Source organism: Anoxynatronum buryatiense (assembly GCF_900182905.1).
In the GTDB taxonomy this organism is placed as follows: Bacteria; Bacillota; Clostridia; order Peptostreptococcales; family Tindalliaceae; genus Anoxynatronum; species Anoxynatronum buryatiense.
In genome coordinates this window covers 1-57,671 of the sequence record NZ_FXUF01000004.1, presented here as the reverse complement: position 1 = coordinate 57,671, position 57,671 = coordinate 1, and the positions used below count along the sequence as shown (strand labels likewise).

Below are 57,671 nucleotides of genomic sequence, written 5' to 3'. Positions count from 1 at the left end.
TGCTCCAGGGCGAGAACTGTTTGCGTTTCCAGCAATGCCGCTTCTTCCCATGCCTGCTGAGAAATGACGCCCTGCTGATAAAGGGTTGTTGCCCGTTGGGTTTGCTCTGTCACATAAGCCAGCTTCTCCTCTGCCATGGTGACCTCCGCCTGAGTCATGGCGGCGGTTTCTTCCCGCCCTCCCTGCAAGGCCATCTGATACTGGGCTTCGGCGGCTGACAGCTGCGCTTCGGCAGCATTCAGGGCATGTTGAAAGGATTGCTGTTCCAGGCTGGCCAGCGGATCCCCTGCTTTCACCCGGTCACCGGTTTGAACCAAAAGAGTTTCCACCTTTCCCCCGGAAGAAAAGCTCTGGGTCACCACCTTCTCTGCCGCAAGGATACCTGTATAGCGGGTTTCCATCTGTTGCCGGTCGATGACCAGAGACATCACTTCCACCGGAATGCCGGGACTTTCGGTGATTTCTTCGGCTCCGGTCAGGCTGCACCCCACAAGACCAGCCGTCATTCCAACGGTGAGCAGCATGGTCAGCAACACCTTAGCAAGTGAACTCCCTCTTTTTTTCTGGAGAGGCGGTTTCATTGAAATGTGGGTCTCCAACGCAGCTTTTTCTCCGGCTTTAATGTCTTTTTCAAGTTGAGCAGCAGCGATCGACCATCCACTGCTTTCATTCCCAGCTAAACGCACTTCTTTTTTCATTTCCATTTGCAATAACTCCTTCCTGTAATGCGATCTTTTCACATTTCAACCTGCCCGGCTGCCGGCCTTTTGCGGCAGCTCTTCCTTCTTTCTGGGCGATAGAAACAGCAACTGCCACTGGCACACTTCAATAACGACCGATTAGACTTTATTGGTCCAAAAAAAATTAGCTGAGGGTATCAGCAAAGAAAAAATAGTAACCGTGGATATAATAAGCAGTCAGCATTTCAACGTTTCTGGCAACCCATTCATCGTTCTGGTAATGGCGCAGCACCTCCACCAGCCCTTCCACAAAGCTGGCATTCACATAGTGGATAAAAAACGACTGGTCTTCCTTGGTCTCAATCTGAAAATGCTGGAATTCATGGAGGGAATGGGCCTGCAGCTGCTGAATGATTCCTTCTTTTGTTTTTTCAAAGGCTGTGCCTGCGGAAGCATCTGTCAGCAGCAGAATTTCTTCCCGAAAGGCCACCAGCACGACGGTGAGGGCTTTGGCTGTTCGCTGGGAAAATGCCTTGGGATCAAACCCTTCTGAAGAATGGTCAAAGATCACCTGCATCATCTGGGTGATCTGGGCAAGGGCCGTTTGCACCAATGCCTGAAAAAGCGCTTCTTTCGCCGGGAAGTAATTATACAGATTGCTTTTGCTCACCCCGGCTTCTTTGGCAATCATACTCATGGAGGCGCCTTCAAATCCTTTGCTGAGAAACAGTTTTTTAGCCGCTGCCAGGATATTCTCCCGCACGTCTTCTTTCAAAACCTGCATTAAAGACCCTCCGTTCTTTATTAAGTGATTGTACCTTTTTTGAGTGCTGTCGTCAATGCTTTTGGGTCTTTCTGACGCATCTTTCTTTGATAGGTTCGGTATTCCCCCATCATTCAGCGTTATTGACTTTTTGATTTCCAAATCAAAGAAGCCTGTCCATCACCGGGCAGACTTCCAAGAATTATCCTTATATGGTTATGTTTTTAGAGTCGTCTAGCATCCTTTAATGTTATTGTTTTGGAACAAAGTCAGGCACGTTGCCTGTGACAGCCACCTGACCGGCAATATAGCCGTGCACGGCGGCATCTGGAATTGCATTGGAGCCCAGACGGTTGGTTCCATGAACCCCGCCGGTAACTTCTCCGGCAGCATACAGGCCGGGAATCACTTCGCCCCAGATGTCTTGCACTTCTGTTCGTTCTGTGATGGTCAGACCGCCCATGGTATGGTGCACGGATGGCCATTGGGGAATGGCATAGTAAGGGCCTTTATCGATTTTCATCATAACGCCTTTATCAATCACTTTTCCGAATTCAGGGTCACTGCCATTTTCAACAAACTCATTATGGCGCTGAATGGTTTCTTTCAGGGTTTGTCCTGTCATATTTATGGTGTTGCCGGCGTATTGATGATCACTAATGATTTGTGCCAGTTCTTCAAGGCTGTCGGCTTTAAAGATGCGGTCATCTTTCATGCCGTTGGTCAGCTGCGTTTCGGCTATAAATCCACCTTTGTCAACAATTTCCTGACCGAAGATGGAGAAGGTGGGAAAACCGCCGCTTTCCTGAGCTGCCCTGGAGCACACATCTCTGCGCTCTCCTTCGTTCACATAGCGCTGACCGTTTTCATCCACATACACAATTCCGGAGCTGGGGCCGCTGAAGGGAATCACCGCATAGGCATCCAGCACACCATTATTGGGATTGGCAAAGGGATACAATTGAATATATGACATTTGAATGGTGTTGGCACCCACTTCCTGGGCCATGATAATGCCTTCACCAGTAGCGCCCACATGGTTGGTGGTGGGAATGTCAGCCGTTAGAGCCGGCACATGCTTGGAGCGCATTTCCACATTGCCACTGAAACCGCCGGTGGCCAGAATCACGCCATTCTCTGCCTTAACGGTTTTCACACCGTCCTTGGTTTCCACTTCAATGCCCACAACCCGGCCCGCTTCGCCGCCTTCACGGAAGATTCGGGTCATTTTTGTGTTCAGCATGATGGTGGCATCAGTGGCTTCCAGCATTTTTTTCTGCACCTGTACGATATCGGCTCCCACGCCGTTAATGGTGGTGTAGGTGCGGTATCCGTAATGGCCGCCGGGGCGTGTGATGGATTCCCGCACTTCCAGGCCGTTGTCAAGCATCATATTGAGAAAGAAGGGAGCTCCATAAACCAGGTTGCGTACCAGCTTCACGTCACCCATATAATCGCCGCCGATGATGGTGTCTTCGATATGCTTTTCTGCCGTATCAGGTTCCAGTCCCAGCTTGGCATACATATCGTCGGCAATGTTGCTGGTGTAAGAGGCATATACCCCCCCGTTGATCTGGGAGTTGCCTCCCAATACCGGCATTTTGTCGATGAGAAGGGTTTCGGCGCCATTTTCAACTGCACTGTATGCCGCTGCCAAGCCGGCAAAGCCACCGCCAACCACAACCACATCATAGGTCATGTCCCAGCTTTCCGGCACCTGGGCGCTTCCCATGCCGTGACGACTCTCTGATGCAGCCTCTTTGCCCGCTGCCGTCACCATAAACTCATCTGCCACGCCACCGGCTTCTTCAATGGCCTGTTGCACCGCGTCAATGATGGCCTGGCTGGTCATAGTGGCACCAGAAATGGTATCGACACGAATGCTTTGCTCAGATACAATGGCTGCTGGAATTTCTTCCAGAGCGGCATCAGAAACACCAGGTGTTTCTTCATGTGTCACCACTTCCACTGCCTGAATGTCTTTTTCACCCAAAGTGACCTTCACTGTCATGGGTTTCATTCCTGTGACTTCCACCAAGTATTCTCCCGGGGTCATGGGAGTGATCATTATGCCATTATCTGCCGCATTGTCAGCTGGCGCTTCTCCTGCCGGACTACCGCCAGTCGGGCCGCAGCCCGCCAGAGAACCTAAGAGACACAACACCAGAAACAGAGAAATCGTTTTCATCATGCGTTTCATTTCTTGCTCCTCCTTCTATGATTGGGGTTTGCGTATTTGTTAATCACTTAACAGTATAAGGTATCAAGTAACTTGACATGCAACCCCTCGGGAGGAAATCTTTTTCATGCTGCTCTACTCTATTTTTTTGACAGGCAGCCAAAGATCAATGTACTGTCTGTAAGGCTTCACTTCATGGGGTTTATCTTGATTGCTGTCTGAAAAAATGATCTGCCCCCAAGGGTCACCATCCATTTCCAGGCCTGCATTGGAAAGAAACGAGAGGGTTTCATCGGCAACGTTCAAAGAGGCAATTTCTTCGCTTCTTACCGCCAGCACGGTATGGGCACAGAGTCTTTCAGAAATGCACTGGGTGGTTTTCAGTGTTAATAGGCCATACCCACCGGCCTGGTGCAAGTCGATGGAAAATCCTTTGTGTTTCCGCTTCATGGTTAGATGCGCCTGCATCTGCCTCCCGTCATAAAAAGCGGTGATCTTTGAGACCGGCAGCGCGTCTACCCAGACCATGGTATCTGGCACCAAATCTTCCTGCAGCACATTGTCCGGCTGGCTGTAGAAAAAAGCCAGGGGTGGTGACTGACGGACCACAAATTTTCCCATGAGCTCCGGCAGTGCTCTTATTTTTCCCCGGTATTCATCAATGGTGGCAGCGACCATCATCAGGTGTTGAATTTTTTCGTTGGTTTCAGCATATTTCCGATCCAGGGTTTCTGCAATGCTTTCCGGCGTGGAGGCAGAAAACTGTTTTACCACTTCACTGATCTGGTAACCCATGGCCAGATATTTGCGGGCACTAATCAGGCGGGCAATGGCGTTTTCATCATAATAGCGCCGTCCAACAGCATCTTTGACTGGCTTAATTAACCCTTTTTCTTCATAAAACCGCACTGCCTGCCTGGTAAAACCAAACATGCGGGAAACCTGTCCGATGGAAAACTGCATATGAAGCCCTCTTTTCACCCTGTTTATTGTTTTGCCCTGCTCATACCCGATTCTTGCGAATAGCTGTCTCATTCAGAAAAGCAGCTTCAGAACCACTGCTCTGAAACTGCTTTTCTTGTTCTTCCAATCGTTTTCATTTGTCATCTTCTTTTTCTTCCCGGCAAATGGTTTCTGCCACCTCCATCAGCAGGGCCATGGTGCGAACCCTTTCAGCCTCTTCTTTGAGGTAGCCGGCCAGGCACCCCCGGTTATCGCCGGATACTTTCTGCTCAACAGAAGAAACGGCTTCGCATCTGGTTTGCGCTGTTGATGAATGGCCTTGCCGGGTGCATGTGCATTTTTTTTTGAAGGGAATCACTTTTCGTTTCATGTTCACACATCCTTCTTTGCTTCAAAGATGAAGGTTCACATGAATACTCATTTCGCGATGCAACGTTAAAAACCCTTTTTTTTGGATCACTTTTTTGGTATTTTTGTAAAAAAAACCTTTCCGTCGGAAAAATCACGTCGGAAAGGCTGGGTAATGCTTTGCAAACTGGAAGGATTGGTTTTACTCTTCGTCTGAATCAGCTTCGCCAACAACCGGAACGGCCGCTGCATCCACTTCTTCGCCTTCTTCGGTTTCTTCAGCTGCCTGCTGAATGTAAACCAGTGTACCAATAACCGTTTCCATTTCACCGAGAATTTCAATGTTCTCGTCGCTGGCCACGTTCAGATCGGCAAAAGTAATGTTGTCTTGATCCTGCAGCAGGGCCGCATCCACTTCCACGTGTTCGGGCATGTGGCGGGGGAACATTTGCAGGTCAACTTCATTGGCTTGAATCTGAAGCACGTGGTCACCGCGTTCAACGGCATCACGGTTCAGAACAGTGATGTTAAAGGTCATCTTCAGTTTTTCGTTTTCATCCAGGGCTTGAAGATCCAAATGAATGAACTGGTTCTTCATGTTTTCCTTCTGGATTTCCTTGATAATGCCGAAGCTTTTTTCTCCGCCAATATTCAGGGTGATTTTACGGTTGGTACCGAACTCTGCGATCAGGCGTCTCAGTTCACGCTCGTCGGCATAAACGGATTTCGGCTCCATGCTTTTGCTGTATACCACGCCAGGAATATTACCTGCCTTACGGGCAGCTTTGACGGTCATTCCCTGGATCTTATCCCGGGTTACCAGTGTCAGTACTGGAGTTGCCATGGGTTCACTCTCCTTTCCTGTTTTCAGGAATTTTCATTTAAATGGTGATTGCCGTGAAGCAACCGCTCTTTATTCTGATTCGGTGTCACCGGTTTCGTCCTCTTCATCAGCTGCCTCAGCATCTTCTGAATCGGCGCCACCAGTTGTTCCTTCCTCATCTGTTTCACTATCTGTTTCATCATCTGCTGCTTCTCCCGGTATCGGCGGCAGCGGGGGTGTTTTGTAACGGCTCAGGCCCTCTCGGAAGGCCGCCACGTACTCCGGTGCTTCATCCAGTTTGTAGATGCGGCCGGGGTTTCCTGCTGCATCCCAGTCGATGCCGTTCCACCAGATGGCCACACGAATATTTTCAAATCGGGGCATGTGGTAGAACATGGCGTGAATCCACTGGGTTTTGTCGCCACCATGGGAGTTGCTGCCAAATTCGGTGATGATAAAGGGGTGTTGGAACAATCGCATGTATTCATCATACAGGGGCGGATAAATTTCATGGAAGGGCCGCCAGGGTTCTCCCGGAAAATAGGTGCCCGGGTTATAACCTGTCAGGCCGATGAGATCCACATAGTCATCCCCCGGATAGTAAGTCAGGTAATGGTTCCAGGCAAAGCCCGGAAAAGAGTCGTCGTGAGGGTTCCAGACCCAAATGACATTGTTGACACCGGCTTTTTCAAAGTACTCATACACATACCGCCAGGACGCCAAGTACACCTCAGTGTCCATGGACGACCAGTAGGCCGAATACGAGCACCAGTCGCCGTTCATTTCGTTGTTCAGGCGAAAAAGCACCGGGTCGCCGAAGTCTTTCAGTCCCTGGGCAAAGGCTGCCAGCAGATGATCATGTTCCCCTTCCAACAGCGCATACAAACTGCGGTTGTTCAGGGATTTATCCAGATACTCGGTTTGCAGGGTAAGCACCACATGGCGGTCCCGCTCCCGGGCATTGATCAGTTCCTGCCTTGGAAACTCGCTTCCCAGATTTTTGTAGAGCAGGAGAAAACGGAACTGATGGTCCAGCTGATTTTCCAGCTGGGTCAGGGGCGAAAAGTTGCGGGGAGCTGATGATTCAAAGATGCCCCAGGCCATTTCTTCATTGTTGATGAAGTAGTGGTCATAAAACCGCTGGGTCCCCTCATTCCACTCTCTTTCCACCGGCTTGTAGTTCACGTGCAGTCCCGGGGTTGCCGTTGTTTCCGTAAGCCGGAAACTTTCGATGATCTCCCGGTGATTCTCCAGGGGCCTGGTGGATTTGAACAGCAGGGTGTAAACCTCCCGGCTGTTTTTCACATAAACCGCCTTGGCGTAATAGGGCCTGTCGGCCTCCATGGCCGCCATCGGGGTGCGCCGCCATTGGAGAAAATCAACTGTCATGCCGTTCACGCTGATGGTTTCACGGCTTTCCATCTGGTGGTCGAGCCGGTTGTCCAGAAAACCGCGGCTGTAGGCAATGTAACTGGAAGCAGAATGAACGGTTCTGTTGAAGTTATCGTAGTAGATTTCCAGCCGGGTTTCAGCGTCTTCCAGTACGGCTCTCACCGCTGAAAGGGACATGTCTGCTTCCCAGGTGTCGGGAACCTCAAGCTCATATCCCTGTGAGTGGTTGATGAAGGTCATCCACCCGGGTGCTGCTTGTTTCAGTTGCTGCACATCTTCCCAGTGATACCACTGGTCATCCTGCTGTTCCTGTTGATGTTGCACCGGTTCGCCATTTTTGATGATGCGGGGCAAAGTTGTCTCAGCCGATACCGGCATTGTTGCCGGCAGCATCCATAACATCACGGCCAGCACTGCCAGCCATGTCGGTTTGCTGCAGGGGGTTCCCTTTTTTTTCATGGGGACACTCCTTTGCCTTAGTGGTGGTGATCACACTGCCTGCTTCACGGCCACAGGCAAAAATAGCCTGAAGGTTACCCGCCAGACTATCCACAGAATACTATTCAACTGTGTAAGGCAGCAAAGCCATATGTCTGGAACGCTTGATAGCCTGTGTCACGTCGCGCTGGTGAATGGCGCAGTTGCCGGTGATTCGACGGGGTAGAATCTTACCGCGCTCAGTGAGGTATTTTTTCAGACGGCCAATTTCTTTGTAATCAATCACCGCTTTTTTATCGGCACAAAAAGTACAGATTTTTTTACGGGATTTGCGTTTTCTTCGGTTCATCATGGGAATCTTCCCTCCTTCATTCATGTGATACTTGATTCTTGCAGTGCTATGAAATGATGCCTACCCACAAAATACGGCTTCCCACCTTAGAAGGGCAGGTCATCGTCGTCTTCCATGGTTTCAAATTCTGTCAGGTCTATGTCATCAGGGTTAAATCCCCCATCGGACTGTTGCTGTTGCTGTGTGTTTCGTTGTGGTGGCTGGGGTCGTGAAGGCTGTTGATAGTCGCCGCCGGATCTTCCGCCGCCTCCGCTGCCACCACCGATGAATTCAACGGTATTGGCAACCACTTCGGTCACATAGCGTTTTTCACCATTCTGTGTTTCGTAAGAACGGGTCTGCATACGGCCCTGAATGCCTACTTCCCGGCCTTTTGCAAGGTAGTTGGCGCAGTTTTCCGCCTGCTTTTCCCATACAACAACGGGAATAAAGTCTGCTTCGCTGTCTTTTCCGAAACTACGGTTCACCGCTACGGTGAAGGTGGCCACCGCCTTGCCTGTGCCGGTAAATCTCAGTTCAGGGTCTTTGGTCAGTCTTCCGATCAAAATGACGGTATTCATCCTCACACCACCCTATTCTTCGATTTTTACGATCATGTGGCGAACCACTTCATCGGCAATTTTCAGGTTACGATCCAGCTCCTTGTTCAGGTCTGGGCCAGCCTGGAAATTGACCAATACATAAAAGCCCTCTTTTTCCTTCTGAATTTCATAGGCAAGCTTCCGCAGGCCCCATTGCTCAACAGAGTCAACGGTACCGTCGGCATCAATAATGCCTTTGAACTTCTCCAAGAGAGCTTCACGTTGTGATTCTTCAGTATTGGGGTTCAGAATGTACATTAATTCGTACTTGTTCATCGTCATTTCACCTCCCTCTGGACTAAACGGCCCTGCTTTACGCAGGGCAGAGAAGTTATTCTCAGTGATTCAGTTATTGTTTCTCTACACAACATGTAATTATAGCATGGACTTCTCAGAAAGACAAGCACAAAACCATAAAAACCATGGGGACTTATTTTTGTCACAAACCGTGTCAGCTATTGTCATTGACAAAGGCTGCAAACAACGTTTTTTTGCAAGGCTTCCTGCTATACTGAAAGTGTCATTTGCGCCGAAAGTGTCATTTTCCGACCCATCGTTACGAAAGGGGTGTTTCTCATTGATCTATACCGTCCGACACCGCTCCGGTTTTTTTGAAACCACTCCCTGCTACCTGATCATTGATTCCCGACGGGGGCAGCTATTGCTGCTTCCCTGCCAGGCTCCCTTTCAGATGCGCTTTCTGATTCTTCGGGATGAGTTGGAAGCGGTGGTGCTGTCTGTCCATCAACATCATGCGGCCTGCGACTTGTTCACGCGTCAGCAAACCCATTCTCTTCTTTTTCCTCCGGGTATTCCACAGGAGGAAATTAAAAAAGAGTTCCGTTCTTTTGGAACTCTTTCTCTAAAAATCGAAACCCTTGAATAAACTGCTGCCGTTCATCTGAACTGTCTCTCTGCAACATCATCTGCAACATCATTTGCAATGCCATTTGAAACACCTTCTGAATACCAACTGCTATCATCGAAAGGAGTAGCTTCCATGTTAACGGTATTTCCCATGAAAAGAAGAAGCAACATAATCATCCCACTCATTCTGTGTCTGCTGCTCACCGCCTGTGGCGGGGGCGGCGAAAACGCCGGCGGCACACCGCCGGCAGCATCGGGCAGTGCATCCACCACACCGTCTGCCACTGCCCTTCCCGACACCTGGCAGTTTGACCGCACCATCCCTGAACCCATTGAACTCACTTACGACGGTTCACCGGTTACCCTGGGGAACTTTGCCACCCATGGCATTGAAATCAGTGTGCCGGAGGGCGCCTTTGAATCGGCAGTGACCCTCACTCTGTCACAGCCGGAAGAAGGGGTTCGTTACAACCGAGCCGCCATGGACCCTGCCGGGGTTCCCGCCGCCTTTCGCATTGAGGGTGACCAGTTGCGTTCAGATCTTCCCATGACCGTGAAGCTGAAGGTGGATGCCCAGCAGCTGACGGACCTTCAGGAAACCGGCGGTTTCAGGGGGGGCCATTTTGACGAAACCTTTGGCTGGACCTATGTGGATCTGGTGGAGGTCAATGAAACCGATGGCTACCTGCTCTTTAACACGTATCACAACTGGCTCTTTGCTCCTGCCAAGCTCACCCGGGAAGAACGCGTGGAGCAGTTTGCCAAAGAAAAGGCGCTGGATGCCTGGGGTGCCCAGCAAATGGGCAATGAAGTGGAAAATGTGACCCGGGAAATGATCCGGGAGATTATGATTCAGCAGTTTAATGCCACCAACGAGTCTGAAATCATGAAAATTGCCGATGCTGTCATCGGTGAAATTGAGTCGGATGCCCTTGATTACGGCAAAATGGCCCTTCAGCTAAAGGACGGAGATTACGAGGGCCTGGTGGGGAGTGTGGCCGATAAACTGGGGGGTACCCTGGCCAGCAGCCTGGAGTCGGGCACCCTGGAAACTCTCTTTGGTCAGGCCGGCACTGCTGCCGCTGCCGCCGGACACCTGTGGGAAGGGGACTACAGCGGGGCGGGCATGAAAATTGCCGAAGCCATTGCCGAATCTTCACCGGTTTACAGGGTGGCCAAGGTGTGGATCGATATGGTGGACACCCGTATCAGCAACTGGAAAAACGACGAGGTGGAAAAGGCTTATCAGATTTATATCAATGGCGCCCAAAGCCGTTCCCCCTGGGGATATAACGTGGATGCCGGCGATTTCGAATCTCTCTACAGTCAGATGCGGGGTGTCAGCCGCCAGCTGGAGCTGGAGGCAGTGGATCGGTATGCCAAAGCCCGGGGCATCAGCACCGGTGACATCACCGCCCAACAGCGACAGCAAATTTTGGCAGATGTGAAAGCCAAGCTGAAAGATCAGTTTGAGAAGCGTTCCAAACAGGAGGAAGAACTGCGCCAGCTGGAAGAAGACCAGCGGGAGATCATACGTCAGTTTGAAGAATGGGGGTTATTAAGGGAGGGCAGCAGCTGGTACCCCTATGACACCCCCGTGGAACAAATGCTCCACCGGCTTCATGGGCAGATGGAACGCATTATGCGGGAGACGGGCCGATATGACCTGGTGATTCGCCGGGGTGACCTGCATGACCAGAGCCGGGGGCTGGACAACATTGGAGAGTTAAAGGAAAATGAACTGCTGGTGCCCCATCTGGCAGAGCTCATCAGCACCCGGTATGTGGAAGGGGAGGAAGCCTACCAGAAAAAACTGCTGGAATTCGGCTACATTACCCTGAAGCTGGAGCCGGGCACCTATGTGGGGGAACTGGTGATCACCGATGTGCCCATGAAAAAAGCCCTTCAGCAGGCAGTGGATGATCCTGGATCAGTACCGGAGTACTCAGGTCCTAATGAGGAGATGTGTGAAGAAATTAATCTGTGGGAGGCGGATGTGCAGGCCAGTGTGCGAGAGGCCATCGACAACCTGGACACTGTCAAGGGCACCGTGGTACCCCTGCGAGTGGAAATCTCCCCGGGATCGGGTGAAAACAGTTACACTGCGGTTCTCACCGCCGATTTTGCCAGCGCCCTGCCCAGTATGGGCTGTGAAGACATCAGCGGCCCCACCACCTTCCAGGTGCGCACCGACAAAGACAAGCTCACCCTGACCCACACCCTTGAAGATGGTGTCGGCCACTGGTCTTACGAGGGCACCATTGCTCCCGGTGGCACGATCTCCGGGAACCTGCGATTATACACCAACGAAGCAGAGTACCGGGACTATGTGGGAACCGACAACATGCTCACCGGCACCTGGGAAGTCAGCAAACAGTAGGACAGGCAACCTCTTTGGTATCAAGCCCCTTTGGTATCAAGCTTCTTTGGAATCGAGCATCGTTGGAATCGAACTTCTTTGAATAAAGCTATCGGCCAAGAGGCACCGCCATCAGAAGATGTAACCAGGCAAACCTCTGAAATTTGACATTACCCGCAAGCATTGAGGCACGGCAATCAGGCAGCCTCATTAATCTGGCAGCCCCACCGGGAGATGATGGCGATGCGTCCCATACTGTTTTACATGAAATGGATGAATCAGACTGTCCCTGTGCCGGCCTACCGTTTTTTCGGCATGCTGGCAGCCCTGTACCTGCTGATGGCGGTGGCATGGCAATGGCGGCGGGAATCCCGCCGCCAGGCTGTGGGGCTTCATGGTCTGGTGCCTCTGTCAATCTTCACCGGCTTTACCACCAGTCAGCTGATGGCCGTCTGTTTTCTCAGCATTGCCGCCTTTTTTGCAGGGGCACGGCTTCTTTATGCCCTCCTGTATCTGCCCCAGGTAATGGCAGCCCCTGCCCGGCTGGTGGAGTTGAAGCTGCGAAATTTCAGCCTTCACGGCGGTCTGACGGCCGTGCTCTTGTTGTGGTTTCACTGGAGCCGGCGCTGGGGGTTTTCTCTTCCTGCCCTGACAGATTCTCTGGTGGTGCATGTGGGCATTGCCATTGCCATCATGCGCCTGGGATGTTTCTTCAACGGTTGCTGCTTCGGTCTTCCCACCCAGATGCCCTGGGGCATGCACTTTCCGCTGGCCAATCCCAATCCGGTCACCCGGCTGGTGGGGTTTAATGCCGTCACCGCCGGTCTGCTGGGAGCCCCTGCCGTCATGCGCCACCCCACTCAGCTTTACGAGATGGGGGCCGCCCTGCTGGCTTCGGGTGCCGCCTGGCGATGCCAGCGCCGGCATCCTGCCGGTTCCGGTTTTGCCACCGCCCTTTTTGGGCTGCTTTTCTCCGGAGGACGTCTGGTGGTGTTCTTTTTTCGGGATTTTCCCACAGCCAGCAGTCTTTCCAACCTATTACGGGGCCCAGTGGTTTACGGCCTTTGTCTGCTGCTCTTTACCGGTTGGCTGGTGAAGATTCGATCTGGCGAATCATGGTTTTCAAAGCTTCCACCACTTGCCGGCGCTGGGTATGGGGCTCGTCGGCCCGAAGGGCTTCATGCATCAGGTAGTCCCAGAAAGAAGCCGTCATCTGGCCTTCGTTGATGGCAAACACCGCCGGTGGCTGAGAGGGCTTCATCACCAGTACCCCCACATCCTCCCGGGCGTAGAGGGTGTATCCCCCCGCCCGGCGCTGGTATCCCAAAGAGACATGATACCGTTCATGGGTGTTCAGCAGTTCAATGATCTGCATCAGGTGCAGCCGGTACTCTTCAGGGGTGTAGAAAGCCTCCAGGCCGCCGGTGAGGTCGATGGCACCAATGCGGATTTTTCCCGCCGACAGGTCTTCCACCCGGGGCAGGTTGATGAGCTCATGAAAGGTGTTGGTTTCCAGCTGACGGCTGAAGTGACGGGTTCTCATGGCATGATCTGCCAGCAGCTTTTCCCTTTCGGGAAGGGCCAGCCGGGTGCAGATCAAAGCTGCCACCTCCTGGGGCATGGTGGTCAGGGAGAGGGTGTCGGTTTTGATCATGGCATGGGCGGCTTCGGCTTCGAACTCGGTAAGGGTGGCCACATAAGCATCCCCTGACCCCGGTGTGAAAATCCGCATCAGCGGACGGCACAGCGCTGCATAGCCCTGAAACTCCGCCACAAGGCCTGCCACTGCCTGGGGTTCCCTCACCAGAAAATTCACAGCTCCCCTGGTACCCTCCCCCACCGAAGTGGCACAAACCGCCGCTGTTCCAGGAGCAATAAAGAGGGTGCGGCGGAAAATGCCGTCCCGAATCCGGGGATAGTAGTAAGGCTCAATGGCTCCGGTCATGTAAATGGGCAGCCACTCGCCGATGGCTGACAGCATCTCGTCGATGTCCCGGCTGATGGTGTGAATGATTTTGATCCGATTGCCCTTCAGCACCACCTGTGCCAACCGCTGGGCCCAACGGGCGGTGAAGGTGGGCTGATCTTTCAGCCAGTCCAGGTTTTCGTCACTGAACAACAGCAGTGTTTGGGGCGTTTCCCGGGCCAACACCAGATCGAGAAAGGCCAGCACCGCTTCCCGCTTTCCTTCAGTGTCATAAAAAAGCTGTGTGCCGGTCTTTGGATCGACGGTGTCACGGGCCCTTGCCGACAATCCCCCCTCCCCCTCTTTGGCTGTGATGACTTCTGAGCCGGGAGGTTTTTTAAAGCGAAAGCTGGAAAACCCTTCCAAAAATCCCGCCACCGGGTCTGCCGCTTCCGGGCTTCCGGTTTGCAGCCATTGATGGATCATGTCTGTCAGCAATGCTTTGTCACCCATCTGGGCCAGGGGCTGTTCCATGGCCTTTGCCAGGGCCTCCTGTTGATACACAGCTGCACAGTGGGCAGCAAAATAACCCGCCATGGTCAGCAGGTAGTTTTCCTGCTGGGCGGGTTTACGGGCACCCCGGCGCAGCCGGCTGATATATGAAGCATCCAGCAGGGTATGCCGCGCCAGGGCGCTGTTACTCACGTTGGTGAGATTCATGAGAAAGTCCAGTTTGTCATGAAACTGCATCTGCCAGCCCCCTTTTCTTTTCAGTATATCAGGGGCGGAGCGGAAAAAATAGTCCTACAGGCGGTATTCCGTCAGTTCTTCGCAGTAGCTGCACCGGTACTGTATTTTCCCGTTGGGTACCAGGGTGAACTCCGGCTGGGCGCATTCGTCCACTGCGGTAATGCACCGGGGATTTTTGCAGGCAAAAAGGCCGCTCACCTTTTCAGGCAGGGTGGCTTCTTTTTTATCGATGATCTGTTCATTTTCAATGTAGTTCACCGTAATGCCAGGGTCGATGAGCCCCAGAATGCGCAGATCGACGGTGAGGTCATCCTGAATTTTAATGATGTCTTTGGTACCCCGCTTGCGGCTGGAAACATGCATCAGCAGTACCGAGGGTGATTTTCTCCGGTCAAGGCGCAGTTTTTCAAAAACCTTCAGACCTTTCCCTGCGGGAATATGGTCAATGACAATTCCTTTTTGAATGGCGGTGACTTCAATCATGCCAGCTTCACTCCCATCACAGCGGACAGCAGGGCCATCCGGATATACACGCCCATGGTTGCCTGTTCAAAATAACGGGCACGGGGATCTTCGTCCACCTCATACTGAATTTCGTTCACCCGGGGCAGCGGGTGGAGCACCATCAAGTCTTCTTTGGCCGTTTTCAGTTTGTCACGGGTGAGAATGAAGCTGTCTTTCAGCTTCACATACTCTTCTTCGTTGAAAAAACGCTCTTTTTGAATGCGGGTCATATAGAGAAGATCGATCTTTTCAATGCAGTCATCCAGGTGAGGTGTTTCGTGGAGGGTGATGTGGTAGCGGTGCTGCAGCTCGTCCCGCAGATGCCCCGGAATGCGCAATTCTGTGGGAGACACCAGGTAGAAGGTCATTCCCGGAAAACGGCACAGGGTTTTCAGCAACGAGTGGACGGTGCGGCCAAAAAGAAGATCACCACAAAAGGCCACTTGCAGGTTTTCGATGGCTCCCCGGTATTTTTGCAGGGTCAGCAGGTCGGTGAGGGTTTGGGTGGGATGCTGGTGCCCGCCGTCTCCGGCATTGATCACCGGAACAGTGGCGTACTGAGAGGCCAGCTTGGGCGCTCCCTCCCGGGGGTGGCGCATCACCAGGGTATGGGCGTAATCGTCCATCACCCGAACGGTATCTGCCAGGCTCTCCCCCTTGGCGGCAGAGCTGACGGCGGCATCGGAGAAGCCCAATACCTGGCCTCCCAGGCGCAGCATGGCCGACTCAAAGCTGAGACGGGTGCGGGTACTGGGTTCGTAAAACAGGGTTCCCATGATTTTTCCCTTGCAGCAGTCGGCATAATCTTCCGGCCGGGCCTCCATTTTCAGTCCCAGGTCCAGCAGTGCCTGCAGCTCTTCCATGGTGAAGTCTTCCGGATCAATGAGGTGTCGGCCTTTCAAACTTTCAAGATTCATGTGCATTCCCCCTCCAATTAAAAAACGCCCTCTCAATCCCGAAAAGGATGAAAGGGCGCAGATGCCGGTGATAACAAACGACAGACTCTCGCCTCGCCGGCGGTGAGACTTCTCTGCCGCGGGGGTTGTCGTCATGTTGTTCTGTGCCTTCTTAGCCTCTCGGGACTAAATTAAAGGATTCCGTATTCAGTTGCTGGAAACAGCATATCACATATGGGGCGGTCGGGTCAACTGTGGGTTGTGATTGATCATGTGCTATTGGTGCTGCAACGTCACCACCACAATCTCCGGGCGGTTGAAAACTCTTAGGGGGATAATGCTGTTCCCCAGACCCCGGCTCACCACCATGGTGGACGACCCGTGGGTGTGGCTGCCACTGGTGTATGGGGGAAACAGGCCCTGGTCAGGCGCCACCAGCCCTCCCAAAAAAGGGAGTCTGAACTGACCGCCATGGGCGTGGCCTGTAAAGGTAAGGTCTATGTTATTTTCATGATATAGATGGAACAATTCGGGGCGATGGGATAACAAAATGGTGAAATGCTCTGCATCATTGTCTGTCCACTTTTTCAACTGATCTTCCATCTTGCCAGTACGGGTGCCTTCCAGATAACTGGCGGTAAGGAAAGCCGGGTCAGACAAACCCGCCATTCGAATGGCGCTGTCTTCTCTGGTGATCAGCTGAGTATCATCATCCAGCACATGCACCCCCGCTTCTATTAATTGCTCTTTGATGACATCATATTGTCCCGACCAGGCTTCATGATTGCCGGAGACAAAGTAGGTGGGGGCAATGGCCACTGCCCCGTGAATGAAGTCCACGGCGGTTTCCAGGTTATATCTGCGTCTGTCGATGAGATCGCCGGTGATCACAATGATATCCGGTGACTGGGCCGCCACCTGGCGCAGCAGTGTTGCCTGTTCCTTACCAAAGGATTTATTGTGAAGATCGGAAATCTGAACAATCGTGAAATCATGAAAATCTGACGGTATTTTGGGATTGGCATAATCAATATGGGTGATGACAAGACCGTTGTTTTGCCACCAGCCAAACGCTGCGAGCATCAGAACAGCCGCCATGAACACAAATCTTTTTTTCAGTTTTCCTGTTGATCGCTTCTTCATTGAGTCAGCTCCTCCAGTGATGGGCACGGGTTCTTCTTGTCAGACCAGCCCATGATCAAACGGCCAACATGCATGTTGCTTGTGGCACGATGCATGCTGCATATTGCATGTTGCCATTATACCCGATTTCAGCTCTCTGGTGAACTATCCGGTGAACTTGTACGGCGAAAGAAACAGCCAATAACCGTTTCAGACATTTTATCGCCTCCACCCGTCTTTAATGATGTGTTCTCACGGTTTTGATCTAGCCTGACAACCTGACAACCTGACAACCTGATTAACGGACTACCTGGGAGGCGTTCATATGACACCAGTGATTGAAATGAAAGGCTTGCGCATGCGCTACGGCAGTGAGGGCCCTTATGTGCTCAACGGTATTGATCTCTCTGTCACCCCCGGCAGCATTATCGGCTACATTGGCCCCAATGGGGCGGGAAAAAGCACCACGGTGAAAATCATGCTGGGCATGGTGCAGGACTATGAGGGAGATGTGCTGATTTTTGGCGAAAACATCCGGGAAAACCCAGTGGCCTACAAGCGGCGCATCGGCTATGTACCAGAGGCTGCCGTGCTCTATGACAGCCTGTCTGGCTTTGAATACCTGCGTTTTATCGGTGATCTCTACGACATGGAAGCGGATGACATCACCGCCAAAGGAGAACAGCTTTTTGAGCTTTTCGGCATTGGTGACGCCCTGCACCACCGGATTTCTTCATATTCCAAAGGAATGAAGCAAAAGCTGATGATCATCGCCAGTCTCATCCACAATCCGGATATTTTATTCTTTGACGAACCCATCAGCGGCCTGGATGCCAACAGTGTGATGATTTTCAAGGCCCTGATGCAGCAGCTGGCCCGCCAGGGAAAGACCATCTTTTATTCCTCCCATATCATGGAGGTGGTGGAAAAAATCAGCCACCGCATTGTGGTGCTGCACCAGGGGCAGGTGGTGGCCGATGGTTCTTTTGAAATGTTGCAGGAAAAGAACCATGAAGGCACCTTGCAGGAAGTGTTTAACCAGCTCACCGGTTTCCATTCCCACGAAGCCATTGCCGCCTCCTTCGCCCAGGTGGTGACGGGGAACACAGCGGCAGCAGGAACGGTGCCGGAGGGAGGGATGTTGAAATGACATCCTCTTTTCTGTTGATTCGCCTGTTGAACAGGCTTCATCCCCTGCTCTGCCGCCTGAAAGTGCACCCAGAGCAGCTGTGCCACATTCTCACCCTGAAGCTGACCCTGGAAGAACGGAAAACCACCGTGAATGAAAGCATGGGGGGCAAACCGGGAATGCTCAAAGGAATGAAGGCCAACCTGCTGATGCAGGCCTTCATCGGCCTTCTCATGGGGTTGGTGATGCTGCAGCCCGCCGATCTTTTTTACCCGGCCATGATCATCATGAGTATGAATGTGGTGATGATGGTGATGTATATGGTGACAGACTTTTCACAAGTACTGCTGGACACCCGGGATACTGCCGTGATCATGACCCGGCCGGTTGACCCCCGTACCATGAATGCCGCCCGCATCATTCATGTGATTTACTATATGACCGCCATGTTTGCCGCCCTGAACCTGGCCCCCCTGGCCATGGGAGTTTACCGTCACGGGTTTCGGATGATTCCCGCTTTTCTTTTGGTGTGGCTGTTTTTGCCACTGCTGGTTATTTTTGTCACCACGCTGCTCTATGGTTTTCTCATTCGCCAGTTCACCGGCGAAAAGCTGAAAGATGTTCTCAATGTGTTTCAGGTGTTTTTTTCCATTATGACAGTGGTGGGCTATCAGCTGGCCATTCGCATTTTCAGCCTGGTGGATCTCCACATCACCTTTTCCCTGAAATGGTGGACCTACCTGCTGCCACCCGCCTGGTATGCCGGCCTTTTCAAAGTGGTGGTGGAGGGTGACCCCGACCCTGCTTACCGGCTGCTGATGGTTTTGGGGATGGTGCTGCCTGTGGTGCTGGGTTACTGGCTTATTCGACGGCTGCTGCCCCGGTACGAATACTACCTGACCAAACTCCAGGTGGAGGATGGGTTGCGGGTGCCTGCTGATTCCCTGCCCCGGCGGGTGCAGGAAGGCCTCTTTCGTTGGCTGTCGAAAGACCCGGTGGAACTGGCCTTTATGCGGTTCTCAGCTGCCAACATGCGACGTGACCGAAAGCTGAAACTGATGATGTACCCCAATCATGCCCTGGGCATGTTTTTTCCCCTGCTCATGCTGCTGCCTTACCTGCGGCGGTTTGACAGCCTGGCGGTTTCTCTCCGGGAGTTGCGGGGCGGCCTGGGGTATCTGTCACTGTACCTGATGCTCCTGTTTCTTGCCACCAATTTCAGCTTTCTACAGTTCAGTGAATGTGCCCCGGCGTCCTTTATTTACGACACCTTTCCTGCCAAAAACCGTCTGGTGATTTTCCGGGCGGCACTGAAAGCCTATGGGGTGATTTATATGTTGCCGGCACTGCTGATCATGGGAGCAGTTTACACCGGACTCATGGGCCCCGCCATTCTCCCCGGTCTGGGAGTGATTCTGCTGGCCGCCTTTGCCCTGCTGGGGCTTCGGGGAATTATTCTGCAGCCTTTTCTCCCTTTCTCCCTGGAAGTCAGAGAAGCCGGCAACCGGGACATTGGCGAAACCATCCTGTTCAGCATGGTGGTGGGGGGCATGAGCGGCCTCCATTTTCTCCTTGTTAAAAACCGGCCCCTCTGGGCACTGGCCGCCTGCATCTTATGGCTGGTGGTGATCAAGGTGGCCTTCGCCCACATTCTCTCCCACGGGGAGCTGACCCCCCAAAAGGAATAAGCGCACCTCCAGCACACAAAAGAAGCCCAGGACGTTTGTATGCGTCTCTGGGCCTTGTTTTTTTGAAGCCATTATTCAATTTTTTTGACAGCAACTTTACCAGTCGCTTGTCAGTCACTTACCAGTCACTTACAGGAAAAAGCAGATGATTCTGCTGACCACACGCATGAGCAGAGGCACCCAAAGAGATCCTGACCAAAGGGCGGCCAGCCCGTAAACCAGTCCTTCCCCAGTAGCCACCAGCCCCTGGGAAAGCTGTGCCGTTGCCGGATACATCCGAAAGGGGGCAAGAGACAGCAAGGGCACCTGGAGCAACCCATAGATAGCCGCCTGAATCACCAGGGCTTTTCTGCCAGAGATGTGCAGCTTCAGTTCTCCCAGCACAAATCCCCGAAAGAGAATTTCTTCTGCCAGCGGGCGGGCAACCAGTAACAGCAGGCCCAATTTCAGCAACCCCTGGGGATTGACGGTAAGTTGCGGTACAATCGCTTCCATGCTTTCGGCACTTCTCGCCAGCAACAGTGCCGCTCCCATCACCAGCCCTGCCAACAGAGACAGCCCTGCATCTCTCAGCGATGGCTTTGCAAAGAAACTGTTAGCCTGCAGGCGTTGCTGCCGGTCACGAAAGAGTTGGTAACACAGGCCCAAGGCGACGGTTGGCGCCACTGCATAACGACTGAGAACCATCAGTTCTTCCAGGGGCAGCCGCCCCATACTGACCACCAGCTTGGGGGCAGCCGTGCCCGTTACCTTCACCATGAAGCCATATAGACCCTGGATGATGCAAAAAATCAAAATGTATTTCAGTGCCTGCCAGGAAGCCTGCAGCGTTCGGTTCACCATAACCACCCTTTTCCACTCCTTCTCCCACTTGACCCACTTTTTCCCTTCAAATCGTTCATGACAATCATGCCATCATGCCAATCATGACAATCGTACCAATCATGCCATTCTTCGATGATGCTTGTTGGCACCTTGGAATGGCATCTTCGTCTCCTTATTATGAAGGGGGAAGGGGCGTGTTTCAATGGGAGATGCAAAAGTGGTCGGTCAATGGTCAGAAATAACCAACGGAATGGCCACATTGACGTTAAACCGGCGGCCTTCATCTTCAATCTTCAGGATTCCCTCATAGCGCTGGATGATCTGGCGAACGCTGAGTAATCCCAAGCCATGCTCGCCGGTGTTCATTCTGTCGATGCCTTTTTCTTCAGCTTCTCCGGCTGCTTTAACCCCACCTGATCTTCCGGTTTTTTCGACTTCTCCGACACTTCTTTTGTGGGAGTAACCCTCCCTTATCATTGCATCGGTAATCAGCACCGTTTCCTGTTTTTGATTAATCACCTGAATCACCAGATGCTGCTGCTTCACGTGAACGCGAACAGCCATGTGGCGGTCTTCCACCGGCAGCAGTTCACAGGCTTCGATGGCATTGGTCACCAAATTACCCATGATGATACACAGGTCAAGGGGCGGAATGGGCAGGGTGGCGGGAATCGACGCCTCCAGTTCCATGGGGATCTGTTTTTCCCGGGCGGTCATGCGCTTCACATTCAGCAGCGCCGCCATTTCGGGATGCTCAATGCCGATGAGGTCGTTGACGGTTTCCACTTCTTTGATGAGTTTTTGCACGTACTGGCGGGCCTCCTGGGGCCGGTTCATTTCCAGCAGACCATACAGGCAGTTCAGGTGATGGTTGAAGTCATGACGCTGGGTTCTGACAGAAACCAAAGCCTCTTGCATACTTTCGGTGAAAAATACCTGCTGGCGGTAGGCTTCTTCTTTGATTTGCCATTCCCGTTGCTGTTGATGCAGTATCGTCCGCTTGTTGAGAAAGATAAGCACCGTGACACTGAAGAACATCACCACCAGCAAAAATGCCACGAGGGCCAGCCGATCGATTCCTGATACAGCTTCTGAATGCATGTAAATGGAGAAGCTGATAAAAATGACAGCAACATTGAAAATACCTACCAGCACCACCGTGGGCGCCAAGCCTTCCCGCTCAATATCAGCCGGGTGAAACAGGTTTAGTTTGGGATATAGGCCCAGCACCAGCACCAGCGACAAGCTCTTCGAGCCGACAATGCCCAGCATGCGGTAAAAACCCCATTCATTAAAGGTTTCCGGCGGCACGCTGGTCACCGCCAGCAGTACCACGATCACCAGCAGCTCTACAATGGAGATGGCAATCAGCGCAACGATCATACATCCCCAAATACGCCGCAGCCGGCTGGCGAAAATCTGCGCGAAAAAAAGGCCGCTGACCAGCATTATCAGCAGCAGTCCCGGTGTGCTGGCAGAGCCGAAATAACGGTTCGTGAGGGTGTTAATACTGCCGGCCGCCAACAGCAAGACCACTGTTTTGACTTTGGAACCGCCCCGATGCTTCAGAAAGGGACTCACCAGCCAGAACATTAATGAAAGATCAACCATGCTGACGGTCCAACGAACTATTTCAGCCACCGTTATCACCTCATTTCCCATCATGTGTCTGATCTCTTTGGCCTTGTGATTGATGCCTTATGTGCTCTCACTTACTTCTGCCGCCTGCTGGTTCAGTATGATTTCACTTATTCGGCCAATCTGTCTACTCAAAAAGCTGTTCTTCCAGTGCCGCTTTGACGGCGGGCCGGTGTCGTCGGCTGACGGGAACAATCGCTCCATGCCCTTCCACATGAAGCCCCTCTGAAGTCAGGCGCCGTATGCGAAACCGATTCACCAGAAATCCCTGGTGGCACTGGATAAACCAGTGGGAATCCAGGTTTTCCTGGAACTTTTTCAGGGTGCCGTAGCATTCGTACGGCTCTGTCAGCGTATGCACCGTCAGTTTGCGCAGCTTCTTTTCAATGAAGAGCACTTCCTCGTAAGGCACCTGTACCAGCTGCTCTTTGGTTTGGAGAACGATACGCTGCTGCCCGGCTCTGAAAGCTCCTCTTTCTTCCAATCGTCTGACCACCTGATCCATAACCAGCCCCAGCCGTTCGTTTGTCACAGGCTTCAGCAGGTATTGAAATCCTTCAATTTCATAAGCTTGAAGCGCATAGTCGCAATGGCCTGTGATGAAAATCAGCAGCAGTTCCGGGTTCAGTGCCTTTAAGCGGCGCCCCGTTTCAATGCCGTTGAGGGTTTTCATTTCCATATCAAGCAGCACCACCTCCAGCGCTTCAAGACCCGGCTCTTCCAGCAGTTCTTCGCCACTATTGGCAGTGATCACCCGGGCCCGGGCTGTGGCCGGGTGTCTTTTCAGTATCTGGCAAATGGCCGCCACCATGGTGGGATCATCATCACAGACAGCCATGCGTTGAATTGTCATGAGGCCACTTCCTTTCGCAAACTCCGGGACATTCATCATTCAATCCGCCTGTAAACGGTATTATACCACACCAAACGACCGTTGGCATTTCTCTCTTTGTTTTTAGTTAACCTTTTATTTTTTATGGTTGACAAAACATTTTGCACCCTTTATAATGCGGGTAGTATATTCATTAAAGGAGGCGTCCCCCTTGATCAGCAAAATGACGATTCATGACTACACCCGCATCGCCCTTATGGCCACACTCATCAGTGTTTCCAGCTACATCGCTGTCCCGTTGCCTTTTTCGCCGGTGCCTGTTACCGCCCAAACCCTGGCCATTATGCTCTGCGGCATGCTGTTAACGACGCGGCAGTCTTTTTTTACCCTCACTGTCTACCTGCTGCTGGGAGCCATCGGCCTGCCGGTTTTCGCCGGCGGAAACGCCGGCCTGGGGGTCTTGTTTGGTCCCACCGGTGGTTTTCTTATCGGATTTCTGTTGGCTGCTGTTTTCATCAGCTTCACCAAGGGTGACCGGCCCAGCCTGTGGCGCTATGGGTTGGTGAATGCCGTGGGCAGCCTGGTGGTGGTGAATGTGGTGGGGGTTCCCTGGCTGGCCTGGGCCACCGGCATGAATCTGTCTCAGGCTTTCGCCGTGGGCTTTATGCCTTTTCTCCCCGGCGCCGTTGTGAAGCTGTTGGCGGCCACTTTGCTGGCCTGGAAACTGGTGCCCCAGCTGCGCTTGATGCCCATTGGGCAATCCAGCCATTGAAAAAACTTTATCATAACCGGGACAGGGAATCCATTCCCTTGTCCCGGTTATTTTACTTTTTGGCGTATGTGGTTGGAAAGCCTGTCGATGAGAATGATCATGACAGAAACTCCCAGCAGTAACAGCCCCACCCGCTCCCAGTTTCGCCAGTTGATGTTCATGGTCAGGGCCGTGCCGATGCCTCCGGCCCCGATGATGCCCAGCACTGTGGCGTTTCTGATGTTGGACTCCATCCGGTATAGCAGCAGGCTGGTAAAGTGGGGGAAGGTTTGGGGAAAGACGCCATGGCGGTAGGCTTCAAACCGGGTGGCTCCCGTTACCAAAACGCTCTCTTTCACATTGCCCTGCATGTTTTCCAGCACTTCACTGTACATTTTTGTCAGAACTCCTGTGGTGTAGATACTCAGAGCCAACGCCCCTGCCAGCGGCCCGGGACCAACGCCCCTGAAAAAAATGATGGCCATGATAATGGGCGGAAAAGTGCGCATGATGTTGATCAGCCCCTTCATGGCCAGAGAAGTCAGTTTTCCCGGCGACAGATTGCCGGCGGCAAAATAGGAAAAAAGGATGGCCAGGAGCCCTCCTGTGATTGTTGCAAATACGGCAATCAAAAAGCTCTCAAAAATGCCTTCCAGCAGCTTCGGATAATATGAAAAGTCCACCTGCAACATGCGGAGAACCATTTGCCTTCCCTGCCCATAGCCCACAGCCAGCCTTTCCAGGCTGATATTGAGGCTGTTGATGATGCCCACCATCATCACTGTCATCAGGGCCGGGATGAGTACCGACTTGAATATCTGATGCAATCTGTAGTGCTGAAGATTTTTGTAGGCCGGCGAATATTCCTGGAGAAACTTTCGCATCTGGTAACTGAGAAGATCGATGAAAAGAATGGTGGCAAACAGCATCAGGATAATGGTTGCCAGGTTATCGTAGCGAAGATGGTTCAAATCTCGCCACATCATTTGCCCAATGCCCCCTGCCCCCACCAGACCAAGAACCGTGGCGCTTCTGATATTGGTTTCAAAGACGATAAAAAACACAGAAACTGCCATTCCCAACATGTTGGGAAGCACGCAGTATCGAAGCACCTCCAGGGAACTGGCTCCCACCGATCGGGTGGAATTCAGCTGATTTTCGTTAATGGACTCGATATACTCCCGAAACAGCTTCAGCGCCATTAAAAAGGCAATGATGGCAAGGGCCAGGGTGCCGGAAAACTTTCCAATGCTGAAGACAGAAACCAGGAGCGCCGCCCAGATCAAACTGGGAATGGTTCTGAAAAAGGCAAACACCCCATTGAGCATCTTGCTCACATACCGATTGGGGCTGATGTTTTCTGCAGTCAGTAATGAAACCGGAATGGCCAGCATCACACCTGTCATTGATGACAGAATGGCAATTTCCAGCGTTTCCATGATTTTTTCAAGCACTTCTCCCATATAAGAGAAGTTGGGATGGGCCATACGTCGAAAAAGATCTGCCATATCCGGAAGCCCGGCAACAATTCTTCCAAGGCTGAATTCCACCCCAACCCCCATCAAAAACAAAAGGATCATGGCGAAAACCAGCCCAAGGCGTCGGTGCCGATTCCGCTTACTCATATAGTCTTTTAAGGATATCATCTGTCAGGTCACCTGCTTTCCCGTCGTAAACCACCTTCCCCTTTTTCAGCCCCACAATTCTGGAACAGTAGGCTTTCGCCAGCGCCACATCATGCAAATTAATCAAAATGGTGATGTTCTTTTTGAGATTGGCCCTTCGGAAGTATTCCATGATCAGGTGGGCCGTGGCTTGGTCAAGGCTGGCCACCGGCTCATCCGCCAGCATGACTTTGGGTCGCTGGCACAGGGTTTTGGCGATGGCCACCCGCTGTTTCTGGCCGCCGCTGAGGCGGTCGGCCCGTTCATACATTTTTTCTTCCAGCGCCACATACGACAGGGCTTTTTCAGCTCTTACGTAGTCCTCCTGGCTGAAAATCCTGAAAAGCGACTGAAAAGGCGTTTTGTAGGAGAGTCTGCCAATGAGAACGTTATCGATGACGGTGGAGCGGTCGATCAGGTTATAGTCCTGAAAGATAAAGCCGATTTCCCGTCGGACTTTTCTCAAAGACTGGCTGTTGAGGCTCATCAGATCCCGCTCCTCCAGATGAACTTTTCCCCTGGTTGGCCGTACCAGCAAGTTCATGCACTTGAGCAGGGTGGACTTGCCACTTCCGCTGGAGCCAATTATTCCGACAAATTCCCCCGGCGCCACCGTCAGGCTCACATCGTCAAGGGCCAGTGTTTTGTTGTCGTAAATCACCTGCAGGTTTTCCACCTTTAGCATTGCTCTCACTCCTGGTTCCGTCTACTGATTGTGAATCCTGATCGCAAATTCTGATTGCAATTTCTAATTGTGTATCCTGATTGTGAATCCTGATTGCAATTTCTGATTGCGTATCTTGATTGTGCGTTCTGCCTTTATTATTCCTGAGCTCTTAAGTCGATGTTCATCACTTCCGCCGTGGTTCTGATGACCTGGTAATCTGCATCTGTTGCCGGAACAAACCCGTACATATTGAACAGCTCCTGCAAAAGTGCTTTGCCCTCGTCATCTTCGGCGATGGTTAGAAGCGCCTGTTGAATCCGATCCCGCATCTCTTCTTCCATAGATCCGCTCACCGTGACGCTGATGTTGGGGATATGATCTGTATAGCCTAGCAGCCTGGTTCGCTCCATTGCATCGGGAAAATCCTGGCTGTAGCGTTCCCTGGCATCCACAAAGGTGACTGCCACGTCAACATCGCCGTTCAGAAGAAGCTGCAGCGATTTATCATGGCCTCCGCTGTAAATGTACTGCATGTCCCGTTCAAGATCGATGCCTTCGGTCACCAGAAAAGCGCCCGGAAACAAATACCCTGAGGTGGACGAAGGGTCCACAAACCCGACGATTTTCCCCCGCACATCCTGAAAGCTGTTGATATCGCTTTCTTCCCCCACAAGAAACTGAGATCTGTAAAAAGCTTCTCCGCTTCGGTTCAGGGATGTGAGAATGACCTCTGCATCACTTTCCTGATGGGCCAGCACATAGGCCAGGGGCGGTATGAAACCAAAGTCCACCTGCCCTGATCCCAGGCCTTCCACCACGCCCACGTAGTTGGTGGCTGTAAATCCCTTCACCGTGACTCCCAGAGCTTCTGAAAGCATTTCGGTTAAGGGCTCCACTGATTCAATGAGGGTATCTCCGTCTCTCATGGGAACAAAACCCATGGTGATCACTTCTTCTTTCGCTCCGCCGCAGGCAGATAAAACCAGCATGGCCATGATCATCAGCAACACCGTTGTCATTTGTTTCATGCCCTTCGTATCCTTCGTATCCTTCGTATCCTTCGCATCCTTCACGTCCTTTACAAACTTCAAGTGTTCAGCATTCTTTGAGTGCTTCATCTGTTTTACGTGTTTCATATCCGTTCCCCCCAGCTTCGTTTTGTGAAATCAAACACGCCATTCGTAGTGACGATATGCTAAGGGTACTAAATATGGCACCAATAATCAATACACAACGGGCACACTTCGCTTTTTTGTTTCGTTTGTATGGGTACAATTTGGATAATCGATGACTCACTTAAGCCCGTTGGCCGATTCCGCTTCATTTATCATATTATGATCACATTTATATCGTAACCTATCAGTATCAACCCTTTCAAAAGGGTGCCAAGGAATGATTCATAATGGTGTTTTCAAGCTTAACCTTTTTGTTTTACTTTCTTCCGCTCCATTTGTTTTTTTATTATGCCAGCCCCAGCAACGTCTGGCGAAACTGGGTATTGATTGTTTTTTCCCTGGTTTTTTACGCCTGGGGAGAACCTGTGTGGATCAGCTTATTGATTTTCAGCGCATCCATTGATTTTCTCCATGGCCGTCTCATCGAAAACAACCGGACGAACTGGAAACGTAAAGCAGCTCTTTGTTCGTCTATCGCATTGAACTTATCCCTGCTGGGCTTTTTCAAGTATGCATCATTTTTCGCTGAAGCGTTGAACCGCTTACTGGGTACCGATATCCCTCTGCTTCACTTTGGACTTCCCATCGGTATTTCATTCTACACATTCCAAACCATGTCATATGTCATTGATGTTTATTCGGGAAAAGTGAAGGCTCAGCAGCGTTATGCCCATTTTTTAATGTATGTATCCCTTTTCCACCAACTAGTGGCTGGTCCCATAGTACGCTACCGCGACATCGCCCGGGAAATCGAGCATCGCACCATGTCTTTGTCCCGGTTCAGTCTGGGCATCAGCCGATTTTCAATTGGCCTGGGAAAGAAAGTGATCATCGCCAATGCGGTGGGCGAAGCCTCTGAACATTTTCTGCTGGGAAATTTCAGCGCACTGTCTGTCTTGGGCGCCTGGTTTGGCATCGCCCTTTTCGGGTTGCAAATCTATTACGATTTTTCCGGGTACTCTGATATGGCCATCGGCCTGGGACATCTGTTCGGATTCACTTATTTAGAGAACTTCCGATATCCTTACATCGCACGCTCCGCCTCCGATTTTTGGCGCAGGTGGCATATTTCTCTGGGAAGCTTTTTTCGTGATTATGTATACATCCCCCTGGGCGGCAACCGAAAGCGCATGCTGCTTAATCTGTTCATCGTCTGGTTTCTCACCGGCCTTTGGCATGGAGCAAGCTGGAATTTTGTGCTTTGGGGCCTCTATTTTGGATTGCTGGTGATGTTGGAGAAGATCATTCAACCTCTAAGATATCATCACAGGCCACCATTACCCCGCCTGCCAGAATGGTTCTCAAAAATGATCGGTCACATTTACCTGATTACGGTGGTACTCATCGGCTGGGTATTTTTCTATTTCACAGATCTCTCCCACGCTTTTTCTTACCTGGCCATTATGGCCGGCCTTGCAGGAGCACCCCTGGTGTCAACCGATTTAGTCATTCAGTTTAACAATCACCTGATCTTATTTGCCGTGGCCATCATCCTGTCCACTCCCTTCTATCCATGGCTGCAAAAACGTTGGCGTCATCTTTCCTTTGAAGCATTCCAGCCAGTGATCAATGCCTTTTTGCTTTTAGCAAGCACCGCATTATTGGTTGGTGCTTCCTATAATCCATTTCTCTATTTTAGGTTTTAAGGAGGTTTCACATGAGCGAGCATCGAACATCCACACGTCACACAACCAGTAAAATATCATCTGTCTTCCTGAATATTCTTCTGTTCACTTTGATATTAACAGGACTCTCCCTTGGCAGTATGATTGCTGATCATAGCAGTATGTCTTTGCCGGGAGAGAATCGAATGCTCCAGCCGCCCCCCACATTCTCTCTCGAAACGTTATTCAGCGGTCAATATACACGCCAATACGACCAGTACATTGCAGATCATTTCGTATTTCGCAGTTTCTTTCTCACATTCACAAACCGCTTTGACTTTATTAAAGGCCTTCCTTCTGCAAACAGCGTTCAGTTGGTTGCCTTTGAAGGCACCAACCTGGATCAGGGAACCCTGGTCGAACGCCAGCAAAAATCAGAAGAGTCCTTAACCACTGCCGATGGATTTGATCAAATATTGGTGCTGGAAGACAGAGCCATGGAACTGCACCGTCACAATGCAGCCGCTATTGAAGCCTATGCCTGTATCCTGAACAGCTTTCAGGCACAACTGCCTGGTGTGGTTTTCTATAATCTTATGATTCCCACACAGGTTCAGTTTCTTGAGGACGAAGAATATCGCTCCCTTTCTCACGATCAGACATTGAGCGTCCAATTGCTGGAGGACCTTCTTTCTCCTCAGATTTCTTCCGTCCATGTTTTTGAAGCGTTTCGCGACGCACCACCACATGAAGTCTACTTTAGAACAGATCATCACTGGACAGCCCGGGGAGCCCACCTGGCTTATGCTGCTTTTATGGAACAGACGCACCGGGAACCCGTTCCCCTGGAGAATTATGATCATGTCGTACTTGCTCCTTTTCTTGGTTCGCTCTATGGTGCCACCCGTCACGAGTCTCTGGCAAAATCTCCTGATACAATGGAAATTTTCATTCCACAAAATAATGTGGCATATCAGATTTATCCCGAAGGAATCAATGGTAATGTCTTCGAGAAAACAATCATTGATCTTGACCAGTTTGACTCAATGACTCCTTTTGGTGTATTTCTGGGCGGCGACCAACCCTTATCGGTCATCCAGGGTACTGCCAACAACAACCATCGCCTTCTCGTTGTCAAAGATTCATTTGGCAATCCTTTCATCCCTTTTTTACTGCCCCATTATCAAGAAATCCATGTGATTGATCCCCGTTTAAGCAACGAAAACCTGGTGAATTACGTGATCAGTCAGCAGGTGAACGAAGTGCTTTTTCTAAATTATGTATTGGTTCATCGGTATACGGGATATGCTGAATTACTGGAAAACATGGCCCGTTAATGTGCTTTATGCGAAAGCCGCTAAAATGATTATCTCTTTTTCATTTTCTTCATGTTCTCATCATAAAACCATCACATCTTTCAACTACAATGAACCTGTAGCATCAAATAAACCATTTTAAGGAGATGAAACAAATGAAAAAGATCTTAAAAGTAGCAGCAGTCAGTTTATTAGTGGTGGGACTCAGCGCTTCCATGGCCTTTGCAGACACCCCCGGCCGAGGCAATGCCAACGGCACACAGCTGCGCGACATGTCCGGTTCAGTGGAAGAGCGCATGGAATTCAAGCTGGCCCGTATTGACGAACTGGTGAATCTGGGCCGACTGAGCGAAGACCAGGCCGTTGAGTTCAAAGCCCTGATCACCGAAAGAATGAGCCTGTGTTCTGAAGATGCTTCCGGTGAACGGATGCATGAAGCACTGGCAGTCGGATTTGGCAGAACCAACGAAAAAGGGTATATGCAGGGTGCCGGGAACCAGTTCAGCCGATAGGCATGTGATTTAACCCTGCAAAAAGAGAGAAATATGAGGAAAGAGGGACGGCGTGAGCCGTCCCTCTTTCCATTGGTTTTGCCAGTTTTTTAGTGGGAAAGTTGAGTCATTAAGATGCACGCTTTCTATGTGTCTTGTCTCAAGATGTTTACATATTCTTCGTAAGAGAAAACTCTATTTCGTTGAACATTTTCAGTTTGAATTAGAATTCCTAAATCCACTAGTTTGTTTACTGCATTGGCAGTTGCATTGTAGGAAAGCCCTAATTGCTCACTGGTTTTTTTAATATCAATAATTGGACTCCCTTCTAAATAAGCAAATACCTTTTTGATCGTTTTGGCAGATCTTCCGGTGTTCAATATCGTTTCCCAGTTTTGATCGTGTAGCTTCACTAATCTTTCAATTGTTTGAATAGCATCTGCCGCTGACTCTTTCATCCCTTTTAAAAAGAATTTTACCCACTGTTCAAAATTTCCTTTATTCCTTACTTCCATTAGCCTATCATAGTACTCCACTCGATTTCGCTTGAGAAAGTATGATATATAAAGTGTTTCAAATCCTAACACTCCTGTTTCCATCAAAAAAAGATTGACTAATAAGCGACCAATCCTACCGTTACCATCTAAGAAGGGGTGAATGGTTTCAAACTGATAATGGATCAGCGCTATTTTTATCAGTGGATCAAGCTCATCTTCTTCATTAATAAACTTTTCCAGGTCTGACATCGCCGTTTCCATATCCTCTACATTTGGAGGAATATAAAGGGCGTTATTTAGCGTGCTTCCCTGAGGGCCAATCCAATTTTGACTACGCCTAAATTCTCCGGGATTTTTTTCTTCTCCACGAACACCTTCCAGTAGTATCGCGTGGGTCTCTTTTATAAGGCGATTACATATGGGTAGTTCCTTTAACCTGGCAGCCGCATGCTGCGACGCTCGAATATAATTGACTACATCTGTTACATGACGGTTTGTATTCTCCTCAATTTTAGGGTCTAAGATATCATCCAAAGTCGCCTGCGTCCCTTCTATCTGGGAAGATAAAAGCGCTTCTTTTCTCACATACATGGACACAAATATTTCAATATTGGGGATTTGTCGTGAAAGCCCTTCTAAAATACCAATGATGCGATTGGTTTTTGCCAATAAAGATACTATCTCTTCATCCATTTCAAGAGGAGGTTTTGGAGGCAATGGGCTTGGTAAAAAAGATGTATACTGAAGCTCACCTGTTAAATTTTTTCTTAATTCTCCCGCTCTATTTTTCATCATTTTCATCTCCATCGAGAAATAGTAGTTTAATGGCATCTGTTTTATTTCATTTTATCAGCTAATATGAAATAAGGCCAGGATATTTATTCTTTTATTTCATTTTATTCGTTTTGGTAACTTTCTCCTGACAATGGGAATGAAAAAGCACCCGGTTAAAAGTAGCCGCTATCAGTTTGTTGGTGGTGGGACTCAGTGCTTCCATGGCCTTTGCAGACACCCCAGAAAATACGGAAAGAGGGACGGCGTGAGCCGTCCCTCTTTCCTGTACATTCAGCAGCTTTCGGCAGGTTACTGCCTTAAGACACATATTTTGTTAAGGTGGCACGTACAGCGCCCCGATGGGCCACCAGTTCTGCAAAGTATTCTTCCACCTTGCTTCCCAGTCCCACCTCATAAAGATTCACACCGAAAACAGCCTTGTTGGAGAGAATGGGCTGCAGCTGTTCGTGAAAATCGCCTTGATCGCCAATATGAACCGATGCCACATGGGCTGTGACTTCTTCCAGCAGGGGGTCTGGACTCAGCTCCATGGCATTGCCCTCATCATCCACTCCCATCAGGTATCGGCACCATCCCGCCAATACCAGGGGAATCATTTGAAGACCTGTCACATCAAGATCGCTTCTTGAAGCATAAGCTTTGATGGTTTCTCCAAACCGGATTGATAATTTTTGCGAGGTGTCGGTGGCAATTCGTTGAGGAGTGTCGGGCATAAAGGGGTTGGGAAAACGTACCTGCAACACTTCGTCAATGAAGTTTTTGGGATTGACAATCACCGGATCAACCACCACCGGCAGACCTTCCTCATATCCGATTCTTTCAACCAGCCTTTTAAGTTCGGGATCTTTCATTTCCTGGGATATTAATGTGTGCCCCAGCAGGCAGCCAAAAATGGCAAGGGCTGTATGCAGCGGATTAAGGCAGGTGCACACTTTCATTTTTTCAACTTTATCAACAGTCTCTTTTTGAGTGAAAATAACGCCTGCTTCTTCCAGTTTGGGCCTTCCATTGGGAAAAGCATCTTCGATAATCAAATACTCCGGCTCTTCTGCATTGACAAATGAGGAAGCAAAACTGTTTCTGGATGTCACGATATCCTCCAAATCTTCAAAGCCGTCTTTCTTTAACATCTCTTTGATTTTGGGGTCTGGTCTGGGAGTTATTTTGTCGATCATGGTCCATGGAAATGCGACAAGTGAAGGATTCCCGATGTAAGTTTCAAAGCCTGCATCAACAAGGCCGCTCTTCACCCACTGGGCAGCAAAGGCGCTGATGGCGTTATAAAGTTTTGTGCCGTTATGGGAGCAATTGTCCATGCTCACCAGGGCCACGGGTTGTTGTCCCTTTTGATAGCGCTCATACATCAGGGATGCCACTTTTCCCATATAGCTTTCAGGATTCTTGGGACCCTTTTTAAAATCTTCGGCCACACTTGCCAGGTATTCCCCTTTGGCATCCTGTAAGCTGTATCCTTTTTCTGTAATGGTAAAGCTGACCATCTGCAGACTTTCACTGGTGAAAATGGTTTTGAGCCGGTCCCAGATTTCATCCTGCTGATCATCCATGTTCAGGGACTCCACAATGCTCCCAATCACTGTTTTGTTAATGCTGCCATCTGCTTTTATGGTCACAAGGGCTGTTAGGTTGTCCCGGGGCTGGTAAAGTTTGTCGATGACTTCTCCGCCCACGACAATGATGCCCTTGTCGTCGGCTCCTTTGTTCAGCATGGTTTGCTGGGCATGAGCGATCAGTGCCCTGAAAATATTCCCTGCTCCAAAGTGAATCCACCCGGGATTTTTCGCCGTGTTTTTTCTCACTTGATCCCGATCAAACTGAGGCAGATCGAATCCCGCCGCTTCCCAAAGAGAAGTCTTTTTAAGTGTTTCTTCGTTTAATCTCATGTGTTCACCCCTTACTGTCTGTTTTTTTTGCAATCTGACTTTCCTTACAGTCCGGTTTTCTCCAGTGTTTCCCAAATTCCCGTGAGATACATGGCACCCAGGGCCCTGTCATACAAGCCATACCCCGGTTTTCCCCGCTCTCCCCAGATCATTCTGCCGTGATCCGGTCTCATGGGTCCGTCAAAGCCTGCCTGGTGGTAGGCTTTTAAGATTTCCACCATATCCAAAGAACCATACTCTGAAGGGTGTGCTGCTTCTTCAAAGGAGCGGGGTCCTGTGATTTTCACATTTCGCATATGGGCAAAGTGAATCCGCTTGCCAAACTTTTTGACCAGTCGAACCATGTCGTTATCTTTCGCAACCCCAAGAGAACCACTGCACAGGGTCAGGCCATTATAGGGGTTATCCACCAGGTTCAACAGCCGCTCCAGATTTTCTTCATTGGTGATAATGCGGGGAAGTCCAAAAATGCACCATGGCGGATCATCGGGATGAATGGCCATTTTCACATCTGACGCCTCTGCCACAGGAATAATGGCCTTTAAAAAATAGGCCAGGTTTTCCCAAAGCTTTTCTTCATTCACTGCTTGATAATCTGCCAGCAGCGCCTTCATGGATTCCTTTGTATAGCTGGAATCCCACCCTGGAAGGCTCAGCTCCCCCGTTGACGGGTCCATTTTTCCTGCCAGCTCTTCATCAAAAATCAGGGCAGTAGAGCCGTCAGGCAGCTGGTGCTCCAAATCTGTTCTTGTCCAGTCAAACACAGGCATGAAGTTATAGCACACCACTTTGATGCCGGCTTCCCCCAACCTTCTGATGGTTGTCTGGTAGTTGGCAATATACTGATCTCTCGTTGGTTTTCCCAGTTTAATATCTTCATGCACCGGCACACTTTCTATCACCGACAGCTTTAATCCGGCAGCCTCCACTTTATTCTTTAACTCGATAATCTTTTCCAGCGGCCAGGGATCACCCACCGGAATATCATAGATGGCCGAAACCACACCTGCCATTTTGGGTATTTGCTTAATGTATTGTAGCGGTATGGGATCACTGTCCCCATACCATCTGAACGTCATTTCCACATTTATCAGCCCCTTATCATTCTATCTCGAAGTAATTGACAGCGTTGTTGTAACAGACGTTCTTCACCAAGTGTTCCAGAGACTCCGAACAATTGGGGGCTTCCCCATCCACTACCCACTGCCCGATCATATTGCAGAGGATTCTTCTGAAATATTCATGCCTTGTATACGAAATGAAGCTTCTTGAATCTGTCAACATGCCTACAAATCTGCTCAGCAGTCCCAGATTGGCCAGCGATGTCATTTGCCTGATCATCCCGTCCTTTTGATCATTAAACCACCAGCCGGAACCAAACTGTACTTTGCCGGCAATAGACCCACCCTGAAAGTTTCCAATCATGGTACCGATGACATCATTATCTTTTGGATTTAAACAATAGAGGATTGTCTTGGGCAGCCGGTTCTCCCGATCCAGGGAGTCCAGCACTTTTGACAGCGGCACTGCAATGCACTGGTCATTCATTGAGTCAAAGCCCGCATCACCGCCAAGGAGGGCAAACATTCGCGTATTGTTGTTTCTAAGCGCCCCAATGTGAAGCTGCATCACCCATTTGTACTCATGATACTTTCTGCCCAGATGATTGAGGGTATGGGTTTTAAATTTCTTTACTTCTTCCGGAGTCAGGCTTTCTCTCTGCAGCTTTTTTAAGAAGATCTTTTCGACTTCTTCTGGTGTGGCCTCCAGATAAACCACTTCTTCCAGCGAATGATCGGAAATCCGGCAGCCTGCTTCATGAAAATAATGAATCCGCTGATCCAGCGCACTTAAAAACGCATGATAGGTTTCGATGTTCATGTGACACACCTGAGACAGTTCCTGAAGCCACTGGTCAAATGTCTCTTTTTCAATGCCCAGGCCTTTATCTGGCCTGAATGTGGGCAGCACCTTGGTGTGAAAGGTGCTGTCTTCTTTGATTTTGCGATGATCGTCCAGGGAATCCACCGGATCATCTGTGGTGCAGATGACTTTGACATTTGATTTTTCGATGAACCCTTTGGCCCTAAAATCATATTCCTTCAGATGTTCATTGCATCTCTTCCATATGGCTTCACCGGTTTTTTCACTGAATACCTCATGAATTCCGAAATAACGCTGCAGTTCCAGATGGGTCCAGTGAAACAGCGGGTTTCCCATGCACATGGAGACGGTTTTGGCCCATGCCATGAATTTTTCGAAATCATCCGCCTGTCCTGTGATGTACTTTTCGTCGATACCGTTGCTCCTCATGGCTCGCCATTTATAATGGTCTCCACTCAACCACAGTGCTGTCATGTTGTTGTATGGCTTATTTTGACTGATTTCCCCCGGTGACAGATGGCAGTGATAATCGTAAATCGGCATTTCTTTTGCATACTCATGATAGAGCTTTCTTGCCACTTCATTGGTCAGTAAAAAATCTTCATTCATGAATGTTTTCAATTCCATCACCTTCAGGTTTAGTCTATTGATACGGTATACACATGATCGTTGTTGCGCATGCATGCTGTTCCATTGATGGTCAGGCTTCTTGTCTCACCCAGGGGCAGATGCAGGTTTACTTCTCTGTAGGGCAGCTGATAGATGCCTTCTTTCGACAGTTCCACATGAATCGCTTCTCTGGATGAAATCATTCGCACCTTTATAAGGGCATGCACATTTTCAAGATAATCATTGCTGATGCCGTCATCTTCATACAGTTCAAAGGCACTTTCGCCATTTTCCCGATGGGGGAACAAATGAAATCCCCGTTCATCTTTCTCTTTTGTTTCAAAATGAATAGACGCGTCATTGGTGGGAATGATGGCTCCCGCTTTTACCATCAGGGGGGTGTAGTCCAGGGGTGCGGGGATTACCACCTGTTGGCCGCCCTGGTACCAGAATCCGGTGTGAAAATCGTACCAGCCATCCTGGTTTTTTGGCAAATACACAAGTCTCTCAAACACACCTTTTTCAACCACTGAAGCCACCAGCAAATCTTGACCCAGCATAAAGTCGTCATTTTCTTCAAAGGTGTTGGTATCCGCTTCAAAATCATAGAAAGTGGGTCTGATCATGGGCTCGTAGTATTTCCATGAGCGATACAGCAGATTGTAGATATAAGGTGTGATTTTAGTTCTGAATTTAATCAGATTTCGAATGTAGTGGGTCACCGCAGGATACATCCAGGGCTCGTTCACCGTGGCGTCATCATTCCATGAATGAATGGTGAACCTGGGATGAAAGATGCCATTTTGCACCCATCTGACGAAGAGTTCCGGTTCAGGCGCTGCCCCTGCAAATCCGCCCACATCATGACCGATGTTGTAAATGCCGGACATGCTTAGTCCGATACCCATTTTAATATTGTATTTCAGCGTTTTCCAGCTGGTACGGTTGTCTCCCGACCAGGTTTGAACATACCGCTGCATTCCAGGGCAGCCGGACCGTGAAATCAAATAGGGTCTTAGTGCGGGCGCATACTCTTTCTGGGCTTCATAGGAAGCTTTCATCATCAGCAATGGCTGCAGGGGTCTGATTTGAGAGATGTTGATTTCTTTTCCAAATCCATGGGCCTTTGCATCTGCTTCCCATACTTCATACTCGTTATTATCATTCCAGGTGGAATCGATGCCATACTCCAGCAGCTTTTCTGTGACCTGCTGTTTCCACCAGTCATAGGACTGTGGGTTTGTAAAATCAACATACGCTCCCAGCTCATCCCAGAACTGCACAATTTCAGGTTCTATCCCGTCTTTATCCATCACAAACATGTGATTTTTTTTCAGCTCTTCAAACATGGGGTGGTCAACTAAGAGAGCCGGTTTAATGTTGGCGCAAAGCCGTATGCCCTTCTCATGAAAGCTGTCTGCCATTTTTTGCGGTGTGGGTACTTTATCATAATTCCAGTTGAAGACATACCGTTTTGCCCCTATGGAGGTGTAACCTGAAGACAGTTGAAAGGAATCGCAGGGGATATCATGTTTTTCACAGTCTTCAATGAACTGCTGCAGCTGCTCCTGTGCATTGGGGGCATCTGTATACGACATAGTGGAGCCGGAATAGCCAATGCTCCATTTGGGAAAAAAGCTGGTTTTTCCTGTGAGCCATGAAAATGTTTCGGTGACTTCTTTTAAGCGGGGGCCCAGAATAACGTAGTAGTCCAGGTCGCCGTCTTCTGCCTGATAATAGCGGTAGTAACCATGATAGTTATCCAGCTCATTGCCCATGTCAAAAATGGAGGTGGATAAATTATCATAGAACAATCCGAAGGAAATCCCGGTTTCAGTGTTTCGGGTAATGTAGAAGGGAATGTGTTTGTAGAGCGGGTCCGTCAGTTCTGCATCGTATCCCATGGGGTCAACACTCATCATTCGATACCGCCTGCCGTGCCGGTCATTGCCGCCACATTTTTCACCCAGACCGAAATACTGCTCATTGAGACTTCTCGCCAAATAGTGGCTGGGGCCGTTCCCAAGAGAGTGGTTGAGATTGTAAGCCTGTGTTTTTCTGTCTTTCGCAAACTCAACCTCGCTGCCTTCCAGCCTGGCATACCAGGTTGCCTTCATGCCGTTTAAGTCAAATACCACCTTCAGCTTCGCCGTGGAGATGGTACACTGATGATCTGTCAGTTCATGGGTGAATGCCGGAAGTGAGAAGGGGGAAATGTCGAATCTGTCCCTGCCTTCTTTTGCGATGTCATCCATTCCAGGTGCCACAAGCCAGCTTTTGTCCAGCGATACCTCTTTTTCAATGAGCATGACGCGAATGATGTTTTCTTCCAGCACAAACACCTTCACAAAGGTCTCCTCATTGTTCAGCTGAAACTCCAACACATTGTTTTCTTCTTTCACCAAGTGAAAAGGATAATTCCTGAGTATCATTTCTGCACTCCTCACATCGTTAAATTAAGCCAAACAGCCTGGGCAAAAACAAACTGATTGCTGGTATATAAGTCACCAACAGCAGTACTGCCACCAGTGCCGCAAAGAATGGCAGCAAGGGTTTAATCACTTTCTCAATGGATATTTCTGCAACACTGCATCCGACAAATAAGACACTGCCAACAGGTGGTGTCATGATTCCGATGCACAGATTGAATACCAGAATAATGCCAAAGTGTACCGGATGTATTCCAATTTGGGTTGCGATGGGCAAAAAGATGGGTGTGAAAATAAGTATCGCCGGGGTTAAATCCATAAACGTGCCCACGATCAACAGGGTAATGTTCATAATCAATAAAATGATAATGGGATTTTCTGAAATGGACATGATCGCCTGGCTGATCGCCTGGGGAATTCCTGTATAGGCCATCACCCATGACATGGCAGAAGAGGCCGACACTAAAAACATAATTACCCCTGTGGTAACACCTGTTTTCAGCAAAATTTCCCGCATATCCTGCCAGTTGATGCTTTTGTAGACAAGAGATAAACCAAGGGTGTAAACAACGGCAACGCCGGCCCCTTCAGTGGCGGTGAAAACGCCAAAAACAATCCCCCCAATCACAATAACGATCAGCATCAGGCTGGGTATCGCTTCCAAAAATACTTTAAGCCCTTCTGCAAAACTCACTTTCGCAGCAACAGGATAGTTGTTTTTCTTCGCATAAATATAGGCGACCACCATGGTTGCCAAACCCATTAAGAACCCAGGGATGTACCCCGCAATAAACAAGGCAGAAATGGAAACGCCGCCAGCCACCAACGAGTATAGGATCAAGCTGCCACTGGGCGGAATCAACATGCCTGTCGGAGAGGATGCAATGTTTACCGCCGCTGAAAAGGGCACGTCATAGCCTTCACTTTTTTGGATAGGAATCATTGTTCCGCCAATAGCCGCCGCAGACGCCACTGCAGACCCCGACAAAGATCCAAACAGCATGTTTCCAAGAACATTCGCTTGGGCCAGCGAACCTGGTAACCGACCACCAATCACCTGGGCAAAATCAACCAGTCTTCTGGCAATGCCACCGTTGTTCATAATATTGCCAGACAGTATAAACAGGGGTACCGCCAATAATGAAAAGCTATCGATTCCCGTCACCATTTTTTGCGCTGCCGTAAACAAGACAATATCCAGCGGAATGGCTGTGAGAGCCGTAATTAACGTAGAAATAACAATACTGATGGAGATGGGAATACCAATGCCAAGTTGAATGATAAATGTGATGAAGAGTACCAATGCCGCCTGTAAGGCTACCTCCATTTTGCTCCACTCCTTTAAATTAAATCAAAATGACGCACCGATTCGATTCCAGACTTTTCACTAACCTGCCATTTCAACATCTTCTTTAATATTCATTAACTGATAAATGGATATGATAATCCCTGAAAACGGTGCGATCATGTAAATCAGTCCTCTGGAAATACCTAAAATGGGTGTCTTGATGCCCATGACTCCCGATGCCAGCTGGTAGCCTCCCCGGATTAAAACCAATATGGCAAAACACAAAATAACCGCATCGATAAACACATAAATGAACTTTCTTTTGAGTCCTGTTGTTTTTTCCTTGAAAAACACCAGGGCCATGTGCTGTCTTGTACCAAATGCATAGGATGCCCCGAAAAAGGATGACCAGATTAGAATGATTCTAACCAGCTCTTCTGTAAAAGCACTTGGGTTATTGAGTATATACCTGGTAAACACCTGCCAGATGACGAGAAACGTCATCACGATGAGCAGGAACGCCGTCAGGTAGGACAACACGGTGTTCATTCCGCTTTTGAACTTGTTCATTGCTTTGCCTCCCCTTCCAAATTATCAGAACCAGACTTGACACCATTCGGTGACTCACCCGCGAAAAAGTCCCCCGCCTCTACTTTTTATGGGTGTTGGTGATGCTTCCCCATCGCTCCCTCAAATAATGGGCAGCCATTTTGGGTTGTCGCTGTCTTGTGAAAGCGCCCTTTTTATTCCCGTCAATTCTGACAAGATCCTGTCCCGTCATAAAATCTGCAAAATTCCACACATGCTCTCCAATGACAAAGGGAAGCTGATCAAAGACCTCATGGTATGCCTTTAAAAATGCCACCTGAAACTCTTCACTAAACATAATGGCCGGCTCTTTATGGAGGCCCGCAATGGTGTCTACCCCGTATTCCGACAGGAGAATGGGTTTTTTCTCAGCTTGGTAACAGTCTTTCAACCATTGCATCAGTCGTTTTTTTCCTGCGTCAATGTCGCCTCTTTCTGAGTACCAGCCGAAATACAGGTTGAGTCCAACCACGTCGAAATACTTGGACACATTGCATTTCCCCGGTTCAATCAGCATCAGATTCACGTTGAGAAGTGGTCTGTCATCCATTTTTCGCGCCGCTTCTGCCAGTTCTTTAAAGTATGCTTCTGCCCTTGGTTCCATCACAGAGGCTTCGTTGGCCAGTGACCACATCACCACCGACGGATGGTTTTTGTCCCTGGCAATCATCTCGCTGGTTAATCGAATATGTTCCTTTAATGTCTCATCATTGATCTTTTCATCCGTAAACACGCCATCCAGCTCACCAATGGCCGGAACAGCCTGCCCCAGCATGCCGACAGCGGGCACTTCATCAATCACCACGATGCCATATCGGTCTGCCAGATCCAGCACTTCTTCTGCATAGGGGTAATGGGAGGTTCTGAATGAGTTGGCATGAATCCATTTTAACAGGTTGAAGTCCCTGATGTTCATGGCGTCATCCAGCCCTTTTCCTTTCACATCCATGTCTTCATGCTTGCCAAAACCTTTAAAGTAGAATGGTTCTCCATTGATCAGGAACTGACCGTTTTCGATCTGCACTTTGCGAATACCGATACTCAAGCTGTACTCATCCAGTGTGCCTTCCTTTGAAACAAGTTTTGCCACCAACTTGTACAGGTAGGCGTTTTGAGGCTGCCATAAAGTTACTTTATCGATTGAAATGATGCCTTTTTCACCAGCTGCCGCCCCAACCAGTTGATTTTCTTCATCATATACCTCTATTTTTACCGCAGCATCTTCGTGGTTTTTCTCTTCAGGCTGGTTAATAACCACCTGGTAGCTGATGATTCCCTGAGAGGCTTCATAGTCTGTCTGAACAGTGATGTCTTCAATGTATGTCCGCGGTGTGGTATAGAGATAGACGGGTCTGTGGATACCGCTGTAATTAAAAAAATCATGCTGCTGTTTCTGCTTCTTTTTCCTGTTGCCATCGGCATCTTCCACGTAGTATGTTTCTCCGGGAGGTAAAGTTTGCCAGGTAAGCTCATTGTTAACACCAATCACAATGTGGTTTTCTTCTCCAAATTTAACGGCTTCATTAATACGGCTTTCAAAGGGCAAAAAACCACCGGTGTACGCCTTCACCAAAACCCCGTTCACCCATATCTTGGAATGATGGCTGGCGCTTCCAACTCTAATGAATACATTTTCGTTTTTCCACTGTTTTGGAATGACCACTTTTCTTTCGTACCAGACATCTCCCACAAAATCTCTCAACTTTGCATCAACAGAAATATCATTGTAACTGGCTGGTACCGGCATCAGTTCATATTCTTTTAATCCCTCCACATACCAATGGTTCACATAGCCTTCTTCCTTGTAATCCGCTTTAAAATTCCAAATGCCCGATAAGTTGATGAGGTTTCTTGAGCCTGTTAATTGTGGATATAGCATGTCATGTCACTCCCATGGATTCCATTATGTAATCTTGCATGTGCTTTTTCATTAAAAGTCCCAGCTCAAAGCTGAAGTGCTTTGAGCCAGGACTTTTTCAACCATTCTTACTCTTCCCGCTTAAGCGACCGCAAGCAGCTATTGGAGCTTGTAAAGCTTGTGTAGCTTGTAAAGCTTGTGTACCTTTTGGAGCTTTTGGGGCTATTGATTGTTACTCCAATGCCTTGAAGCTGTCCAGCAGGCTTTTCACTTCAGGATACTGGGCACCGTATTCATCCAGCATTGATGCCACTGCATCACGGAATGGACCTTTGTCAACTTCATGGAAGGTGACTCCCATTTCTTCTGTGGCTTCTGTGACAGCTTCGGCAATGGCCGCATCCCATAGCGGCTTATGGAATTCAGTTGATTCAACTGCTGCTGCTTCAATAATGGCTTTTTGTGCATCAGTCAGGCTGTCCCATACTCTGGCGCTGACAACAAGAATATCAGGAATCATGGTATGCTCATCATAAGAGAAATGCTTGGAAACCTCTCCATGCTTCCCATTGGTTAATGCGGTTTCATTACTTTCTGCTCCATCAATAATGCCGGACTGCAGTGAGGTGTACACATCTCCATAGGGCATACCCACCGGTGTGCCGCCAAGGGCCTGCATCATGTCTGTCTGGGATTGAAAGCCCATGACACGAATTTTAACGCCTCTTAAATCATCTGGATGCAAAATCGGCTTGTTAACCGTATAGAACGAACGTGCGCCGGATGTGTAGTAGGTTAGTCCCACAAACCCTTTGTCATGGGTGCTTTGATAAAGCTCTTTCACGGCATCAGATTCCATGGAGGTAAAGAAATGATTTTCATCTGCAAACACATAGGGTAATGTGAACGCGTTGTACCCGTCGTCATAGGGTGTCAGGGCAGCGGCAGAAACCTTTGTCATGGCAACGCCACCTGCCTGCAGCTGCTCTAAAACCTGTTCTTCAGAGCCCAGCTGTGCATTGGGGTAAATGTCTACCTTCATGTTGCCCTGTGATTTTTCTTCAATCAGTCTGCCAAACTCAGCCAATGCCAAATGAACGGTGTGCTGCTCATTTAAATTATGGGCCAGTCTCAGCGTCACTTCTTCGCCAATTGATTCACCGGCTTGTTCATTTCCTGCAGGACTTGCAGCAGGGCTTGCAGCAGGTTCACCCGCACCTGTGCCACATCCCATCAATAGCATCATGATTAATGAAACCGTTATCCCAACACTTAACAACTTTCTCATACTCTTCCTCCTTTTGTCATTAACTCATTTATTTGAAATCTTAACGTTTTCCTTCAACCGTGCCGTTGCTGCACATTCTGATCTGAGGAAAAAGTTAAGAAATCATTCTCCAGAAACGTCAAAATACCATACTACCATGCAAGTTTCGCCCCATCCCAAATGATACAGATGAACGCCGGGGGCTACTTGAAGTATTCAGGATATTTTCTTTTCAGTTCCACTTTCTCGATATTAAGTTTTTTCAGGTGTTTGCTCATAATCTCCAAACCCTTTCGGGTATCTTTGGTTCTGATGGCCTCAATGATTCCCTGGTGCTGTTCAATGGTTTGTTCCCAGTTGATATTGGCAATGAAACTTAACACCCTGATCCGCTTATACTGGCTGTTGACCTGATCAATAACAGACCAGGTTCTCATTTTGTTGCATTCCTGAAAAATGGTTTTATGAAAGGCTTCGTCCACTTCAAGAAACTCAGCGTAGGCCTTTTTTGCGATTTTGTTTTTTTGAGAAGCCACATTTTGCTCAAGTAAAAACAACGCATCTTCAGAAAACTGGCTGGTTGCAAGTTCTATCACAGATTTCTCCAGACTTTCTCGAATAAACCTGGCCTCTTCAACTTCATCTAAGTCGATGTAAGAAATATAGGTGCCTCTTTGGGGTAATATATACAGCAGGTCTTCTTTTGACAGCTTAATAAAGGCTTCTCTCACAGGGGTTCTGCTTACCTGAAGCAGCTCAGAAATTTCATTCTCGCTGATCCTGTCACCGGGCTTAACGTTCAACGCCACAATGTTTTTCTTTAGCACCTCGTATACATAGTCACTCACCGAGTGGCCATTTTGGGGTTGTTCAATTTTCCATTCCACTTTTCACCACTCCATTTTCCTGCAGCCAGATAAAAGATTAACTGCCACCATGCTACCATGGTAGTTTAGCCTTTGTCAATATGATTTATGCGCCTGAATTTTTCCATGAAAAGCAACCGCCTTTCTCAACAGGCTTTCTCCATCTGCTGCGACGATTTCGTAAAGCCGCTCTCTTATGACTGCGTCATCCCTTCAAAAGCACCGTATTGGCTGATTTTTCGTTTTTTTCAGACATCCTTTCGGCGTTGTTTTAGGGGTGCCATGATGGTAAAAAAAGACACCCATGCAACTTTTACGCCCCACCAGTGGCGATTTTTTTGATGTTTTATTTACATAAGAGGCTTTATACGACTAATGTATTCATTCAGAATTTTTCGTATGCTGAACTCAACATAAAGATTTCATCGAAAATAATAGGAGGCGAAACATGAGAAAAGCATTTATTTCACCAGGCAAATATGTGCAGGGAGAAGGCGAGTTACTGAATCTGGGATACTTTGTCAACACTTTTGGTAAAACCGCCCTTCTCATCGCGCATGCAGATGACGTCAAGCGTGTTCAGAATCAGCTGGATGCAACAAAGGAGACTTATGGTATTCAGTTTATTCAAAGCAACTTTGGCGGCGAATGCTCCCGGGAGGAAGTTAAACGGCTTCAGGCGCTGGCTGCTGAAAGCAACTGTGACTGCACCATTGGCTTAGGCGGTGGCAAAGCCATTGATACGGCGAAATGCGTTGCCCAGGGCGGCCCACTGATTATTTGTCCCACCATTGCTGCAACAGATGCCCCCACCAGCCACTCTGCTGTCTTGTACACACCTGAAGGCGCCTTTGATGACTATGCCTATTTTTCCCAAAACCCCAGCGTGGTGCTGGTGGATACCAAGGTGATTGCCCAGGCACCCACCCGATTTTTGGTGTCCGGCATGGGCGACTCCCTCTCCACTTATTTTGAAGCCAGAGCCACCCGCAGCTCCTACTCCCCTGTGAACGCAGGGCTGCCTTGCGGCTACCGGGAAGGTCACTGCCCGCCAGCCAGAGGCACCAACACCGCCTTTGCACTGGCGAAGCTTTGCTACCAAACCCTTTTGGCTGACGGCATCAAGGCAAAGCTCTCCTGCGATATTAACCAGGTAACCCCTGCACTGGAAAACATCATCGAAGCCAACTCCCTTCTTTCCGGTCTCGGCTTTGAAAGCGGCGGACTGGCAGCAGCTCATGCCATTCACGACGGCCTGACCATTTTTGAAGGCACCCACCAGTATTATCATGGCGAAAAAGTGGCTTTCGGCACACTGGTTCAACTGATTCTTGAAAATGCGCCGGCAGAAGAGCTGGAAGAAGTGTTGGATTTCTGTTTGTCAGTTGGGCTCCCTGTCTGCCTGGCAGATATTGGCGTGATTGCGCCTTCAGAGGATGAACTTTATCAGGCAGCCGAAAAAGCGTGTATTCCTGAAGAATCCATCCACGCCATGCCTTTTCCTGTCACAGTGGAAAACGTTGTCGCTGCCATCAAAGCAGCAGATGCCCTTGGCGCACAATGGAAATCCACCTGGAACCACCACTGATGTGGTATCCTTCATTTTATTCTGACAAGAGGGGAGCAATCACATGAAAAAAATCATGAATCAGCCGGAAAACGTTGTTTATGAAATGTGTAAAGGCATCGTCATGGCTCATCCCGAGCTTTGTTTCATTGAAAAATACAAAATCATTCAAAAAAATCGTATTGACCAGGACAAAGTGACCCTGATCAGCGGCGGCGGCAGCGGTCATGAGCCTGCCCATGCCGGTTTTATTGGTACCGGACTCATTGATACCGCCGTTTGTGGAGACGTTTTTGCGTCTCCCTCTCAGGTGCAGGTGTACCAGGCAATCAAAACCTCTGCTTCCAGAAAAGGCACTCTGCTGATTATCAAAAACTACAGCGGCGATATCATGAACTTTAAAAATGCCGCTCATCTGGCGGCTGAAGACGGCATTGAAGTGGATTTTGTGAAGGTGGACGATGATATTGCTGTGCAGGATTCACTGTATACCGTGGGCCGCAGAGGAGTGGCCGGCACGGTTCTTGTCCATAAGGCCACCGGTGCCATGGCACAAAAAGGCACCAGCCTTCAGGAGGTTAAGCGGGTTGCTCAAAAAGCCGTGGATCATGTGAAAAGCCTGGGCTTCGCCTTCAGCTCCTGTACAGTGCCTGCCAAAGGAACACCCACCTTTGAAATTGGTGATGATGAGATGGAATACGGTGTTGGCATTCATGGTGAGCCCGGTATCCAACGGGAGGCCATGATCTCCGCCGATGAGCTGGCTTCCAGAATGGTGCCAGCACTCCTTGAATCTCTGAAACTCACCACCGGAGAAGTGGCGGTCTTAATCAATGGCTTCGGCAGCACCCCCCTGCAGGAGCTGTATCTATTCAACCATTCCGTCTGCAGGCTGCTGACAGCATCAGGCATCACTGTTCACCGAACCTTCGTGGGTAACTTTATGACCAGTATTGATATGCTGGGTGCCTCCATTTCCATTATGAAGCTGGATGACGAGCTGAAGGAGCTGCTGGACGCTCCCTGCGAAAGCCCGGCTTTACAGATTTCAGGCCCCCCGTCGCCCATGGATCTTTCACCTTTGATGGTTCTTGAAAAGCAGGCGTCTTCCTCCCTTCAGGAACCTGCGGCGCTTCCTCAGCTTGATTCTCATCTTCATCACCAGCTGATTTCGCTGGCAAATATCCAGCATATGGTGCAGGTGATGGGCGACTGCATTATTCGCAATGAAGTCCCCTTCTGCCAGCTGGATGCCCATGCCGGCGATGGTGATTTTGGCATGAGTGTGGCCAAAGGCTTTAAGCAGTTACAACAGGAGTGGCCCCAGTTATTGATGGCATCTCATACCATCGGTGATTTTCTGGATGCCTGCTCACTGATTATCATGGAGCATTGCGGCGGCGCTTCAGGTCCCCTCTGGGGTGCTGCCTTCAGAGGAGCCGCCCGTTCTGCCGGCAATGAGAAAGCCTTGACCCTGGAGGCCTTCACGTCGATGATGGCGGCAGCCGCCGAAGCCATCCAGGCCACCGGGGAGCGCTCCTTTGGCCGGGGTGCAGTGGTGGGCGATAAGACGATGATTGACGCCCTGGTACCTGCCGTCAACGCTTTGAAAGACAGTGAGAAAGAAGCCGACACTCTTCTGGAAGCCTTGAAAAAATCAGCGGCTGCAGCTGTTCAGGGGGCAGAAAGCACCAAAGAAATCGCCGCAAAAATGGGCAGGGCCGGCACTGTGGGCGACCGCAGCCTTGGTCATCCCGATGCCGGTGCCTTTGCCCTGGGCGTGATTTTTACAGAAGTTGCCGCCAGCATGAAAGCTTAAAGGACCGATTTTGCTTCAGGCTTCTTCAGCGCTGGGCCACATGGTTAGCCTGAATACGGCGGGGGTCACCCCTGTTTCACGCTTAAACACTTTGATGAAGTAACTGGCATCTTCAAATCCGCAGGCTCCGGCAATTTCACCAATGGTACTGCGGGAGTTCAAAAGGAGTACCTTGGCTTTGTTCACACGCACATGGCACACATATTGGGGAACGCTTTTTCCCATCTGCTTGCAAAAGAGGCGGCTGAAATAGCTTTCAGAAATATTGCAGCGGTGTGCCAGTGCGTTGACAGTGCATTTTTTATCGTAATGCTGCTCAATATATGCCAGTGCCGGTTTAATCAAATCTTCTGTCGGGCTTGCCGGCAGCGGTTTATCAGAAGCCGCCATTTCATTGATCACCGTCAGCTCCTTCATCAGCTGCTCACCCGGGCTTTTCACCATGTACTGACAAATGGTTTCAATGATCTTTGCTGTCGCCACCACTTTTTCATAGGTCATCACCGGCAGCCGCTTATAGGCTTCCTGCATCACTTTGGACTGGCTGAAAACCCTGTTCAGATCCGTCATTTTATAGACCGGCTCTACTGCGTAGCTTTCAGCATCATTTTCCAGGCGAACCTGCCCCGCCATCACCGCCCCCAGATACAGCTCGTTGATAATGATGGGCACCGCAACATCCACAATATTGGCGTGGCACAGATACAAAAAAGCTTCCTTCGACCTTGCCGCCTCAACGCCGCCAAAGGAATCGCATTTTTCACACCGGTCACCATAGTCAGGGGAGTCTCTCAGCATCCGGCAAAAATCATGGCAGCCACTATGCCGGGTTAGCGGCATGCCCTTGTAGTCAACGGTGATCACCGCCAAGCCCGTTGACGTAGCCAGGTAATCCTGAAATCGTTGAAAGTCAGCATGCTTCAAAGTACCGTGCAAGATTTCCCATGCCCCGTTCATTTCTCCACCTCCACTTGTGCTGCTGGTGCCTTTTCCCAGGGTATTTTACTACCATCCTACTCTATTCATTTGTGAATGTCCATCCTCTACACATATGTCAGCAGAAAAGCGGGCCCCTGATTTGCGCAGAAAGAGGGACGGCATGAGCCGTCCCTCTGAGGTTGAAGACAAAGGGCTTTGGCCCGGCCAGCTGACTCCAATCTTGTGTGTTTTTAGTCGAAAGTCTCGAAAACAGCGCCTGAACTCGCTGCGCTCAAACAGCAGGCGCTGGCGGTTTTCTCATCTTTTCGAAAAAACACTGACAAGATTTCCAAGGCTGTCCTTTACCAAATCCCTTGTCTTCATCTTATTTTGTCTATAGTCTGAGAGGGACGGCCTGAGCCGTCCCTCTTTCTTGTGCAGTTACCAGCTTCTATTGCAGTTGCCAGTTTTTATTGCTTTCCTTTTGAATAAGCTGCCGCTTCTTTTCCGGCAATCACACCAGAATCAATGGCCAGCCCGTAGTAAGAGCCGGGAATATCATAGTAGGGGGACACGAAGAGGCTTCCGGCATCGGCCCCGATCACATACAGGCCGGGAATCGCCTTGTTGTCGGTGTTTAAAGCCCGCAGGCTGGCATCCACCCGCACACCGCCAATGGTGCTCCAGCCGCTGGGCTGGTTTTGGGTAATGTAGAAAGGCCCTTCCTTGATAGGGGTCAGGTACATGGCTTCCTTGCCAAACTGTGCATCTGCTCCTGTTTCGCAGAAAGCATTGTAGGCTTCAACGGTTTCAACCAGGTGATCCAGGCCAAACTGGGCCGCCAGCTCTTCAATGGTGTCGGCTTTATAGGCCCAACCCTCCCGAATGCCCTCTTCCATGTCTTCAAACACATTGTCGATGATTTTGCCTTTGTAGTATTCACCAATCACCCAGTTGTCCGGCGCACCCTTCTGTCGGGTGTGCTCATAAAGGCCAATGGTTGACATGGCATCCATGTAGGCCTGATCCACCACAGCATAGTAGGGGCTCATGCGAGTGATGGGCTCGCTGCCGAAGGACATGGGGTAATCCACCATCATCCCTTCATTCATGAAACGGTCGCCCTGGGCATCCACAAACAAACCGCCATACACGCCCAGTCTGAAGGCACTGTTCTGGTCATATTTATCCTGCTTGGCACTGCGTGTGGCCCGGGAATTGGTGCCGCCGTATTCATTGAGGCACAGGCCAAACTCTTTTTCCAGCACCGCACCTGCTTCAAGGGCCATGTTGATGCCGTCGCCTGTGCTGAGACTTCCCCCTGCCGGGTTGATCTGCGCTCCCGACAGATACTGGTTTATCATATCTTTGCTGCCAATGAAGCCGCCGGTGGCCAGAATCACTGCATCGGCATGAATGGTTACTTTAGTGCCGTCTTTTCGTGTGGCTTCCAGGCCCACCACCTGGTCGCCATCCATGAGCAGCTTTTCGCCGGTGGTGTCATAGAGCACTTCCACCTGATCTTCTGCCAGCTGCTGCTCCCAGATCATGACCCGTTCTGCAAAGGGTGTGAGAATCAGGTGGAAGCCGCCGTACTCTTTTTTAAAGGGAGTTTCAAATCTGAAATCTGCTTCCCTGAACTCATAGCCCATGTCCATTAACTGGGTCACCGCTTCACTGGAGACTTCCAGGCTGCGTCGAATCAGGTCTGCGTTCACGCCCCATTTGCTGTATTCCATCATGTGGTAGAAGGCTTTGTCCACTGTCAGCTTGGAGTCCTGCGCCTGAAGCACCGGGGTATCCACCGCAAAGGGACCAGAAACCCGCACGCCGTTGCTCACTGCCACGCTGGCCCCCTTCTCCACCGCCATTACTTTGGCACCGCTGGCAGCTGCGTTATGAGCCGCCATAAAGCCGGAGGCCCCCACGCCCACCACCACGACATCGGTTTCATAGACTTCGTCTGCCCCAGGAACGACCGGAATTTTGCGGGCTGCCAGGTCTGAGGTGCTGCCCCCTGCCTGCTGAACACACTGTCCCACCGCACTGACCACCGCCAGGCTGGACTTGGTGGCACCAGACACTGCATCCACCGCCAGCGACTGGTGATTGATGATTTCGGGAATCATGCGTTCTTCCACCAACGCCAGTAGTTCAGGTGTTTCATCATGGTTCAGTACGCGAATGGCTGTGATGGCTGAGTCTGAAAACTCTGTCTCAACTGTCAGATAAGAGAGGTATCCATACACTTCAGCCTGATAAGTGCCTGGTGTAAAGGATAAAGCAGGTGTATCTGTTGCTGCCGGTGTTTCCGCTGGTGAAGCTGGTGCTTCAGGTGCCGGTTCCGCTGGTGCCGGTGCTGTCGCCGGCGCACCGCAGCCAGCCAGCATGAGTACCACCATCATGATAACAAGTAAGAGCGCCAGCGTAGATCTATTCTTCATCCACATATCCTCGTTCCTCCGTTCAAGATGTTTGTTAAACTTTTGGCTTTTCAAGCGGGGCCCGTCGACGTTTAGCTCCCATTTAGCCTCATCTTAAACTATGAACATGGTTCAAGGTCAAGGATATTCGTTTGCATTTGTTAAATTATTATCTTTTTGAAGCAACCAGCTGCACCGGCGCCACCGGCACATACACAATTTCAATGTCCCGGCCCTTGCCGTCCAGGTTGAGAAATGAAGGCAACAGCAGTACATCGCTGACCACTTTAAGCTGATGTTTTTCCAAGAAGTTGAACAAATCACGAAATGATTCTTTTTGAGCGCTTTCCTGCCGGGTTTTTTCCCGGTAGTACCGCACACAGGTGCCCATGGTCAGTCGGCGCACGTGGGCCCGGGTATGTTCTCCCAGCATGCCTGCCTTGGAAACCGGCAGCGCCAGGGAATAGCTGGGGTTGATTGCCGGGTGGCTGCTTAATAAATCATCCCGATGAATAATGCGGGCATAAGCTGTGATGGGCAGCAGCTCCGCCAGCTGCTGCAGCGCCTTTTCTGTTTCATCAGAAATGGAAAAGTCCAGCCCCACAGATGCCAGCACATAAAGATGGTCTTCCACCTCTTCCAGCACCATGGGGTTCTCCATTCCCGCCTGCAGCAGCTTAATCACCCGGTCTGTCGTTTCATACCGTTTATTCATCAGCTGAATCTGGTGATGCAGATGATTGCGTTGCTTTTCCAGCGACTGAATAAAGGATTCACTGGATTGTCGCTGATCAATCAACCCGACGGCCTGCTCCACAGTGAACCCGTACTGGGTTAATACGCGAAAAGCGTTGATTCGAAAAGCATCTCCCGGTGTGAAATAGCGATAGCCATTTTCGTCCCGATGCACATCCAACAGCCCGTTTTTTTCGTAGAACCGGATTTTGGATTGGGGCAACCCCACCATTTTCGCAAAATGACTGATTCGATACATTCCGTTCCTCCTCCGGCTGCTCCGGCTGCTTTTCCCAGAGTGCACTTTCAGGTCCATCCCATACATTCTGACTCTTGCTCACCATGCTGCTTGCTGCTTGTTGCCGTGCATCTCTTTCCAAATCATATCCCATGGCTTCACTTTTGTAAATCAGGGACACACATCTATTGCCCTTGTGATTAGACCATAAAGAAAGCACCGCCTCTGCTAAACCTTATAAATCTGAGTGCCCTGGCATTTTTGATAATTATTTATCAACATCTCCTTGACTTTGTAGCAACTACAAAAGCTATGCTTTAATTATCAAATCAGGAGGTGTTGAAAAATGAAGAAAAAGTTCTTAACTGCTTTACTGGTGCTGCTGTTCGTTTTTTCACTGGCAGGCTGTGCCGGTACAAGCGAATCTCCACAAGATCAAGCCACTACCGGCACTGATGCCATTGATCCTGCTGGCGAGATTACTTTTAATGCTGGCACCTATACCGCTGAAGCACCAGGCATGAACGGGCCCATCAAGGTGGAAGTCACCGTCAGTGATTCCTCCATCGAAACGATCGCTGTGCTGACATCCTCTGAAACCGCAGGTCTGGGTGATGTGGCCATGGACAGCTTGACAAATGATATTATCCATCACCAGTCCATTGGTATTGATGCCGTCACCGGTGCCACCCTGACATCAACAGGTTTTCTAACGGCGGTGGAACAAGCACTGGTTGAAGCAGGCGGCGACCTCGAAGCCTTAAAGACCGCTGTCGCCAGGGAAAATGAAGGCCAAATCGTTGAACTTGAAGCCGATGTGGTGGTGATTGGCACCGGTGGTGCCGGCACATCAGCAGCAGTCACCGCCGCCGAAAATGGCGCGAAGGTTATCGTTCTTGAAAAAGCCGCTGTTGCCGGTGGCACAACGGCCATGGGCGGCGGCTTTTTTGCCGCAGACAGCGCTCAGGCAAGAGCGTTGGGCCACGAACCTGTGGATACCGATTATATCTTCGAAAAATGGATGGATGAAATGGATTGGTTGGCTGATGCCACATTGGTCAAGCAATTTCTCGAACTTTCCCATACAACTGCCGACTGGATGGAAGCCCGGGGAATCGAATTTCAAAAAACCAAGGCAGCTGTTCAGCAATCCCATGCAGAAGGAACCAATGGGTATCATAAATACAATGACCATACCAAAACATCTGCTCAACTGACAGCCATGCTGGACAAGATAGCGGCAGATCATGGCGCCACCATCTATTATGAAACCCCTGCCATTCAGTTGATGACAGACAGCCGCCAGGTCACCGGCGTGATTGCCAGTGCAAAAGACGGTTCCACCCTGCACATATCTGCCAAATCAGTCGTCATCGCCACTGGTGGTTTCGTAGGAAATACAGACATGGTAACTGAAGCCTTAAAAGGCGTTCAGGTCAATGCCTCCGGGTATAACTCCAATGTGGGTGACGGTATTCAAATGGCTGTGGAAGCCGGCGCTGCAACACGAGGATTATCGGCCATGGTAACCCACACCTTCGCCGTCGCCGGTGGTGATGCCGTTGAAGGTGACTACGAGTTCATGGAACGCTATCAAGCAACCAATTCTGTTGCCTACATGCCCATCATCCCCTGGATCAATGCCAGCGGTGTTCGATTCGCCAACGAAGACATCGTTTATGACCGCGCCCTGTCAGGCAACGCCGTTATGTCACAGGGAAACTATGCCTATTTTCTGTATAATGAAGCGCTCTTAAACCTGCTTGAAACACAAGGAGCCCGAGCCGCCGGCATGCTGGATAAAATTGCCATGGGGCCCATGCCCGAAATCACCCCCATGGACTTTGGCTGGAACAAGCTTACCGAAATGGTTGATCAAATGGTGGCCGCCGGCCAAGTGGTGAAAGCCGATACCCTTGAAGCTCTTGCTGAACAGCTGAATATGAATCCCCGTCAGCTGGCTGAAACAATGAAAAAATATAACGAGGATGCCGCCAAAGGCGTAGACACCCTGTATTGTTTAAGCCGAAACAAACTGACCAATTGCTGATGCTATTGCCTGTCCGAAAATTGCCGGATATAATGACCATAACAAATCTTGAGAAAGGAAAGACGCCCCTGTTTGATAGACTGCTTCCGACAGCAAGTCTCAGGGGCGCCTCACACAACTCTTATGGTCATTCTATCAAAATATGAGTTGTTTGAAAACCCTGAAACAGGTGTTTTTTGTTAGGAGTTTGGAGACATTTTGTTGTCCCAGCTGTCAGTGTGAACACTGCAGCGTCATCGGAAGCCGTAACCGCAAAGTCATTGAAGCCTTCGACACAAGTCGGAGCAAAACCTTTCGAATCAGACGCCTCAAATGTTCAAGCTGTGGTAGAATCCATCACGAGCTGCCCGGCACGGTGATTCCCTACAAACGACATCCAGCAGAAAGCATCGAAGCTGTTCTGGATGACACCGAAGTCGCTGTGGAAGAATCCACCATCAGACGCTGGAAAGCCTGGTTTAACGGCATCACCTGCCATCTGCTGGGTGTGCTGAACGCCATGACAGAAGACAACGCAATGGAAAAAACTCCCTTTCCCGGAACCCCACTCCAACGGCTCCGGCAGTCCGTAGGCGAGACAACCGGATGGCTAAGCCGCGTTGTCCACCAGACAGTAAAACTGAATCTTTGGGTACAGACCCGTTCGGCCTTTTCTGCCGGGTAAAGCCAGTGTATGGTGATGACAATCCCCTGTAGAAAGGAAGATAGTCATGACCAAGGAAAAACAACAAGCCCAGGAACGGATGAAACTCATCGCACCCCTCTTGGCCCCTGGCCTGGACAAAGCCAGTTACCAGAAACTGAAAGATCAGATCAGCCAGGAAACCGGCCTGTCAGAACGCACCCTGCGCCGATACCTTGCCCGGTACCAGCAGGCAGGCTACGACGGTCTGTTGTCTGTAAAGAAAAGGATGATTACCAGTGACGCTGTCCCGGAAGAAATCCTCCAGGAAGCCATCCTCTTAAGACGCCAAGTGCCCACCAGAAGTGTGTCACAGCTGATCCAAATCCTGGAATGGGAAGGAAAAATCCAGCCCGGCCAGATCAAACGCAGCACCCTTCAGGACAAACTGGCCCAGCGAGGCTACAGCAGCCGGCAGATGAAACAGTACCATCAAACCGGTAGCACTGCCCGGCGTTTTGTGAAACCACACCGAAACTGCCTGTGGCAGTCAGACATCAAGTATGGACCGTTCCTGCCCATGGGCCTGGGAGCTAAACCCCAGCAAGTGTTCCTGGTCACCTGGATTGATGACGCTACCCGGCTGATCCTGCACAGTGAGTTTTATCCCACCCTGGGCAGCCCCATCGTCATTGACAGTTTCCGCCAATCCCTTCTAAAACACGGTATTCCGGACGCAGTCTACTTCGACAACGGGTCTGAATACCGGAACAAATGGATGCAAACCACCACCGGGCTCCTTGGCATCAAACTGATGTACACAAAACCATACAGCCCTGAGTCAAAAGGCAAATCAGAAGTGTTTCACCACCAGGTGGACCGGTTTCTCACAGAATCCAGACTGGAAAACCTGGACAGCCTGGAAGACCTGAACCACCTGTACCAGGTCTGGCTGACAGAATGCTACCAGCATAAACCTCACAGTGCCTTGAAAGACAACAAGAGCCCGTACGTTGCCTTTCAGTCAGACACCCGGCCCATACGGTACCTGGACCCCAAGGAAATCCATGATGCTTTTCTCCACCGGGAAGAACGGAAGGTGGACAAAACCGGCTGCATCAGTTTTCAAGGCAAGTTCTACGAAGTGGGGCTGTCTTACCTGGGCATGAAGGTCACCGTGATCTACGACCCGGCAGATACTTCAGTTATTCAGGTACAGGCAGGTAACCTTCAACCAGTACAGGCAAAGGAGAGAACCATCGGTCCCTGGGCCGGCACAAGACCGACTCTGCCGGAACACTTAACCAAAGTGCCCGCCACAGAGTCCCGTCTGTTAAAGGCGGCCCAGAAAAAACACCAGCAGCGTCAGGGTCCCATGGTGATCAGTTACCGGAAAGCAGGTGAGCCTGATGTATGAAACCTTTTACGGCTGTGTTAAAACACCTTTTTCCCGGACCATTGATGCCACAGATTTGTACACCCCACCGGTACTGGAAGAAATTGCCGGCCGGCTGCACTACGCCGCCCAGCGCCAGCTTTTTGCCGTCTTCACCGGGGAAGCAGGGACTGGTAAAACCACCACACTGCGCTGGTTTAAGGAGCAACTGCCCCCCAGCAAATACCAGGTCTTTTATCTATCAGATTCCAAGCTGACACCCCGGCATTTCTACAAGGGCCTTTTGGAACAGATTGGTTGTGAAGCCAAGTTTTACCGGGGTGATGCCAAACGACAGCTACACCGGGAGATTGAACTGATGCGGGGGATTCATCACATCAGGCCGGTGGTTGTGGTGGATGAAGCGCATCTGTTGGACAGGGAGATGCTGGAAGAAGTTCGGTTTCTCCTGAACTTCCAGATGGACTCCATGAGCCCCATGACCCTGATCCTGGCCGGTCAGTCAGAACTGTGGGACCGGCTGAAACTTCAAAGCTTTGCGGCCATCCGCCAGCGTATTGACATGGTCTGCCGCCTGTCACCCCTGGACAGATCCCAGACGGAAGCTTACCTGAGACAACATCTTCTGGCAGCGGGTACTGACAGGGACATCTTTTCAGAAAAAGCACTGGATGCCATTTACGCTTACTCTGGTGGTATTGCCCGGCTGATCAACAAAGCGGCCACCAACGCCCTTATCTATGGCGCTCAAACCCAGAAACCCATCATTGATGAACACATGGTGAGCCTGGTCATCAGTGGTGAGGTGGCATAACGCGGATGCCTGAAAGCGAAAAACCTTCTTTTGACTTTGACCGGTTTTCTCCTTTCCGGGAGGATAGGGCTCTGCTGAGGAGCAACCCGAGCGCCTGGTGTGAATGTCAAGCACTTTTTTCACAGTTATGGTAAGCAGTTCTTTCGTCACGCAGTAAGGAGTTTTTTCCGACGGCCGGTAAGCAGTTTTTGCCTGGAGTCGGTAAGCAGTTTTTTCACCATGACGGTAAGCACTTTTTTCTAAAATCGGTATTTGGTTAAGTCGTTCAAGATCTTGCTCTTTGGCATTTTCAAACACAAGATTATTGAAAAACAAAGGCCTTTGATCAGCCAAATGCGAGAGGGTGCCGGCAAAGCGTCCTTTGCTTTGTCTTTACAAGGCGCCCGGCTCGCATAGAGGCCCCG

Annotated in this window: 48 protein-coding genes (1 of these 48 running past the window's edge); 15 read left to right on the top strand and 33 right to left on the bottom strand. The window is 50.0% G+C overall.

Features of this window, described 5'->3' with window-relative positions:
- The 11 genes from QOL74_RS06950 to rpsF all read right to left on the bottom strand — a co-directional run.
- Nucleotides 1–704, bottom strand: partial view of an efflux RND transporter periplasmic adaptor subunit gene (locus tag QOL74_RS06950; RefSeq protein ID WP_283408727.1) — the beginning only. Its footprint begins 781 nt before the window's first position; the window shows 704 of its 1,485 coding nt (coding positions 1–704); its start codon is at nt 702–704; its stop codon lies beyond the left edge, outside the window.
- 160 nt (nt 705–864) lie between these two features.
- Nucleotides 865–1,464: a TetR/AcrR family transcriptional regulator gene (locus QOL74_RS06945; RefSeq protein ID WP_283408726.1), complete on the bottom strand. Its 600-nt coding sequence runs from the start codon at nt 1,462–1,464 to the stop codon at nt 865–867.
- Between the two features lie 229 nt (nt 1,465–1,693).
- Nucleotides 1,694–3,643 carry a flavocytochrome c gene (locus QOL74_RS06940; RefSeq protein ID WP_283408725.1) on the bottom strand — a complete coding sequence of 650 codons (1,950 nt, stop codon included), beginning with the start codon at nt 3,641–3,643 and terminating at the stop codon, nt 1,694–1,696.
- Between the two features lie 114 nt (nt 3,644–3,757).
- Nucleotides 3,758–4,585 (bottom strand): MerR family transcriptional regulator, encoded by an 828-nt coding sequence (locus tag QOL74_RS06935; RefSeq protein WP_283408724.1) that lies wholly within the window; start codon nt 4,583–4,585, stop codon nt 3,758–3,760.
- Between the two features lie 133 nt (nt 4,586–4,718).
- Complete coding sequence (locus tag QOL74_RS06930; protein WP_283408723.1) at nt 4,719–4,955, bottom strand: hypothetical protein; 237 nt, start codon at nt 4,953–4,955, stop codon at nt 4,719–4,721.
- Nucleotides 4,956–5,135: 180 nt separating this feature from the next.
- The gene (locus QOL74_RS06925; RefSeq protein WP_283408722.1) at nt 5,136–5,777 is read right to left on the bottom strand and encodes a 50S ribosomal protein L25; all 642 of its coding nucleotides are present in this window, start codon (nt 5,775–5,777) and stop codon (nt 5,136–5,138) included.
- 69 nt (nt 5,778–5,846) lie between these two features.
- On the bottom strand, nt 5,847–6,860 hold the full coding sequence (locus tag QOL74_RS06920; RefSeq protein WP_283408933.1) for a glycoside hydrolase family 26 protein: 1,014 nt from the start codon (nt 6,858–6,860) through the stop codon (nt 5,847–5,849).
- Nucleotides 6,861–7,509: 649 nt separating this feature from the next.
- Nucleotides 7,510–7,701, bottom strand: coding sequence for a hypothetical protein (locus QOL74_RS06915; RefSeq protein WP_283408721.1), 192 nt, complete (start codon nt 7,699–7,701; stop codon nt 7,510–7,512).
- Nucleotides 7,702–7,707: 6 nt separating this feature from the next.
- Nucleotides 7,708–7,938, bottom strand: coding sequence for a 30S ribosomal protein S18 (rpsR, locus tag QOL74_RS06910; RefSeq protein WP_283408720.1), 231 nt, complete (start codon nt 7,936–7,938; stop codon nt 7,708–7,710).
- An 86-nt stretch (nt 7,939–8,024) separates the two neighbouring features.
- Nucleotides 8,025–8,498, bottom strand: a complete 474-nt coding sequence (locus tag QOL74_RS06905) for a single-stranded DNA-binding protein (RefSeq protein WP_283408719.1) — start codon at nt 8,496–8,498, stop codon at nt 8,025–8,027.
- 12 nt (nt 8,499–8,510) lie between these two features.
- The gene (gene rpsF, locus QOL74_RS06900) at nt 8,511–8,795 is read right to left on the bottom strand and encodes a 30S ribosomal protein S6 (RefSeq protein WP_283408718.1); all 285 of its coding nucleotides are present in this window, start codon (nt 8,793–8,795) and stop codon (nt 8,511–8,513) included.
- Nucleotides 8,796–9,096: 301 nt separating this feature from the next.
- Here rpsF and QOL74_RS06895 point away from each other — a divergent pair, with 301 nt between their 5' ends.
- The 3 genes from QOL74_RS06895 to QOL74_RS06885 all read left to right on the top strand — a co-directional run bounded on the left by QOL74_RS06895 (nt 9,097) and on the right by QOL74_RS06885 (nt 12,972).
- A complete protein-coding gene (locus QOL74_RS06895; protein ID WP_283408717.1) occupies nt 9,097–9,405 on the top strand; it encodes a hypothetical protein in 309 nt (102 codons plus the stop codon).
- Between the two features lie 114 nt (nt 9,406–9,519).
- Nucleotides 9,520–11,766 carry a hypothetical protein gene (locus QOL74_RS06890; RefSeq protein WP_283408716.1) on the top strand — a complete coding sequence of 749 codons (2,247 nt, stop codon included), beginning with the start codon at nt 9,520–9,522 and terminating at the stop codon, nt 11,764–11,766.
- A 222-nt stretch (nt 11,767–11,988) separates the two neighbouring features.
- Nucleotides 11,989–12,972 carry a prolipoprotein diacylglyceryl transferase family protein gene (locus QOL74_RS06885; RefSeq protein ID WP_283408715.1) on the top strand — a complete coding sequence of 328 codons (984 nt, stop codon included), beginning with the start codon at nt 11,989–11,991 and terminating at the stop codon, nt 12,970–12,972.
- Nucleotides 12,973–14,455: 1,483 nt separating this feature from the next.
- On the opposite strand, the gene QOL74_RS06880 is transcribed toward QOL74_RS06885, so the two are convergent.
- The 3 genes from QOL74_RS06880 to QOL74_RS06870 all read right to left on the bottom strand — a co-directional run bounded on the left by QOL74_RS06880 (nt 14,456) and on the right by QOL74_RS06870 (nt 16,944).
- Nucleotides 14,456–14,884: an aspartate carbamoyltransferase regulatory subunit gene (locus QOL74_RS06880; protein ID WP_283408714.1), complete on the bottom strand. Its 429-nt coding sequence runs from the start codon at nt 14,882–14,884 to the stop codon at nt 14,456–14,458.
- Nucleotides 14,881–15,822, bottom strand: a complete 942-nt coding sequence (gene pyrB, locus QOL74_RS06875; RefSeq protein ID WP_283408713.1) for an aspartate carbamoyltransferase — start codon at nt 15,820–15,822, stop codon at nt 14,881–14,883. Before pyrB ends, QOL74_RS06880 begins: the two co-directional genes overlap by 4 nt.
- A 255-nt stretch (nt 15,823–16,077) precedes the next feature.
- Nucleotides 16,078–16,944 (bottom strand): metallophosphoesterase, encoded by an 867-nt coding sequence (locus QOL74_RS06870; RefSeq protein WP_283408712.1) that lies wholly within the window; start codon nt 16,942–16,944, stop codon nt 16,078–16,080.
- 304 nt (nt 16,945–17,248) lie between these two features.
- Here QOL74_RS06870 and QOL74_RS06865 point away from each other — a divergent pair, with 304 nt between their 5' ends.
- Together QOL74_RS06865 and QOL74_RS06860 are read left to right on the top strand one after the other, a co-directional pair.
- Nucleotides 17,249–18,073 (top strand): ABC transporter ATP-binding protein, encoded by an 825-nt coding sequence (locus QOL74_RS06865; RefSeq protein WP_283408711.1) that lies wholly within the window; start codon nt 17,249–17,251, stop codon nt 18,071–18,073.
- On the top strand, nt 18,070–19,740 hold the full coding sequence (locus QOL74_RS06860) for a hypothetical protein (protein ID WP_283408710.1): 1,671 nt from the start codon (nt 18,070–18,072) through the stop codon (nt 19,738–19,740). The genes QOL74_RS06865 and QOL74_RS06860 overlap by 4 nt, the downstream gene beginning before the upstream one ends.
- 129 nt (nt 19,741–19,869) lie before the next feature.
- On the opposite strand, the gene QOL74_RS06855 is transcribed toward QOL74_RS06860, so the two are convergent.
- The 3 genes from QOL74_RS06855 to QOL74_RS06845 form a co-directional block, all read right to left on the bottom strand.
- Nucleotides 19,870–20,583 carry a CPBP family intramembrane glutamic endopeptidase gene (locus tag QOL74_RS06855; RefSeq protein WP_283408932.1) on the bottom strand — a complete coding sequence of 238 codons (714 nt, stop codon included), beginning with the start codon at nt 20,581–20,583 and terminating at the stop codon, nt 19,870–19,872.
- A 207-nt stretch (nt 20,584–20,790) separates the two neighbouring features.
- Nucleotides 20,791–22,230, bottom strand: coding sequence for a sensor histidine kinase (locus QOL74_RS06850; protein WP_283408709.1), 1,440 nt, complete (start codon nt 22,228–22,230; stop codon nt 20,791–20,793).
- A gap of 100 nt (nt 22,231–22,330) precedes the next feature.
- Nucleotides 22,331–23,056 (bottom strand): LytR/AlgR family response regulator transcription factor, encoded by a 726-nt coding sequence (locus QOL74_RS06845; RefSeq protein WP_283408708.1) that lies wholly within the window; start codon nt 23,054–23,056, stop codon nt 22,331–22,333.
- Between the two features lie 190 nt (nt 23,057–23,246).
- Between QOL74_RS06845 and QOL74_RS06840 the strand changes: the two genes are divergently transcribed.
- Nucleotides 23,247–23,807, top strand: a complete 561-nt coding sequence (locus tag QOL74_RS06840; RefSeq protein ID WP_283408707.1) for a biotin transporter BioY — start codon at nt 23,247–23,249, stop codon at nt 23,805–23,807.
- Between the two features lie 47 nt (nt 23,808–23,854).
- Here the strand turns inward: QOL74_RS06840 and phnE are convergent, their stop codons facing one another.
- From phnE to QOL74_RS06825, 3 genes are all read right to left on the bottom strand, one after another.
- Nucleotides 23,855–25,432, bottom strand: coding sequence for a phosphonate ABC transporter, permease protein PhnE (phnE, locus tag QOL74_RS06835; protein ID WP_283408706.1), 1,578 nt, complete (start codon nt 25,430–25,432; stop codon nt 23,855–23,857).
- Nucleotides 25,404–26,135 carry a phosphonate ABC transporter ATP-binding protein gene (gene phnC / locus QOL74_RS06830; RefSeq protein ID WP_283408705.1) on the bottom strand — a complete coding sequence of 244 codons (732 nt, stop codon included), beginning with the start codon at nt 26,133–26,135 and terminating at the stop codon, nt 25,404–25,406. Before phnC ends, phnE begins: the two co-directional genes overlap by 29 nt.
- Nucleotides 26,136–26,272: 137 nt before the next feature.
- Entirely contained in the window at nt 26,273–27,253 is a 981-nt protein-coding gene (locus QOL74_RS06825; protein WP_283408704.1) for a phosphate/phosphite/phosphonate ABC transporter substrate-binding protein, read from the bottom strand.
- Between the two features lie 266 nt (nt 27,254–27,519).
- On the opposite strand from QOL74_RS06825, the gene QOL74_RS06820 reads away from it, so the two are divergent.
- The 3 genes from QOL74_RS06820 to QOL74_RS06810 all read left to right on the top strand — a co-directional run bounded on the left by QOL74_RS06820 (nt 27,520) and on the right by QOL74_RS06810 (nt 30,724).
- On the top strand, nt 27,520–28,938 hold the full coding sequence (locus QOL74_RS06820) for an MBOAT family O-acyltransferase (protein ID WP_283408703.1): 1,419 nt from the start codon (nt 27,520–27,522) through the stop codon (nt 28,936–28,938).
- A gap of 11 nt (nt 28,939–28,949) precedes the next feature.
- Nucleotides 28,950–30,233 carry a DHHW family protein gene (locus tag QOL74_RS06815; protein ID WP_283408702.1) on the top strand — a complete coding sequence of 428 codons (1,284 nt, stop codon included), beginning with the start codon at nt 28,950–28,952 and terminating at the stop codon, nt 30,231–30,233.
- 134 nt (nt 30,234–30,367) lie between these two features.
- Nucleotides 30,368–30,724 (top strand): hypothetical protein, encoded by a 357-nt coding sequence (locus QOL74_RS06810; protein ID WP_283408701.1) that lies wholly within the window; start codon nt 30,368–30,370, stop codon nt 30,722–30,724.
- Nucleotides 30,725–30,849: 125 nt separating this feature from the next.
- Here the strand turns inward: QOL74_RS06810 and QOL74_RS06805 are convergent, their stop codons facing one another.
- From QOL74_RS06805 to QOL74_RS06760, 10 genes are all read right to left on the bottom strand, one after another.
- Nucleotides 30,850–32,001: a Fic family protein gene (locus QOL74_RS06805; RefSeq protein WP_283408931.1), complete on the bottom strand. Its 1,152-nt coding sequence runs from the start codon at nt 31,999–32,001 to the stop codon at nt 30,850–30,852.
- A gap of 290 nt (nt 32,002–32,291) precedes the next feature.
- Nucleotides 32,292–33,896: a mannitol dehydrogenase family protein gene (locus tag QOL74_RS06800; protein WP_283408700.1), complete on the bottom strand. Its 1,605-nt coding sequence runs from the start codon at nt 33,894–33,896 to the stop codon at nt 32,292–32,294.
- 44 nt (nt 33,897–33,940) lie between these two features.
- Nucleotides 33,941–34,981, bottom strand: coding sequence for a mannonate dehydratase (gene uxuA, locus QOL74_RS06795; RefSeq protein WP_283408699.1), 1,041 nt, complete (start codon nt 34,979–34,981; stop codon nt 33,941–33,943).
- A gap of 16 nt (nt 34,982–34,997) precedes the next feature.
- Entirely contained in the window at nt 34,998–36,401 is a 1,404-nt protein-coding gene (uxaC, locus tag QOL74_RS06790) for a glucuronate isomerase (RefSeq protein WP_283408698.1), read from the bottom strand.
- 17 nt (nt 36,402–36,418) lie between these two features.
- On the bottom strand, nt 36,419–38,821 hold the full coding sequence (locus QOL74_RS06785) for a glycoside hydrolase family 31 protein (RefSeq protein WP_283408697.1): 2,403 nt from the start codon (nt 38,819–38,821) through the stop codon (nt 36,419–36,421).
- Between the two features lie 19 nt (nt 38,822–38,840).
- On the bottom strand, nt 38,841–40,145 hold the full coding sequence (locus QOL74_RS06780; protein WP_283408696.1) for a TRAP transporter large permease: 1,305 nt from the start codon (nt 40,143–40,145) through the stop codon (nt 38,841–38,843).
- A gap of 60 nt (nt 40,146–40,205) precedes the next feature.
- Entirely contained in the window at nt 40,206–40,676 is a 471-nt protein-coding gene (locus QOL74_RS06775; RefSeq protein WP_283408695.1) for a TRAP transporter small permease, read from the bottom strand.
- Nucleotides 40,677–40,755: 79 nt separating this feature from the next.
- Nucleotides 40,756–42,573, bottom strand: coding sequence for a beta-glucuronidase (gene uidA, locus QOL74_RS06770; protein ID WP_283408694.1), 1,818 nt, complete (start codon nt 42,571–42,573; stop codon nt 40,756–40,758).
- 211 nt (nt 42,574–42,784) lie between these two features.
- Entirely contained in the window at nt 42,785–43,840 is a 1,056-nt protein-coding gene (locus QOL74_RS06765) for a TRAP transporter substrate-binding protein (protein WP_283408693.1), read from the bottom strand.
- Nucleotides 43,841–44,022: 182 nt separating this feature from the next.
- Nucleotides 44,023–44,706, bottom strand: coding sequence for a GntR family transcriptional regulator (locus QOL74_RS06760; protein ID WP_283408692.1), 684 nt, complete (start codon nt 44,704–44,706; stop codon nt 44,023–44,025).
- Between the two features lie 427 nt (nt 44,707–45,133).
- On the opposite strand from QOL74_RS06760, the gene QOL74_RS06755 reads away from it, so the two are divergent.
- Together QOL74_RS06755 and dhaK are read left to right on the top strand one after the other, a co-directional pair.
- Nucleotides 45,134–46,273, top strand: coding sequence for a glycerol dehydrogenase (locus tag QOL74_RS06755; RefSeq protein WP_283408691.1), 1,140 nt, complete (start codon nt 45,134–45,136; stop codon nt 46,271–46,273).
- A 43-nt stretch (nt 46,274–46,316) separates the two neighbouring features.
- Entirely contained in the window at nt 46,317–48,071 is a 1,755-nt protein-coding gene (dhaK, locus tag QOL74_RS06750; protein ID WP_283408690.1) for a dihydroxyacetone kinase subunit DhaK, read from the top strand.
- A gap of 15 nt (nt 48,072–48,086) precedes the next feature.
- On the opposite strand, the gene QOL74_RS06745 is transcribed toward dhaK, so the two are convergent.
- The 3 genes from QOL74_RS06745 to QOL74_RS06735 form a co-directional block, all read right to left on the bottom strand.
- A complete protein-coding gene (locus tag QOL74_RS06745; protein WP_283408689.1) occupies nt 48,087–49,028 on the bottom strand; it encodes a PocR ligand-binding domain-containing protein in 942 nt (313 codons plus the stop codon).
- 431 nt (nt 49,029–49,459) lie between these two features.
- On the bottom strand, nt 49,460–51,433 hold the full coding sequence (locus QOL74_RS06740; RefSeq protein WP_283408688.1) for an FAD-binding protein: 1,974 nt from the start codon (nt 51,431–51,433) through the stop codon (nt 49,460–49,462).
- A gap of 148 nt (nt 51,434–51,581) precedes the next feature.
- Nucleotides 51,582–52,406: a MerR family transcriptional regulator gene (locus QOL74_RS06735; protein WP_283408687.1), complete on the bottom strand. Its 825-nt coding sequence runs from the start codon at nt 52,404–52,406 to the stop codon at nt 51,582–51,584.
- 325 nt (nt 52,407–52,731) lie between these two features.
- Between QOL74_RS06735 and QOL74_RS06730 the strand changes: the two genes are divergently transcribed.
- From QOL74_RS06730 to QOL74_RS06715, 4 genes are all read left to right on the top strand, one after another.
- Nucleotides 52,732–54,435, top strand: coding sequence for an FAD-dependent oxidoreductase (locus QOL74_RS06730; RefSeq protein ID WP_283408686.1), 1,704 nt, complete (start codon nt 52,732–52,734; stop codon nt 54,433–54,435).
- Nucleotides 54,436–54,622: 187 nt separating this feature from the next.
- The gene (locus QOL74_RS06725) at nt 54,623–55,099 is read left to right on the top strand and encodes a DUF6431 domain-containing protein (RefSeq protein WP_283408685.1); all 477 of its coding nucleotides are present in this window, start codon (nt 54,623–54,625) and stop codon (nt 55,097–55,099) included.
- A gap of 46 nt (nt 55,100–55,145) precedes the next feature.
- Complete coding sequence (locus QOL74_RS06720; RefSeq protein WP_283408684.1) at nt 55,146–56,474, top strand: DDE-type integrase/transposase/recombinase; 1,329 nt, start codon at nt 55,146–55,148, stop codon at nt 56,472–56,474.
- Nucleotides 56,467–57,267: an ExeA family protein gene (locus QOL74_RS06715; RefSeq protein WP_283408683.1), complete on the top strand. Its 801-nt coding sequence runs from the start codon at nt 56,467–56,469 to the stop codon at nt 57,265–57,267. Before QOL74_RS06720 ends, QOL74_RS06715 begins: the two co-directional genes overlap by 8 nt.
- Nucleotides 57,268–57,671: the final 404 nt, after the last annotated feature.

Excerpts from the sequence above, each read along its gene's own strand:
- QOL74_RS06780 (WP_283408696.1), bottom strand. The coding sequence starts at position 40,145 with ATGGAGGTAGCCTTACAGGCGGCATTGGTACTCTTCATCACATTTATC.
- QOL74_RS06845 (WP_283408708.1), bottom strand. The coding sequence starts at position 23,056 with ATGACAATTCAACGCATGGCTGTCTGTGATGATGATCCCACCATGGTG.
- QOL74_RS06880 (WP_283408714.1), bottom strand. The coding sequence starts at position 14,884 with ATGATTGAAGTCACCGCCATTCAAAAAGGAATTGTCATTGACCATATT.
- QOL74_RS06785 (WP_283408697.1), bottom strand. The coding sequence starts at position 38,821 with ATGATACTCAGGAATTATCCTTTTCACTTGGTGAAAGAAGAAAACAAT.
- QOL74_RS06945 (WP_283408726.1), bottom strand. The coding sequence starts at position 1,464 with ATGCAGGTTTTGAAAGAAGACGTGCGGGAGAATATCCTGGCAGCGGCT.
- QOL74_RS06745 (WP_283408689.1), bottom strand. The coding sequence starts at position 49,028 with ATGAACGGGGCATGGGAAATCTTGCACGGTACTTTGAAGCATGCTGAC.
- QOL74_RS06735 (WP_283408687.1), bottom strand. The coding sequence starts at position 52,406 with ATGTATCGAATCAGTCATTTTGCGAAAATGGTGGGGTTGCCCCAATCC.
- QOL74_RS06805 (WP_283408931.1), bottom strand. The coding sequence starts at position 32,001 with ATGAAAATGATGAAAAATAGAGCGGGAGAATTAAGAAAAAATTTAACA.
- QOL74_RS06755 (WP_283408691.1), top strand. The coding sequence starts at position 45,134 with ATGAGAAAAGCATTTATTTCACCAGGCAAATATGTGCAGGGAGAAGGC.
- QOL74_RS06870 (WP_283408712.1), bottom strand. The coding sequence starts at position 16,944 with ATGAAGAAGCGATCAACAGGAAAACTGAAAAAAAGATTTGTGTTCATG.
- dhaK (WP_283408690.1), top strand. The coding sequence starts at position 46,317 with ATGAAAAAAATCATGAATCAGCCGGAAAACGTTGTTTATGAAATGTGT.
- QOL74_RS06935 (WP_283408724.1), bottom strand. The coding sequence starts at position 4,585 with ATGCAGTTTTCCATCGGACAGGTTTCCCGCATGTTTGGTTTTACCAGG.
- QOL74_RS06940 (WP_283408725.1), bottom strand. The coding sequence starts at position 3,643 with ATGAAACGCATGATGAAAACGATTTCTCTGTTTCTGGTGTTGTGTCTC.
- QOL74_RS06720 (WP_283408684.1), top strand. The coding sequence starts at position 55,146 with ATGACCAAGGAAAAACAACAAGCCCAGGAACGGATGAAACTCATCGCA.
- QOL74_RS06930 (WP_283408723.1), bottom strand. The coding sequence starts at position 4,955 with ATGAAACGAAAAGTGATTCCCTTCAAAAAAAAATGCACATGCACCCGG.
- QOL74_RS06850 (WP_283408709.1), bottom strand. The coding sequence starts at position 22,230 with ATGATGGGAAATGAGGTGATAACGGTGGCTGAAATAGTTCGTTGGACC.
- QOL74_RS06810 (WP_283408701.1), top strand. The coding sequence starts at position 30,368 with ATGAAAAAGATCTTAAAAGTAGCAGCAGTCAGTTTATTAGTGGTGGGA.
- QOL74_RS06855 (WP_283408932.1), bottom strand. The coding sequence starts at position 20,583 with ATGGTGAACCGAACGCTGCAGGCTTCCTGGCAGGCACTGAAATACATT.
- QOL74_RS06905 (WP_283408719.1), bottom strand. The coding sequence starts at position 8,498 with ATGAATACCGTCATTTTGATCGGAAGACTGACCAAAGACCCTGAACTG.
- QOL74_RS06865 (WP_283408711.1), top strand. The coding sequence starts at position 17,249 with ATGACACCAGTGATTGAAATGAAAGGCTTGCGCATGCGCTACGGCAGT.
- phnE (WP_283408706.1), bottom strand. The coding sequence starts at position 25,432 with ATGATATCCTTAAAAGACTATATGAGTAAGCGGAATCGGCACCGACGC.
- phnC (WP_283408705.1), bottom strand. The coding sequence starts at position 26,135 with ATGCTAAAGGTGGAAAACCTGCAGGTGATTTACGACAACAAAACACTG.
- QOL74_RS06925 (WP_283408722.1), bottom strand. The coding sequence starts at position 5,777 with ATGGCAACTCCAGTACTGACACTGGTAACCCGGGATAAGATCCAGGGA.
- QOL74_RS06825 (WP_283408704.1), bottom strand. The coding sequence starts at position 27,253 with ATGAAACACGTAAAACAGATGAAGCACTCAAAGAATGCTGAACACTTG.
- QOL74_RS06800 (WP_283408700.1), bottom strand. The coding sequence starts at position 33,896 with ATGAGATTAAACGAAGAAACACTTAAAAAGACTTCTCTTTGGGAAGCG.
- rpsF (WP_283408718.1), bottom strand. The coding sequence starts at position 8,795 with ATGAACAAGTACGAATTAATGTACATTCTGAACCCCAATACTGAAGAA.
- pyrB (WP_283408713.1), bottom strand. The coding sequence starts at position 15,822 with ATGAATCTTGAAAGTTTGAAAGGCCGACACCTCATTGATCCGGAAGAC.
- QOL74_RS06815 (WP_283408702.1), top strand. The coding sequence starts at position 28,950 with ATGAGCGAGCATCGAACATCCACACGTCACACAACCAGTAAAATATCA.
- QOL74_RS06715 (WP_283408683.1), top strand. The coding sequence starts at position 56,467 with ATGTATGAAACCTTTTACGGCTGTGTTAAAACACCTTTTTCCCGGACC.
- QOL74_RS06730 (WP_283408686.1), top strand. The coding sequence starts at position 52,732 with ATGAAGAAAAAGTTCTTAACTGCTTTACTGGTGCTGCTGTTCGTTTTT.
- QOL74_RS06775 (WP_283408695.1), bottom strand. The coding sequence starts at position 40,676 with ATGAACAAGTTCAAAAGCGGAATGAACACCGTGTTGTCCTACCTGACG.
- rpsR (WP_283408720.1), bottom strand. The coding sequence starts at position 7,938 with ATGATGAACCGAAGAAAACGCAAATCCCGTAAAAAAATCTGTACTTTT.
- QOL74_RS06860 (WP_283408710.1), top strand. The coding sequence starts at position 18,070 with ATGACATCCTCTTTTCTGTTGATTCGCCTGTTGAACAGGCTTCATCCC.
- QOL74_RS06920 (WP_283408933.1), bottom strand. The coding sequence starts at position 6,860 with ATGGCCTGGGGCATCTTTGAATCATCAGCTCCCCGCAACTTTTCGCCC.
- QOL74_RS06885 (WP_283408715.1), top strand. The coding sequence starts at position 11,989 with ATGCGTCCCATACTGTTTTACATGAAATGGATGAATCAGACTGTCCCT.
- uidA (WP_283408694.1), bottom strand. The coding sequence starts at position 42,573 with ATGCTATATCCACAATTAACAGGCTCAAGAAACCTCATCAACTTATCG.
- QOL74_RS06765 (WP_283408693.1), bottom strand. The coding sequence starts at position 43,840 with ATGAGAAAGTTGTTAAGTGTTGGGATAACGGTTTCATTAATCATGATG.
- QOL74_RS06820 (WP_283408703.1), top strand. The coding sequence starts at position 27,520 with ATGGTGTTTTCAAGCTTAACCTTTTTGTTTTACTTTCTTCCGCTCCAT.
- QOL74_RS06740 (WP_283408688.1), bottom strand. The coding sequence starts at position 51,433 with ATGAAGAATAGATCTACGCTGGCGCTCTTACTTGTTATCATGATGGTG.
- QOL74_RS06890 (WP_283408716.1), top strand. The coding sequence starts at position 9,520 with ATGTTAACGGTATTTCCCATGAAAAGAAGAAGCAACATAATCATCCCA.